The organism is Lysinibacillus sp. S1 (assembly GCF_044986265.1).
Classification (GTDB): domain Bacteria; phylum Bacillota; class Bacilli; order Bacillales_A; family Planococcaceae; genus Lysinibacillus; species Lysinibacillus capsici.
The window spans coordinates 4,259,173-4,316,843 of sequence record NZ_CP173154.1 but is presented as its reverse complement, the minus strand read 5'-3'; the positions used below and the strand labels follow the sequence as shown (position 1 = coordinate 4,316,843).

The following is a 57,671-nucleotide window of genomic DNA, read 5'->3' as shown; positions in this document are numbered from 1 at the left end:
CACTACGATTCTTCATAAAGGCTTGTGTTAAATCCAAGCGCATTACGTCTAATAAAGCCACAACACGCTTATAATCCATACGTGTAGGGCCAATAATAGCAATGGCTCCCTGTTGATCATCACCAATAGAATAGGTAGTGGTAATGACACTGCAATTTTCCATTTCTAGTTGTTTATTTTCTGAGCCTATCCGAATATGAATACCTGATTCATTCGGATGGAAAAGTGACTGCACTTGGCTAGTCGTCTCCATTAAGTCCAAAATCATTCGGACTTTATTTAAGTCATGGAATTCTGGTTGGTTGAACATATTCGTTTTCCCACCATAGAAAATTTTACTTTCTGAATTATGCATTGTTGCTGTGATAAGTGCGCGAATAAAATCATCCGCTGATCGAACATGTTGCTGTAACACTGCTAGCACTTCAGCCTCAAGGCTTTTATGGAGATCTTCTAATGAAACTCCAATAAGGCGATCATTTAAGATATTTACCATTTTCTCTAAATCAGAAGCGGTAAAGTCAGGTGGTAGATTGAACATGCGGTTTTCTACATGCCCATTATTCGTCACGATAATCGCTACTGCTGTGTCGCTAGAAAGAGGGACAATTGAAAATCGTTTAACACGATGCCTTTGGACATCAGGTCCTAAAAGTATGGAAGTATACGATGTCAGCTCTGATAAAATGTTGGCTGACTTTCGGATAATATGCTCTACTTCTACTAGTCGATCATTAAAAATTGATTGAATTTGTTGAATGTCCTTGGAATTGATACCTTGAGGACTCAACAAATGATCTACATAAAATCTGTAACCCTTTTCCGAAGGCACTCGACCAGAGGAGGTATGCGTTTTTTCTAAAAAGCCTAATTCCTCTAAATCCGCCATTTCGTTTCGAATAGTGGCTGGACTAAATGTAATCCCTTGTTTTTTGGAGATTTGGCGAGAACCTACCGGCTGCGCAGACACAATAAAGTCGTCTACAATGACTTGCAATATCTGTAACTGCCGATTTGTTAGCATGATTATCACCTCTGTTAGCACTCAACTAAGAGGAGTGCTAATACTATTATTAAGTTATCAAATCCCACATTTTATGTCAACGATATCGCTCAATCTTCTAGCAAAAATTGTTGAAATACTTCATTGCCCACAAAACGCCCTTTTCTTGTCAGGCGAACACCAAGCTCATCCTGTTCTAAAAGCCCCTTTGACACTAGATCTTTTATTACCACATCATAATGCGCAGTCATAGGTGTTTTAAATTTCTCTTCATATATAGAGTGCATAACACCCTCTGTTTTTCTTAGCCCTAAAAACATTTGTTCTTCTCTTTTTTCCACTTGTGATACTTCATGTGCGTGGACAATTGGTAGCTCATTTGCCTCAACAGCTTCCATATACTTTTTTAATGGACCGTGATTAGAATAGCGTATACCTGCTAAATACCCATGAGCTCCTGCGCCAAACCCTGCATATTCATCATTATCCCAATAAATCTTGTTATGCTCTGAATGATATCCTGGTTTTGCAAAATTACTGATTTCGTATTGTTGAAGCCCATGTAAGGCCATTTGTTGCATCAGCACATCATACATATCCGCTTCTAAATCTTCTGTCGGTAAATACAGTTTCCCTTTAGCGTACTGATTATAAAAAATCGTTTTGGGTTCCACAATAAGAGAATAGGCAGAGAAATGTGGCAAATCAAGAGTAAAAGCTTTGGCTAATGAATCCTTCCATTGCGCCATCGTTTGCCCAGGTAAACCATACATTAAATCAATGCTGATATTACGGAAGCCAATTTTTCTAGCCAGGGCAATTGTTTCATAGACATGATCATTACTATGAGTGCGTCCAATCTTCTGTAGCAATCCCTGGTCAAAAGATTGTACACCCATGCTTAAACGATTAACACCACCGTCGAACAACACCTGCAATTTGGCTGCAGACAATTCATCTGGATTTGCCTCTGATGTAAATTCTGTCACACTATTCATTGGAATATACGTATGAATAGACGTTAGTAGTTTGTCCAATTGCTCAGGAGATAAAGCTGTCGGTGTTCCGCCACCAAGAAAAATCGTCTCGATGTTACGGAATGTTTCAGGATGTTTTTCGGTTGTCAGGGCCATTTCTTTTCCAAGTGCTTCGATATATTCATCCACTGGTTGATTTTTAAAATAAAATTTATTGAAATCACAATAATTACAGATTTGATGACAGAAAGGAATATGAATGTAAACACCTCGTGCCATAGCAATCCCTTCTTTCGCGTTAAGTCTTTTCCATTTCTACATTATAACGAATCGATAGAAGGAACGCTATGAAACCTCACAGGTACTTTTAATGAATATTGATTCTGTAATGACAAAACAAACTGCACCTCCGATTATTAGTTAGAATCTAACAATCGAAAGTGCAGATTTTTCATGTATAAAAAATGACGCCCACAACAATTCCTAACAGCACCAATAAATAAGGCTGTATTTTCCATCGAATTAAACACCATAAAAAGACAGCTACTATGAAAATATCTAACGTGCTGATGATGGTTTGTGTCACAATGGGATGTACAAAAGCAGCAGCTAGAATGCCAACGACTGCCGCATTTGCGCCTGCCATCGCACCTCTAAGTCGTGCAATTCGACTTAGGCTAATCCAAAATGGTAGCGCTCCAACCACTAGCAAAAACGCCGGTAAAAATATTGCGAAAGTAGCAATAATAGCTCCCGGAACGCCAGCAATAACCATACCGATATATGCAGCAAATGTAAATAAAGGTCCTGGAACTGCCTGTGTCATACCATAGCCAGCTAAAAAATCTGAGGTACTTATTTGACCACTTTGAACAAATTGTGTTTCCAGTAAAGGTAAAACAACGTGTCCGCCACCAAATACTAAGGCACCTGCAAGATAAAACTTCTCTATCATAGAAATCCACTCAAGATGCCATAAAGCGGCTAATATAGGTAAACCTAGGAGTAGCACGAAAAAAAGTACTAGTAAAACAATGCCCGTGGTTTTTGAGATGGGTATATGAACTAATTTTGAGGTATTACCCTCATCACTTTTTTTCAGTAGTTGAAAGCCTAAACAAGCAGCGATCAATATTGCTACGATTTGTGCCAATGGATTTAGCCATGTCAATACTGTTATCAATGTCAATAAAGCAATCAACCAATGCCATTTTGTCGAGAGTAGTTTTTTACCCATATCAAAAATAGCATGAGCGACAATCGCCACTGCTACTAACTTCAAACCATGAATCCAATCCATCTTAAACTCTGTATACTTGGAGAAATAGGCAAAAAGTATAAGTATCAGAACTGATGGTAAGGTAAAACCAAGAAATGATAGAAAGCTTCCTAGTACTCCTCCTCTAAGTAAACCAACCCCCATCCCCACCTGACTAGATGCAGGACCAGGCAAAAATTGACTTAACATAACGAGTTGACCATAATCATGTGCAGAAAGCCATTTACGTTTCTGTACATATTCCTGTTGAAAATAACCTAGATGAGCTGTTGGGCCTCCGAATGAGGTACAGCCCAATTTTAAAGCAACAAAAAAAATCTCCCAAAGCCTTCGCAAACTCTCAACTACTTTCCATATCTTTTATTTCATCTTACACGGAAAGCAGTTTTTTTTAGATTAAGAGTTTGTAAAATTTACTTCATTATTCATCTCTCTTTATTTTAATTGCAGAACCTACTTTACTACCCTCTTTATTGATTGGAATTAAAGTGTATTTTTTTTCTGTTAGATAGAGTGCATCTACACGACTTCCCCACCTTGTACCTTCTTTATTTAATGGATAGGGTGCTGCAAAATCCCATGATTGTCCAGATTTTGATTGGATTTTAAAGTGTAACGCATCATTGACAACACTTTCCTCAGCATGAAAATAAATCGTTGTGGAAATAGGTGTGGAGACAACTTTGTCGATGGTTATTTCCTGCTGATCAACATGCTTCACTTTTTTATCAATGGAAAAGATTTCACGATCTTGTTGTAATTGCTCTTGTGAAGCATCTACCTGAAATTCCCAAGGCTTCTCAATTGGTGTTTCAACATTCCAATCTTTATAACGAATAACTAATTCTAATTGTTCATCAGCCGGAAAATCATCCATTTTAATACTATTGTATATCGTATAGACGTTGGCAGACTTTGCTATGGACTGTCCTCCATTACGAACCATATAATCTTGCCCATTGACAAGAATTTGCGGAAAGAAAAATACTTGATGGTCTGGCTTAAACTCTTTTCCAGGTTCGAAAGTTGCATTCAGTAAAATTTGATTGTCATCTATAATCACTTCATTTAATGTTAACCGTCCTAAGCTATTGCTAGCTGTTTTCCCTACATCCGTTTTATAGGCTTCAAAATTCACATCCTGATCCCACCACAAATACAGCGTCGATCCACTAGCAATCATTAATAAAAGGATCACAACAATAAGCCACTTCTTACTTCTCCGATTTTCCTTATCCAAATCCACAACTCGAATCATATCATTGGACAACCGTACACCTCATTTTTATAAAAATCATTATGATTCATTGTAGTGCTCAATCATGCATTATATAACCTTCTATGTTGAAGATTCATTTATGTATAAAAGGATATTACATCCCTTTATGTAGATGACGACCTTTATTGACTTCACGCATTAAATAGTCCACAAAGAGATCATCTCTTACTAGCCATGCTTGTTTATTTCGCTTTAAAAACCACTCCGCTTCATTAAAGCTCGCAAAGGATTGTGTCAGTAGCATGTTATTTTTTTCAATTATCCAATCAACCTCATCGTTTGAATAGAGCATAAACATTTCATCTTGCTGATTTTTATAGAAAGTTCCAAACGTAGACCCTTTTACATTATAACGATTTCTTCTTGCATCCTCTGGAATAGGCTCTATATGGAATGTTGCCACTACATACTGCTTGTAAGCTTCCTCTGTTAATGAGCAGCCAGCAGCCTTTTGATGTCCACCTCCACCATATTTGGCAGCAATAGCTGACACATCAATATGATCATGGATTGTTCGAAAGGATATCTTCTTACTGCCCATATTAATCATCGCAATATAATCAAGATGCGGATTTTCCTTTCCCAATTCATTACCAAGTTCAGAAAGATAGGATTCTGCATAGACAACCCCAGCATAGTATTCTCCCAAAGTAGTTTGAATAAGCTCCCGTTTCTTACGCCGAATGTAACGCTCTGTTTTTTCTTCTTCCATGCTTAAAATTTTCTTTTCAAAATCATCGAAGTCAAAGTGATCACTTGTTTTTAAACGCTCAAGCATTTTCTCTTCAAATTCTTCAATAGACACTAGAAAAAAGAGTGCATTTAATCTTTGCGCTTGTAAATTGCCGTTCTTTTCCCATTCCCATGTATCGTATTGTCTTACTAACTCTACAAATTCAGAAACGGCTTCTGTTTTTTCTAATAGTCCATGGATAACCAGGTATTGATAATATAAAGATGTAGCTGACGTTAAAAAGCCTTGCTCATCCTCAATTAATACCTTTCCCCATTCATATTGATTGAAATGGAGTGCTGTCTTATGATGGTCCAACAATTGCACATTACCAGTCGCCTGATAATAATCATGAATCCTTTTTTCATTCTCTTCATTTGGAGAAAGATCTGTAATAAACAAAAATGTTTTCTGTTGATCATTCTCCAAAAAGAATTCGATTTCGCGATCAAGTGCTGTAATGGAATTGTAGCGTATCTTCACCTTATCGTTAAAAGCAAGCTTGGCTAAAATCCCACACCCTACTCCGTCTAAATCGTTATGTGATAATAATTTATACATGTTCTCACCTCGATTGTAGTATGGGTATTTTTTTGGTATTCAAACAGCTAATGACGTTCAATACGTAACAACATTGATATTGTTTTTCAGATAACATACATTAAAACCATACATCTTTAGGGTGAAAGGGAGGACACAGTGAATGAAAAGGAAACTAGCTTATAGTGGAATCGGATTTATTTTGTCTTTGTTTTAAACCTTTGTAATTGTAATTAAATTCTTTTATTCTTGCGAAATTTTCTCCAATTGGGCGATCACTTTATCGTATGTTGCCAATTTAATTTGTTCTAGCACTTTAATCTGAGCCTGTTATCTTTCAGCTTCCATCATTATCAAAGTTGTTTCTACATTCATTTCCCTCTGCTCCTTCTACATTAAAATAGGTTATTTAGAATCTCTATTCAAAATCTCCTTGATTAACCCAAAATATTTCATCCAATGTCGCATTCACTATATAGCAAATCAGTAAACAAAGCTTCAAGGATGGATTAAAACTCCCCTTATCTATCCGTAGTACAGTCTGTCTTGATATTCCTACTGCATCGGCTAATTGTTGTTGTGTCAAATCTGCTTTGACACGTGCAATTTTTACATGATTTTTCATATATTAACCTCCATATATATGGAGTAAAATATAGTTTACTTTATGTAAATTATATATCACATATATTTTAAAAATAATATCTAATGTTACACCTATTTAGTAGAACAGAATATACTTCGTAGTATAAAAGAAAATAAAATAATTGGTATATTTATGGTAATTAAATATTTTTTATGTTAGAATTTTCCATGAATGGTTTTTGTATATCAACCGTTCCCGAAATATCAGAAAAGAATGGGGGTCTTAAATGAAAAAATCAGTCCTACTTAGAGTATTGGCATTTATAGCCGTATTGCTTATCCTTTTTTCAGATGGGATACAAACCTATGATTTTCTTATCCTATTGTTTGCTGTTTTCTTTATAGGTACCCCGTGGTACAAATTTTTCAAAAAAAAGTAAATTTAAATTTAGGAGGAATAGTAAATGAAGAAAAAATTGATCTTTTTTGTAATGGTTATGTTTTTAGCATTTCAACCCCTATCTGTAAATTTAGGTGCTTTAGCTAAAGAAAAAAATGAAACTACTGACACTACTGATTGTAATAGTTGCTCACAACAAGCACCTTTGCAAATTGAAAAGAATGGTTTCCTTAATGACTCAGTAGTTGTAAATGAAGTGAAACAGGATTTAGATATTGCAGAGAATTTCACACATAGTGAATACAGTAGAGAAGACTTTGATTGGCAAAATACTGAGTATATGGATTACGGTAAGAATAAAGATGGTTTGATGATTCCTTATAAAAAGAACAATGAAAGTTTTGATATTCGATTATTGACTACTTATGATAAAACCACTGGTGAAGTTGGCGAATTTATCATTATGAAATCAACTTTAGATATAGAGAATAATGAAATCAATGTTACTTATGCAACATTAAACAATGAAGACATGCTTGGTATGACTCTTGAAGTAGGTACAAATAAAGTAATTGATAAACAAGTTTATTTCGATGAAAATTCAGAAGTTTCCCTTTTATCAACTAATAGTGCTAAAGCAGGTTATTGGAGTGATTCATGGGAATGCTTAAAAAACTATTGGTATGATGCCCCTGAACTAACAAAACAAATTTGTAGTGCCGCATGTGCGTCAGTAATATTTGGTGGCAATGTTGTAGGTGCTGTTGCGTGTGCTAGTTGTTTAGGTTCTCATGTTATGGTATGTCTAATCCATTAATAGTTAATTAAAAATCCCCTTCTATGGACGTTTAAAAGGTAAACCGATAATAAAATTGTTTAATATTATTATAAAAATATAAGAGCCTTGCTACACTCTAGCGTGTAGTAAGGCTCTTTAAAGTTGTTTAATTCTTATTGAACTAAAGCACCCTGTTAGTTGAAGAACTAATTTTACGAAATAATTCCTTTATAATTGTTGTATAGTACTATATTATTCCGCATGTTCTTTCATTATTTTATCAAGTGCTTTAAGATAAGCATCTTTATTTTCCTTACTTAACTCATAAAGTGCATTATCCCAATTTTCCCCATCTACACCCGATAAATGTGGAGTACTTTTTAGTACAGCTTCTTGCATATTCGGTTTATCCTCTTTACTAGCGTCTTTAATAAGCTTTGTTGCTTTTCTTGCATCTGTAACCCCTACTTGTATGTCTTTGTGAATGTCTTTGTATTTAACAGGAACATTTATATATTCCATATTGTCTAAAATCTTATCCATCTTGATTGCTGTTTTTAAAATATCTTTTTCTTTTTCTTTGTCTTCCATAGCTTTCATCGAGTTTACTATGAATATCTTAAAAATATCACTCAAGCATTTGCCAACTACTCTAAGCAATCATGGAATATTGGCAAAATGGCTCAGATGAATAATCGTTTTTTAATTAGCCTGAGAAATAAGTTATTAAAATTAACACCCCAAGTAATGATTCAAAAACAAGCACAGCATGTCTATAATTTTGAAACCACAAAATAAACAAACTATAACGAAATTCTTAAAATCTGCACTTTCTTTGTGCAGATTTTTTCTTTTAACTAGTCAAATAGATAAAAAGTAATAGCTCTTAAAGTTTTTCTTATAATAATATCATCATTCTTTTTCATTTTAAGATATTTCTTTAAAAATCAAGCTACAGTAACATAGTTAGAATTTGTCAATAAAACTTAGATTTTTCAGAAATGTCTATAAATATTTTTTCAGTAAAATATAATCACCATCTCTGCTAAAATATGCTATTATACCTTTAGTATAATGTCCTATTTTTATTAAAGTAAAAATAGAGGAAATATGAACTACAAAAGGATGATGAATATGCAAAATATCCAACAATTATTCCAGAGCGAAGATGGAAATATCCAACAAAGAGGGAATTTTTTGTCCCTATTAGAGAAAATTGTTTCCTCATTAGATGAATTAAAGAACCCAAATAAGACAACTCTTGGTCCAATGAAAGAGCGATCTGCTAATTTTTATCAAGAGCTTATGCAAGAGCATCAAGTGCCAACAACTGGGATTGGACTAGATCAAGTTGTAAAAGAATTGACACATTTAATGCAAGGACACCCTTATCATACACGTAACTTTGTAACAAATGTTTTACCGATGGCAAGTATTCCTGGAGTGTTAGGACAGTTTACAAATGCGCTATTGAATGGCAATAATTTATGGGATGTTTATGGTCCTGCTGCTGCTGAGTGTGAGGTTAAAGTAGTAGCAATGATGTCTAAATTAGTAGGCTATGATTATACGAAAAGTTTTGGCTATACTACATGGGGTGGACAAGGTGCTGTTTTTAGTGGACTTCGTCTTGCCATTGCAAAACAATTCCCTCAAGCAAAAGAAGATGGTGTTCCTACTAATTTATATTGCTTTGCTTCAGAGAATGCCCATTACAGTCTTTTAAAATCAGTAGAAGCCGTGGGTATCGGCAGTAAACATTTAGTGCGTGTAAAAGCAGGTAAAGATCATTCGATGGATGTAGAAGACTTACGTGCACGTATGACAGACGTCATCGAAAATGGCGGTATTCCTGTTTATGTAGTAGCGACAACAGGTGCTACTGATCAATTTGGTATTGATGATGTCCAAGCCATCAAAGAAGTCACAACAACCCTTGAGAAGAAATACAACTTACAACCAGTACATATTCATGCTGATTCGGCTTTAGGTGGTTTTTATGCCTTCTTCAATGATTATGATTTTAATAAAAACCCACTCCAATTTGAGTCAGAGGTTTTACAGGGATTAGCACAAATCCATGAACGTATGCAACATCTAGCCATTGCGGATAGCCTATGCTTTGATTTCCAAAAGCTTGGCCAAACACCTTATTTAACTAGTCTATCCTTAATTAAGGAAGGTAAAAGTTTACAGCTACTAGATATTGAGGACTTTGATACGCCATATGTAGGCAATCGTGGTTATGGCTCTTATCATACTGGCTATACATTAGAATGCTCTCGTATGGGTAGCTCCATTGCAATTTTTGCTGCATTGCAGGCATTTGGTAAGGAAGGCTATCAACAACTATTAGCTAATTATGTACGTGTGAATTTAGCATTCCGTGCTCAATTAGCTGCGAAAACGCCAATGCTACAGGTGGTTAATGAATCCAATATTGGGCCAGTCACAGCGTTTCGTTTATATCCAGACGGCATGAATTGGCAAGCTGAACAAGCTGGTCACTATACACAAGACCAAATTGAACATATTAATGGCATCAACGCTTCATTCTTTGAAATTATTGGAGAAGGTCGAGACGAAGTATTCTTTGGTGACACAACACGAGTTTGCACCGTTCATACAAGTGATACAACACAACATGTTCCAGTTGCAGCGGCAAAATTCTTCTCAATTTCACCTTATACTGAGACAGCGCATATTCCTGATATGATTCAATTCTTACAGCAAAAGCTTAAAGTACTGGAGGCGTCTCACATTGCGTATCGTCACTAAATTTAAGAGCTCTTTACTCTATAAATATATAGCCAGTTTCACCATTCCAATAGCGATTATTTCCTTGCTCTTTAGTATTGTGTTATTTGCCGTTTCTTACCGCATTATTGACAACTTTGTTATTAAACAATTTGAATCTACTTTAGAGATTACATCGACAACGATTTTTGAAGATATTGAGAAAAATGATGTAAAGGCAGCGGATAATGGTAGCCCTGACAAATACAAAAAGCTTTTAGATCAATTGAATGCAACGGTTAAAAAATATGATGTTGAAAACGCCTATATCCTTTCTAAAGCAAATGGTAAGGAACATATCGTCGCTCTAAGTAATACCGACAATCATCAGCAAGATTATGTATTTAGTGAAGAAATGCATGAAGCCGTAGCTAGTGGTAACACACAAACAAGTGATATTTATAAGGATGAATATGGTATCCATAAATCCATTTTTATCCCATTTAAAGATACAGATATTATTTTCGGTTTAGATATGGATGCTTCCTTCATTTCTAAGCTTCAAACGGAAACACTTTGGATTTGTATTATTTTAACGATAGTATTTGTAATTTTTGGTATAATCGTTGCTTACTTTATTAGTGTAGGCATTACAAAGCCAATAAAAAAAATGACACGTTATGTTGGTCAAGTTGCACAGGGAGATTTGGCTGTTGAACCTCTTCACATAAAAGGTTCCAATGAAATTGCCCAGCTTTCATCAGGCATTGAAAACATGACGGAAGATTTGCGTTCGTTAATTAAACAAATCGCTCAAAATGCTGAACAAGTGGCCGCAATGTCGGAGGAATTAACAGCAAGCTCTGAACAGACAAGTGCATCCATTCAGCAAATAACCTCTTCTATGCAAGAGGTTGCAGCGGGTTCAGAAAAGCAAACTTCTTCGATTGAAGAAGTGGATAGTCATATTACAACCATCTCTAACAAAATGTCAGAGGTAGTGACAAGTGTAACCGATGTAACAGATAAGGCATTCCAAGCATCTGCTATATCAGAAAAAGGCAACACAACAATCCAAGATGCTACTGAAAAAATGGCCGTAACATCTCAGGCTATTCAAGAGTCAGCAGCTGTAGTAGAACGTTTAAGCACATACACAAATGAAATTGGGGATATTGTGACATTGATTACCCAAATTACAGATCAAACGAATTTACTTGCATTAAATGCTTCGATTGAGGCAGCGCGTGCAGGCGAACACGGTAAAGGCTTTGCAGTTGTAGCGGAGGAAGTCCGTAAATTAGCCGATCAATCTTTAGAGGCAACTAACAGTATTCGTACACGCATTGAAACGATTAAAGAAGAATCTGCACAAGCCGTCAAATCAATGGCTATCAGTAGCAGTAATCTTGCCGAAAGCTCAACAACATTCAATGCATCCGGAGAGGCATTTGCTGAAATTTATACCCAAGTCACTTCACTGACGAGAGAAATGGACCATGTCAATAACGTGATGTCCAATATCAATGAAGGTGTTAGCAGTATTGCTAGTTCTGTTGAACAAGTGGGGGTCGTAGCTGTTCAAGCTTCAGGCAATATTCAAAACGTAGCTGCTGCCTCTGAGGAGCAATCTGCAAGTATCGAAGAAATAACAGCTTCCTCTAATAACTTAGCTGAAATGGCTCAACAGCTCCGCAATATCATTCAAAAATTCCAGTTATAAAAATAACAAATCCGCTATGCACATTTTCGGCATAGCGGATTCTTCTTTCCATAAAAACTCTCCTACCAAAATGGTAAAAGTTTAGGCAATAATATTTTTCACAACTTTTGAAATAACGGCACCTTCAGCCTGACCTGTCAGCAATGGTTTTGCAATTTTCATGGCTTCTCCCATGTTCATTCCTTTTCCAACACCCGCTGCCACTAATTTCTCTGCAATTTCTTCTTCTGATAATTGCTTTGGTAAAAAGGATCTCAAAAGTGTCAATTTGGCTTCCTCTTTTTCAATCAGGTCTGCTCGCCCAGCCGTTTGTGCACCTTCTAAAGCCTGATTTGTTTGTTTGACCTCTCGATTAATAATAGCTATTTCTTCGTCAGCTGTTAAAGCCTCTCCCTTTTCTTTTTCAGCTGAATCTAATGCTGACTTTAAAAGAGATAATACACCCTTCGCTAACGTATCTTTTTCTCTCATTGCCGTTTTTAATTGTTCAAATACTTCTGTTTTTAACAATGATCTCACTCCTTCTAACCGTCTATATCAAAAAAATTATATCATAAAAATCATGAAGGATTATAGTTCGTTGCATCTGCTAACTTTACTTTATAGTGTAATATTCCCTTTAACTCACCTTCATAAGAAAAAATGCCTTGCTGAATTAATTGACGCAGACGATAGTCGATCCATTCAGCCTCTCTCAATTCTTCCATATGCCCCAGTACCTCTCCAATTAACCTAGCTGCAACTTCGTAATGAATTTCCTCTTGTTCTTCCTGTAAACGTTTAGCACAGGTAATGATCAAGTCATCCTCTCTATCCTCATTATTATTTCCCCAAAGTTCATGATATTTCCATGTATGTATGCAATCGTAATCATCCATTAACAGATTTAGCCCTTCTTTGCATAGGGAGTGCCTCAATGCTTCTTTTAATGGCCATCTTTGGAAATGTTCATAAAAGTAAAGTAAATCCTCTGTGCTGACCTCTCCAGTCGATCTTGGATAATGATCCTCTGCTAACTGTGGTAAAGTATATAACTCATGAAATAACTGAAAAGTATCTAATACATAGATATCATTTGTTTTCTGTTCGAGCATCGCCAAAACGAGTCGAAGCCCTATTTGCTCATGAGCATTTTGACAAGTCCAAATCAGTATATCCTGATGAGGGGGGATATTTTTAATTTTCTCTATTGCTTCCTTCATCTCCCGCTCACATATGATCAATCCATCATCTTCTATTAGATAGCGCTGTTCCAACCATTGAAAACGAGCTTCAATTCCGTCCCTTGTATGTACATCTTTTAAAGGACCAACAGAAAAATTACCTGGCACAACAATAATCTCCTCGGACTTAGCATAGTCAGGATTACGAAAGGCTGCTTTCAAGCTCCCCCCAGGTGAATGACCGAATACAATATGCACTGTTTGTACCGTTGAAGCATCCCGCTCCTCAGCTTGCTGTAATAAAAACTGTAACATGCTATCTCTTGACTGTTCATTTATTAAAGTTAAAAGAAGCATCGACTTCGCATCAGCTTCACTCAATCGTTGTATTGACTGTTTTAGTTGGTTGATCTTCTCCATCATCTGTACTCCTTTATTTAAAAACACCTAACCTTATCATACCTCTTTATTACCTCAAATTACTAATTTAGTTAGTTTTAAAGATATGTTACTACTATTGCTAGTGAATTCTTTAATCTGGGCGGAGGCTCACTTCTTTTGAGCGACTTGCTCACTTTTTGGAGCAGGACAATGTATGAACTATATTCTCCAGAGCTAAAAACACTCATGTCCCTATAAAAAAACATACTACACGTAGTAGCTCAACTACGACGGTAGTATGTTATTTAATCAACATTCGTTAAAAATACTTTTCCTTTTTTAGTTCCCTCAACAGCATCGATTGCCTTATGGATATCCAATAATGGAAAACGAGCATGTACATTCATCATTTTTAAGGAGCCATCCTGTACAAGGTGTATAAGTTGTTGCATCGTTTGTTGCCATTTTTCAATTGACGTCTGACGTTGCCAATGGCGTAAATGAAACATCCTCGCTTGTACCTTTGCTTCCTTCACAATGTTTGTCCAATTTACCTGAATACCCGATAAAAGACCAATAGCTAAAAAAATACCCTCGGGCTTTACGCAGAAGGCAAGCTGATTGCCAGCCTCTCCACCAATCGAATCAATTGCTGCATCTGCTCCCCTACCATTTGTTAATGCCATAACGGTTTCGTAAAGTGGCATATTAGAGGTATCAATGACAAAAGCTGCACCAAGTTGCAGTAATTCTTCAGTATGCTGATTACTTCGTGTCACAGCAATAAGTTGATAGCCTAGCAATTTCGCAAGTTGAGCATAGAGATGTCCAATGGCAGAGCCACAAGCATTTACTAATAAGACATCGTTTGATTGTAAATTAAGTACCTCTGAGCATGTTACGAAGGCTGTAATTGGATTAATATACATTTGTGCTGCTGTAAAATCATTCATCGTGTCAGGAATAGTCACTGCAAAATCTGCTTGCGTTTTCACTACTTCCTGCCAAGTTCCCTCTCCCCGTAACGGTAATACGCGCTGACCAATAATCTTTGGTGAAACAAGCGGTCCAACAGCTTCTATTATTCCTACTCCCTCATAGCCAGGGATAGTTGGTAAAGTGATTCTATGAGCATATTTCCCCCATATTGGTATTAAATCTGAGGGATTAATCGGTCTGGCTAGCATGCGAACAAGAATTTCTTGACCTTGAGGAGGCTCGATTGTTTTATTCTCTAGCCTTACAACCTCTTGCGGATTTCCAAATTCATAAATTTTTAGGCATTTTGCTTTCAACGATTCTAGCTCCTTTATTCATTCTGTATAGAACAACATCATACGTTCCTTAAATCCAAGCTTCTGATAGAAAGGTTGTTTACCTTTGGCACAAAATAATTGAACCCATTTTATATTTTCTTTCTGACATTGCTCTAAAAGAGCATCCATCACCATTGTGCCAACTCCTTTTCGTTGATAATCAGGATGCACCATCACATCACAGATAAATGTTTGATAGATACTATCAGAGATAATACGTCCATAGCCAATTAGATTGCCTTCATCATATATAGATGTACTGAACCAGCTATTACAAATAGCCTTGTATAATTGTTCATACGTATACTGCCCTTTTGCATTCCAGCCAGTTGTTTGGTGCAATGCTTTATACGAGTCTATCGTCGGATTTGTTTCTTTGATTATATACATATAACACCCTCCTTATTTTGAATAAATATACAAAATAACATATATTTAATCAACAATAAGTTTATGATGTTAGAGTTGCAGAAGCTTTAATTGCCCTTCTTCATCCATATTTAATTGTAAAGCTTCGTCTATTTCAATACTAATCGGGCTGATAACTGCTTTCTTATCAGAAAAATACCACAGACGTCCACTCGGTCCTAATAGGATATTGGCTCCGTCTTCATAGTTTCCTAGAAAATTAAGGCCATCCAGTTGAATTTCCTTGTTTGCTATAGGGTTTATAGCATACTTCTTTAATTTTTCAGCAATTGTTTGAATGTCATCTGACGTTAAATTGATTTCTCCAATATGTAACACTTGCTCTACAGAAAAATTAACTTCAGCATGTTTCGGATTTATTTCCTGTCTTGCAATAAGCTCTACTATATTGCCTTCTGGATCGTAGAAATAGCATGCATATGCTTTTAAAAACTCAAAATAGACTTCATCCTGCCCCTCTGAATCCAGCAAGCCTACATGCTCTTCTGCCCAAATCTTTGCCTGTTGAAATAAGTTACTAGGAATATTTAATGCAAAATGATACTGCTTTGGCATTTTAGAAGGCATCTTTTCAAATGTCATCCTGCTTTCTCCCACGGCTATTGTAAAATAGTCAGCTGTTCTTTCTAACAAAGTAAAACCTAACAAATCAACATAAAATTGCTCCATTTTTTGCATATCATGAACATATAATTTTACCTTCGTAATCTTCATCTTTAAGCACCCCTTTACACTCCCTACTATACAAGTAGCTGATTAGAATGGCTTCATGCAAAAGAATGAAGTTTACTTTCGTATAGTTAGAGAAGCTCTCGATCTCCCCTGCTATTTGGCTGCGATATTACGAGGAATTCTACATCTTCTTGTGAATCGTTTCGCATTTGATGTGGTAAATTTGGAGGTACTTCAATTCCCTCATGTTGCTTTAACTCAATTCTTTGGTCATTCAGTTCTATTGTAGCTGTGCCTGAAAGAACAAAGAAAAACTGCTGTGCATGATGGTGATAATGATTTACCTCAGCTGTTTGAGCAGGCATCCGCTCATGTATCACACTAAGCTCCCTATTTTGTACAAGATGCCAGCCATCACACTGTGCTCCCCATTGATAATGTTGTGCTAATGCTTTGTTAATTTTCATCCTTACACTTCCTTCCCTGCTTTAGAGGAGGGATATCCATCATTCTTGTTAACTTCCCTCATCCAATAAATTCAGCTAAGCTAATTTTCCTTTTTTGAAAATCTGCACGGATAGCCTGTAACTCAGCTTCTAACTTTAAGGCACCTGCTTCAACTCCCCTATAAATTACTAGCGGGGGCTGTTCTAAAGCCTTTCTCGCTTGTGAATAATCATAAGATAATAATTTTTTTAGCAACAATAATGTCTTTAGTTTATCTTTTCCTTCCCCAGTAATAGTTAGTTCATAGTACGCTACAGAACTTTCTTCAGGCAACATTTCTTCTAAACTAGGTGGAATCAGTACACTTTCAAGGAACAAAATTAAATTGTCATAAGCCATTGAAAAATGCCAATTGCCTGTCCCATGGGGAGCGGTAAAAACAGCCGTATCACCTCTTGATAGATCCAGACAATAGGGATCGCCTTCATCTGTGGCAATGACTAAATAATCATGTGGCCAATCCTCAATCATCTCATCTGTCACTGGATTATAATTATAGCCCTCCTGCCCACGTATTAAATCTCTTGCGCCATAGATATTTAGATTAATATAATCACCTGTAGCCCATGTAACCCTTTCAACAACATAATGTCTCAAAAAATAAACATACTCTGCTGGCAATGACCACCCACCATCCACAAATTGGCTAATATCCTCTTCTGATTGATGATAAAAAACCATGGGATAGGCTGACTCCCGCTCCTGAAGCTCATCAATACAATCACGCATTTGCTGTAATATTGCATCGAGTTTCTTTTCTAAATCTTTCAATGGAATTCTCTCCTTTTGATGACCAAGTGTCTTTCTTGCATTTTAACATACCCCATCATTAACCAAATAAGGGGAACATGTTATAATCATTAAAATAGACTGGTAGTATGCATAACGTGAACAAAAATAACGGATGGGAGCGATCTGTCATGCAACATACGAATGAACAGATAATACAGCAAGCCAACACGGAATTTTTGAAAGCACTTCGCTATTTAGATTATGGCAAGGTAAAACAAGGGGAAGCATGTCTCAAACAAGCCACCCATTTGGCAAATCTGCTGAATGACCATATCACATTTATTCGTGCTGCCATTTGTTATGGAGAGTTGCTATGGCACGCTGAAAAATATGATGCCTCCGATCATTGGTTACAGCTGGCACTTGATCGATTGACCGCAGTACAGCAAGATATAAATGACTTACTAGATGTGGATGTGCAACGAGTTCGATCCCTACTAAACCACCAACGACATCCATTATAAGGAGCAAGCAATCATGCAATTACTTATTAGACGTCCAGAACAGTCGGACATCCAGGCGTTACACGAATTCTTTGATCTTGTCATTCGGGATACTTATAAAAAAGAAGGAATTGCCGAGCTAGTGGACGATCAACAGGATGAATGGGAAACGAAAAAACAGTATGTAGCAATGGACTTAGAAAGCCAGGGCAAAAAAAGATTTTTCTGGTTAGCTTTAAATGAAGAAACCAATGACATAATAGGCACTATCGAATGCGGTGCAGCCAACGAAATCATTCAACAAACAATCAAAGAGGAACTATTCAATTGTCTAGAAATCGGTACCGTTTTTGTTCATCCTAACTATCAAAATCGTGGGATCGGCACCATGCTACTACAGAAAATGCTCCTAACGTTAGAAAATCGAAGGGTTCCTAGTCTTTGTTTAGATAGTGGATATAAACAAGCGCAAATGATCTGGCAGAAGAAATTTGGACAGCCTGATTTTGTCCTTGAAAACTATTGGGGAGCAAATAGTCACCATATGATATGGAAACGAACACTACCTTTTCGAATATAGAAGTAAAAAATGCTCTATCAGATTACACAAGAACCTCTATGTAAAAAACAAATCTTTAGTCAATAACATGCTTTATGCATACAATATAAAACACTTTCCCAAATGATTTACAGGGTGTTATTAGGAATTACACATAAGGTTCGTGGTTTAGGGTATGACAAATTACAATGAATACTCAGTATGATTTCCACTTAGCTTTCAAGTGTTACCATCTGATGAAAATATCCTAATAAAAATTTACGGGACTCTCGATATGTGGGATAAGACTCTAAAAAAGACTTTGGATCAGTATGATGATTGGTAAGCAATAAAGAGATTATAAATGCTAATACTTATTATGTTTGGAGGGGAATGAAATGTTAAAATTCATTGATGATTTAGCGGGTGCGGTTTTCGATGTTTTTATGTTGTTTTGTTATTTCTTTGCAGGCGTAATAATTGTAGGAGTCCCCATTTTTTTATTAGCTAAGTTTTTCCTATTGTTTCACTAAATTTCAAACAGGTTGGTCGCACTATAAAAGGAATCACTATAAATAGTGATTCCTTTTATGACGAATACACTCAATATTAGGCTAAATATTTTGTTGCTAGTTCTCAGGTACTTATGGGCGAGACAATGCTATTATTTAATAAATTTATCATAGAACCGTTTGAGCATCGTTGCCATTTGTTGTCTTGTGAGTGTATCTGTAGGATTCATACACTTGCCATCGCCTCGTATAACTCCCTCTTCAATGGCCCACTCCCAATCTTCTTTATGTGCTGGTGATACCATAGCATTTGATTTTATCCCAACTAATAACTCTTTCATTTCAGTAAGTTCCTGTTTTAGTTGTTTGTTTTCTTTCTGTAATTCTTCATACTGAGACAATGATATTTCCTTCTTCTTATCAGTATCTGTGAACCAGGATAAAGACTTAGATCCATTTAATTGGTTTAAATCTACAGTTCCTTTAATACCTGCTACAATCCCTTTGTCTGTGTACTGCCATAAGTCACAAGCAAAGTTTGGCTTTAGTCCAGGTGAGCTAGAGCCACTATAGCGAGGAATCCATAGGAAATCATAATTTTTAACGGTATCCATCAGATAAGGTTTGTAAAAATGATGGCCTGTATATAGCCCGACTTTTACAGCCTTACTTTTTAAATAATCAATAAACACCTGTGTGCCTTGTACGATTTTTTGGACACTAGCACCAAAGCTTTCTTCGATATCTACAACATAAAATAGCGGATTATAGTTTTTTGCTCTGTTATAGAAGTCTTTTGCTTGTTCCAATGCCTCAGTACCATTTTTAAAGGTAACATAAATATAAACACCAAAAGGTACCTTGTACTTAATACATGCTTCTATATTTTGAACGTATTTACGGTCAATTGTGCTTGTACCATATTGTGTGCGGATGATAGCCAAATCAACATCTTTAACCGCTTCAGACCAATCAATATCTCCTTGATGATGTGAAATGTCTATGATATAACTCATACAATTTTCTCCTCCCTAAAAATAGTAAATAAATTATGAATAGCGACAAACCCATTGCTTCAAGCATTATTTAGAATCATTCATTAAATAAAGTTATGTAGATTATTTTAGTCCTTATAGATTCTTCATTTACCGATTTTTAGTGGTCAGATAATTAAAAAGACAGAGCACATTTCACATAGTCGAATTAACTCTAAAAAAATAGCGGCTTTATATCAAATATTTACTTTGTAATTAAGTGCTAATTCATCCCCAGGTAACCCTCTTATTCCCCAATTATGTTTAGGCGTTTCAAAAATTGTAATTTCAACATCTTGAGGTGAAATATTTAATTTGTTATTTATGCGTTCAAATAGTAGCTTTACTAATTGTTTTTTAGCTTGAATCGTTCTACCTTCAAACATACTAATTTCTATTATTGTATATGATTCAGTTCTTTCACTTGCAAAATAAAAATCCTCTTTGTCCATAGGAAAAAAGCGATGAAATTTCTTATCTAATGGATATTCAAGTGCGTCCACCATACAAGAATGGATAATATTCGATAATGTTTCCTTAATGGGATTTAACCTTCTCTTAACACCATAAATTTTAATTTGTCCCAACGACCTCTCACCTTTCTTGACTTACTAATCTAAACTCAACTACCAAATACTGTTCTATAACGATATTATAAAATTCTTCAACATGACCATCAAGCTAATTCTATGCTTGGTTTCATTTAAACAATCACCCAATTTATTCATGAAACAAATGTGAACTATTTAAACCAACAATTCCAAAATAATAACTCTACTTAACTGTGACCATAATTAACTGCAATACGCTGCAAGCTCAGGTAGAAACAGTTATCCAAATAGTACACATTCTGTTGTTCCAATCTGATAAAGAAATAGATATAAAATATATTATTGTTGATGACAAACTAACGTTTGAAGTTGTGGGTGCCTATATACCTTAAAGCTCCAGGAAATGAAAGAGAGAGTGAGAGAAGCTCAGGACATACTGTTGCTTCGTTAGTTTCTACACCACTACATTTAAATAAATGAAAAGGAAGAACCTTAAATTACTAAAAATTAACTACTCAATTTTAAATGAGCACCTCATCTTTACTATTCAATTTCAAAAATGACCCAAACTTTATATCTACCTTCAATACTATTTTCTGTATAAACTCTACACTCTTTTATAGAAGCTAATCTAAAAGCAAGCGAATAGGCTATTTTGTAATCTGGTGTATCATATCCGTTATAAATTCTTCCATATATTTCATTTGCAATTGAATCTGCCCAGGTGTCAGCTTCATATAGAGTATCGAAAGTATTTCTTCTCTGTTCCATTTAATAGTCATTTCATAAACTCCTACGTAGTAATAGAAATAATCTAGATGAATGTATTGTTAGGAATTTGAATTCCATATTTCAAAGCAAGTAGCTACGGATCGTTTCGTAAAATCTTTAAATTGCACTTTGCAAATAATTTGATTTTTCCGAAAATTAAAGAGATTGCAATTACAAAGGGATATTAATATAAAATTATATGAAAGTACTATAAAATTATTTCTAATATTGAGAAAGGTGGAAGTAATATGATTTCAATATACAAATCATTCATATTAGCGGTGGTAATAGGGTTATACGTATATATAGCCAGTAAAAGTGAAAATAGCGTGCTTCTAAATTTTGTCATACTTTATATGATAATTTCAATAGTTTATTTATTATTTAGAAAGATTGAAAAAGAAAAAAGTAAGGAAAAATAACTTAATTAAAAGTAGGAGATTCGAGACCTTTGAAAAGATTCACTGTAAACTATCTGAAAAAAAAGCAGAGGATAGTAGCCAAAACAAAAAATGCCCAAGTATTCAATTAAAAACAAGTAACTGGGCATTATTATGACTAATTACTATGTTGTGTATGTATTATACCATTTTGAAGAGTTAAATAATGGTTTTTTTGGAATCAAAGGAAGCACCAAATTTTATTCCGAAGTTCCTCTTTTTTATATGCATTTATCATATTACCGATTACCTTTTCCAACACAATTTTCAATAAGCTCGCAGAAATGCTCATTATATTTTTCTATAGGTCATGTTTCTTCTCTCAACACGGTGACATGAAGGTGGAAGAAAACATTGAAGCCCCCACAACAGAGTGGTCTTAATTGGCAGGTTTCTAAACATCATTTCCATGAATAATTCAAGATTTTTATCAAATTCTTTTATTAATTTATGACCTCTTTAAAGCCTATTCGATGTATGATAAGACGATAGCCAGAGTATCCTTCTTCGTCTAGAAACTCCTCAAATTCTCCATAGACAATTATAAGTGTATTGTTTTTATAAGCGTTCTGCATGTTTCTGATAATTTTTTCTTTCACGTCAGGGTTAGCGCTCTGAAAGTGACAATTTATAAGCTCAGAGTATTTACTTAGATAAAAAGATAGAGTGCCATCACTATGTTTTTCGAGTCCATCTGGAGGATTACCGGCTGTCCACAATAAAGTTTTACGCATTGCATAATAAGCTTTCTCCATTCCTAATTCTGTAAGCATGACATTTATATATGTATCTTGCTCCTCAAAAGTAGAGTCCAGCTCTAACGTATCAAGACGTATTTCTCCTACGTTGTCATAATTTTCAAAACTAGAATCTTCTCCGTCTAAAATGTCCGACTCTTTAAGTTCTACTACAGTTGATTGATTTTCTCCGATAGCAGTATGCTCAGGTGGTGGAATCATATAAACTGAGCCGCCCCGTTCCTCTATTCTTTCTTTCGCTGCCTCCAGGCTGTCCTCACTGAACATAGACTCTACTAGTTCTTGCGTATGAATTTCCTTTTCAACTTCGCCCATAGACTCTTCTTCTGTCTCTGAACTACACCCTGCAATAATTACAAATAAAAGTGCGACAATTGTTATAATAACGCTTTGTATTTTCATATTACATACTCCTCCCTCTAGTTCAATTTTGTTCGAACTCTTTTAATAATACCTCAAATAAAGTTTATTTGGATAACTATTTCCATTTATTATAAAAGCCAATTCTCCAAATTAGGTCTATTTATATTTTTTGGAATACTATCACTTATATTTAATCAATTATTAAAAGTTACTGAACGTTTTTTATATGAGGTTTCTTTTATATGAAATGCATGATTAGACTTCATATTAGACCGCTCCCCAGCCTTGCTCTAGGTTTGATGGGGGAAAATTTAAGACCACCCATTTTGGAGTGGTCTTTTATGGTGTATTTAATTAAAGCATTCCGTTAGTTGAATAAGTAAATCTGTCTTGCGTAGGAATCCCAATCTTTATTATCAGTATTTATTTCAATTGTAGGTATGATTGAATTTTCAGCTTGACTCCTATACTCTTGTTGTTGGTCTAATAATAATTCACACGCTAATTTCTTTTCTTGCATGGTTTTCCCTTCCCATTCATTGGGATTTCTACTACTTATTCTTTCCTCTAAATTCTCTGGTGATACAGTTAACAAAGTACATCTTGCTCCCATTCCAAGTAACTGGGCTTCTAATTCCTTAATTTCATCTGATATTGAATGAGAAAATGCTACTCGATGATTTAAATGAAACCTTTCCAAAATAAAGAATAAGCCTTTTGAACGTTGAGTTTGTCCAATTTCTCTTGACCAATTATTTAACATTTTCAACATCGTGACTCTTTCTCTTAAGACTTGTAAGTGTTCCTCTCGACTTAACGACTTTAATTCACCATTTACTTTGTGTAATACTTGCGAATAATGCTCACTGAGAACTATGACACTACGTTCGGCATCATCACTTGCGTGAAGTTGTTTCAACGCTTTTAAGACTGATGTTTTTCCAGCATTCGAATAGCCTTCTAAGATTATCCCTCTAAAATCACTCATTTTCTCCCCCTAATTAATGTAATCTCTATCTAAATAAGGACTGTAGAATTATTTACGGTTGTTAAACTAACCTGCTCCGTTTGCCATCCATGTAACACAAAATCAATACAACACCATAGAAAATGTAAGATTTTCACGTTCTTTCATTGGAGTTTAACAACACTTCTTTCTTTATGTATGACTCTCTGAAAAACAAAAATAACGGTAATGCCAGCGATAAACCAACTGTAAACAAAGTTAATAGACATATCCACTTTTCTTTAATGTTATACTTTCTTGACTCATTAAACATAAAGATTATAAAAACAAAGCATGAAATAAAAAAGTCAACAGCGAAGAAGGTCGATATCGAGTTTGCAAATAATAAATCTACTAATAACCCTAAATCAAATCCGTTTTTGTTCAAGAATTGCACCAAAAAATAATACGGGAATACTGTGCCGATAATCGCAAATAACAAGTACACTTTTCTCATTTAAATTAAACTTCCCCTCTTTATATGATTTTCACAAATAATATACTTCTTAATTAAACTCTTTCAGTTTAATCATATCTCATAAAAAATAATTTAAATATAAATATAAATATAAATATTTCCATTTACCATTCCAACCAATTGTCTTTTAACTATTCCTAAATGGTTAAATGATGCTGCTGAAAATGAAAATATAAATTTCTCTCAATTACTTCAGTTCGTCATAAAAGAACGCTTAGGAATCATTAGAAAAGAACAATAAACAAAAAAAGAACAGGTACTCACTTTCAAATGAGCGCCTGGTCTTTATTTTGGTAACTGATTAAAAATTATTCAACTTTTATATTAAAGGCTTTATTATGTTCTATTTGTTAAATATCCTACTACATTGATTTTTATTATAAACTCAAAAGCTATTTGCCTCTGATATTAGGGTCTCTACAAATTCGTTAATTTGCTCCATTTTCACTTTTAAACATAGTGCAGGCCCAGTTTCTGATGCACTATGATTATTTCTCTCCCCAGCATCTAACACAAAAATTAGTCTATAATAAGGTTCCCATTCGTCTCTTTCATGTTCAGGTACTTGAAGAAAACCATGTCCAGGGTAATAATAAGAACCAAATAGTGGGATATGATAAATACATAAACCAGGATCATGGGCCTCTAACATACTTAGATGTTTAGTATCAATTTGTCTTAGATCTTCTAATAATTTAAAAAAGTCTCTTCTCATACAAACTATTTCAGAACTTATTTCAGGAAAACTATGACCTGATCGAAATAGAATATTAAATTTCACACTAGATTCATTAACTAAAACTAAATTTATTTCAACTTCACAATTAGGTTGATCACTATAATCTTTTAATAAAGCCATAATTTAAACCCCTTTACACTATTAGCAATAGTTATATTAACTAAATTACAACAATCCACAGTGACTATACCATGGATTGTTGTAATGTTATATATGAATTACCTTTATACTGGATCTCCCGTAGTGCTTTTTTTACTTTATATCTCCTTTGTACTGCCAATTGCTTTTTAACCATTTCAATTTCTTTTCTTTTTGATTATATACTGTATCGATAACATCAGTATTTTTATTAAGTAAGACTGCATAATTTGATTCTATGTTTGTAAAAAAAAACCATTACCAATTAAGGTAACCGGCCCCTACTGTTAAGCGCTACGTTGTGCAATGATAATTTCTAATCCTTTTAAATCTCCATTTCTACTGCGGGTTGCGTGTAGGAGGAGTGTGTGGACTTGAATGGAAACACATAAATTTTGAAGAAATGACATTGGAGGTTGAACAACAATTAGTTGGTATTAAAGATGAAAATGGGAAAGCACAATGGCAACCTAGACCTCCAAAATCAAAGGCTGGTTATCGAACAATTCCATTTGGTAATATGCTCGCAGAAATGCTAAAAACGTATTAAAAAAGCACAAATAGAAAATCGTTTAAAATATAGTAAGTTTTATCAAAAGGATTCTGAACATGATTATGTATGTAAAAAAATGGCGAACATTGTACGCCAAGTGTAATTATATAATACTAGAAAAATAAGCGAAAAGTTAAATATTAGTTTTAACTATCATTCCTTACGCCACACACATGCTACAACTTTAATCGAAAATGGTACACCTGTTAAAACAGTACAAAAAAGATTAGGACATAGTCGAGCTACTGTAACAGAAGATCGCTATGTCCATCTCACTGAGAAAATGGCTAGAGATGTTGCGAACATCTTTGACTCATTTGCTCAAGATATATAAGAAAAGAATTTCTAACTTATTTTTTTATGGTGAGGAATTGGTGGGAAACCCCACCAAATTGATATAAAATCAATTATTAAAAACCCCTATAAACCCTGTTATATCAATATTACTTCGAATCATCCATCTTCAGCACAGCCATGAATGCCTCTTGAGGGACTTCGACTGAGCCTACTTGTTTCATACGTTTTTTACCTTCTTTTTGTTTATCAAGAAGTTTTCGTTTACGGGAAATATCTCCACCATAACATTTCGCTAATACGTTTTTACGGATGGCTTTAATTGTTGAACGCGCCACGATTTTTTGTCCAACTGCTGCTTGAATTGGTACTTCAAATTGTTGGCGTGGGATTAATTCTTTTAATTTTTCTACGATGATTTTACCTCGATCGTAGGCAAAGTCACGGTGTACGATAAAGCTTAGGGCATCGACTTGCTCACCATTTAATAAAATATCCATTTTCACTAATTTCGATGGCTGGTAACCAATAAGTTCATAGTCGAATGATGCATAGCCCTTTGTATTTGATTTTAAATAGTCAAAGAAATCATAGACAATTTCTGATAATGGCATTTCATAAATAATACTTACACGCGATGTATCAATATAATCCATCGTCATGAAATTACCACGCTTCATTTGACAAAGTTCCATAACCGCTCCCACATAATCATTTGGTACCATGATTGTTGCTTTCACATATGGTTCCTCAACACGATCGATTTTTTGAGGGTCTGGCATAAAGGATGGATTATCGACTTTCAGCTCAGTACCATCTGTCATATGAACATTGTAAATTACGGAAGGTGCTGTTGTAATTAAGTCGATATTAAATTCACGCTCAATACGCTCCTGAATAATTTCCATATGTAGTAATCCTAAGAATCCACAGCGGAAACCAAAACCAAGTGCTTGCGATGTCTCTGGCTCATATTGTAGAGCAGAATCATTTAACTCTAGCTTTTCTAACGCTTCACGTAAATCGTTGTATTTGGCTGTATCAATTGGATACAAACCACAGTAGACCATTGGGTTCAAACGGCGATAACCAGCTAATGGCTCAGCTGCAGGACGATTTGCATAGGTTACAGTATCCCCTACACGTGTGTCCCCTACATTTTTGATAGATGCGGTTAAATAACCTACATCACCCACTGTTAACTCAGCCTGTGGCACAACTTTTGGTGTATGTACCCCAACTTCAATAACTTCGAATTCCGCACCTGTTGCCATCATACGAATTTTATCGCCAGGCTTGACAGTACCATTGATGACACGAATCGAAATGATAACACCTTTATAGGCATCATAAACAGAGTCAAAAATTAAAGCTTGTAGTGGTGCATCTGGATCACCAGTTGGCGCTGGTACCTTCTCTACGATTTGCTCTAGAATATCCTCGATACCAATACCTGCTTTCGCAGAAGCTAATACTGCTTCAGAGGCATCTAATCCAATAACATCTTCTACTTCTTGACGTACACGTTCAGGGTCAGCTGCAGGTAAATCAATTTTATTGATTACAGGTAAAATTTCTAAATCATTGTCTAGTGCTAAGTAAACATTTGCTAGTGTTTGTGCTTCAATACCTTGTGCTGCGTCCACAACTAATATGGCACCCTCACAAGCAGCTAAACTACGTGATACTTCATATGTGAAATCGACGTGTCCTGGTGTGTCGATTAAATGAAATGTATACACTTCGCCGTCTTTTGCTTCGTACTTTAATTGAACTGCATTTAACTTAATTGTAATGCCTCGCTCACGCTCTAAATCCATTGAGTCGAGGAGCTGTGCCTTCATCTCACGGGAAGTTAAAGATTTTGTTTGCTCTAAAATACGGTCAGCAAGCGTTGATTTCCCATGGTCAATATGTGCAATAATAGAGAAATTTCGTATATTCTCTTGTCGTTTTAAACGTGCTTCTCGGTTCATCTTTTCCACTCCTAATTAAACTATAATGAATTATACTATGAACATAACGCAAAGTACAACAGCAACTAGACTTGAAAGCCTATAATATCAATACTTTCAGTGTTTCATGTCGTTTTTAAATTTTACAGTATTAAGTATATAAATGCAGACAAATCAGCTATAGTAGTACTCGATGTGTAGCAGTGGAAATGAAAATGCGTCTACTCGACATGAGGAGAGATTCGATGGATGAATCTTCGCCTGATCAACCAAGAAAAGCACGCTATCTCCAAAAGATATCATCATCCATATTGCTAAAAAGCGTAAACACAATCCCATTTTTATAAACCTAAACTATGATTAGTAAAAGAAAGAATGGACATCGCACCATCTTCCACATAATGGAACAGATCAAATATCAAGCTTACCATACAGGAACAACTAATAGAATAAATATAGGTAGAGCAAATAGCTCCCTTTCTAAGATATAGAAAAAGTCAGCTACGCAGATAAAACTGTGTATACTGACCTTTTTTATTTTATTTATTTAAGGATTGTTGAATGAGCTTTGTTAAAACTTCTATCCCTTTTTTCTCTAAATGTACACCGTCAGGGGCAAAGTATTCAGGGTGATTGATTGCTGCTACATGCCAGTCAATTAGTGTTATTCGCTCATGTTCCTGTGCTTTTTGCAGTAAAGCTTCATTCACCTTTGCTTCCCAAGATCGCGGCACACGTGTATTCACTAAATAAATATCGGCATTTGAAAAAGCTTCAAGGAGTGCATCCATTTGGTCAGTCGTAAAATAACCATTTGTCCCCAATTGAAGAATGACTGCATGATTAGGTTGATTAAAACTTGCATAATTTGGTGCAAGTTTTACAGCTTGCGAAACTTGACGGCCTATTTTTCCATCGATTGTAATAGTCGGATACATATTATGTAAGCTCGGTGCAATATCAATCATTAGGGAGTCACCAATGGCTAGTATGCCACGATAAAACTCATCCTTTTCAGGCTCTATAATGGTGTTATTTTCTTCTTGCTTAGGTGTTTCTATCTTTTGAACATCCTCTACTCCCTCATCCTTACTTTGAGAAGGCTTGTCGGTAGAGGCTTCAGCTTGTTTGTCCTGCTTGTTCAGATTGGCTGTAGGCTCTTCGCCATTAATTTTTATCGTTGTTGGCAGCGTTTTAGATGAGTTTTGCTGACTTTCACCCACTACACCTGTCATGCCTGTGAAAAATACAAGCAGAAAAAGAGGAACCATAACCGTTGATATTTTTCGTGGAAAAGTAAGGCTTCCCCACTTGTTTTTATTACAAATCAGATATTTTTGACAATAAACTCGGAACCCTTCTTTCCGGATGGGCATCTCAATGAAGCGATAGGATAGCTCTGCAATCATCAGGATTAGTAAAAGCTGCAGGAATATTCGCCAATAGGAAGGATTACCAATTTCATGAATGGGTGTCCCTAAAACCATGACAGGATAATGCCATAGATAAATGCCGTAGGAACGAGAGCCTATCCAACATAATGGCTTCCATGCTAATATTTTTCCTAGTATGCTGACCGGATGAGAAATACATGCAATCAAAACGGCAGCATTCAAGCAAAATAAAAACATGCCTCCTCTATAAAGAAAGGATTGATATTCATCCACATACACTATGCTTACTAAAAAAATAGTAAGTGCAATGAAACTCATAATATTTAGTTTCTTCACATGGTTCGCTGATAATTTTTGAGAAGATAGTCGTTTCATTGGCCAAACAAGTGCTAGCCAACAGCCTATTAATAATTCAAAACAACGTGTGTCCGTTCCATAATAAACACGACTAGGATCAGCGCCTGGCTGATAGAGTAACGCCATTACGAATGCTGAACAAAGGGCACCACAAAAGATGATATTTGCTAGTTTATTTTGTTTTTTAACAACAAAAAGTCCAATCATTAAGAGCAATGGCCAAATCAAGTAAAATTGTTCTTCAATAGCTAATGACCATAGGTTTTTTAAAGGTGATGGAGAACCGAAACTATCAAAATAAGAGAGTTTATGAAAAATGAACCACCAATTACTTGAATAAAAAATGGAGGACAATGCATCCCCGCGCAAAGTATGGAGAAGCTCTTTATGAAAGAGCATTGCCCAAACAAATGATGTAACAATCATAACGTAGGCAGCTGGTAGTAGCCTTCTAAATCGTCCCACCCAAAATTTCTTTAGGCTGACTGTTAATTGATTGCCCTTTAAAGGTAAGATGGTAGAGGTGATTAAATAGCCCGATAATACAAAGAAGATATCTACTCCTAAAAAGCCACCTCTAGCCCAACTGAAGTTAAAATGATAAGCAATAACTGCTAATACAGCCAATGCTCGAATCCCGTCTAGTCCAGGAATATAACGATGATTTAATGACTTGCCTGACATACTATTCCTTCCTTCAATAATCTCTCAATTTCGTTTCGGTATAATGTGTTGGTTTTTTCTAGCTGTACAAAGTAGAAGTCAATCTAAAAGCGCTGTCACAATCTGTAATAACCGCACACGGCTTTGGTTAAATGATGTTAGTTACATCCAAATGCTACAAGGAGTATCGCTTTTTGAAGGTATTCCCTTCTGCATCAAGATAAAACCTGTTGTCACGTAATAGAACCTTTTGGATTGATAACCATCCCCTCTCTATTATTTTTGCTTATTCACTTATGTATTTGACGATTGAAATACGATAAAAGTTTGAGAGAAAAATGAAACGTTATCATTTTTAGTCTTCTAAAAATTCATATGTATATTTGCTATAGAGGCATTCCCAAAAATGGTATATACTCCAAAAGTAAGTTTGCTTTATTTGCATATGCCTTCATTTAACGTTTTATCATGAAATTCGCGAGCCAACTTGAAAATTATAAGACAAGAATGGAGCAATGGAAAGACAATTAATGAGAATTATTTCTGGAAATTTTATTATCATTCAATATAAAAAAAAGTGAGCCCACAAGAGTCCCACTTTTTAATATGATTAGTCTATTTTGTTGAATCATTGACAAACGCTTTTGATATTGCCTTACCAATTACAGCAATCGTACGATTAACCTCTTCCTCAGTATTACCAATTCCACCAATCTCAATAATCATCATTTGCTTTGCTAAATCCTGATTGTATCGCCCATCAACCCCATCACCACTTTTAGAAATAACCCCTTTAGAAATTTTTGGAACGATGGCATTTAGTGTGGATGATAAACTTTCAGCATAGGCTGTATTCCAGCGGTAATTAGCATGTTCTGCCCCAACAACAATAGCGATTTTCGCATAATTTTCCCCATTATATGAGATCGTTGTAAGATCATGTTTTAATGAGTCACGATGTAAATCAACTATTAAATCATAATTATTTGTTTCTAAATGCTTACTTAAATATGGCCTCATCACATTATAAGATTCATGATAGCCTTTACCTTCTTCTTGTAATTTCTTCATAATATCTACATCAAGAACATCCGTCTTTAAACCATTTACATTAAAATGATTCACAATCTTATCCTTCAGGCTCATAATATTGACCGTTTCATGAGAAGTCGCTACCTTACCACTCACTGCTTTCACCATAGGTTCATATGCTTCATGCGTATGGGTAAATAACACTAACACTTTAAATGGGTCCGGGTCTAGGGCTTGATCTGGTTCAGGTTCTTTCGTTTGTTCCAGTACACTTTGTTCAGCTAAATTGGTAGCAGCAAACACGACTTGCTTATCTTCTGATTGTTTGATCGGAGTCGATGCTTGCTTGTTGAACGGAAGTTGCCCAGCAATGACAGGTAATACGAAAAAGAACAATAATATACCAAATGACCATTGTAGTTTTTTTAGCAAAGTCACACCCTCCTCCCCATATCGTATGGAGGGGGGATGTTAATTAGAACGAAAATAAATTTCTTGTTTTACGCATAAATAAGCGTGTTTTAGAAGGACTACTCTAAGCGTTGTTTCTTCATTATTTTATAAATCACTTGCCCAATTCATTAGCATAGAAGCCACTAATTTTGCATAGCGATCAATCCAATAGTCTGCTTCTTTTGGTGTAACCATCAGTTGTGTGTGGGAGCCAGCGAAGGTTTCCTCAAACAGCTGCTGCCGCTCCTCTTTCGTCCATGTCGCCCATTCTCCAAATATAGGTTGTACTAATGTCATATCCAGTTCCTTGTTGATATCTGGTTGCCATGAGGATAATGAAAGCTTTGATGACGGTTTACTGCGTTCAGCCACACGAGCAGCTATCGAACGCAGCATAGTTTCTACCGCATCCGCAATTAATACAGGTGCATCTACTACAGTAGGGATCCCTATTGCTGTTACGGGAATGCCAAGCATCTCATAGGAAATCTCTTGCCGTTGATTGCCTACTCCTGAACCTGGATGTATGCCTGTATCTGTTAATTGAATCGTTTTACAGAGTCGATTACTCGCTCTTGTAGCAAGTGCATCTACTACAATGATTAATTTTGGTTGCAGACGTTCAGCAATAGCAGCCACAAACTCACCTGTTTCGTAACCTGTTTGTCCTGTTACACCAGGAGCATACATGACAAATTTTTCATCAATGACATCTAAACTATGCAAATGGTCAATTAAATAGGGACCTATTGCATCGGGGGTAATAGTGCGATTTCCTAAACCGACTATTAAAATTTTATCGTCTTCTTGCCAAGAAAGTGCGTCATGCATTTTTTTGAAATTTACAAGCAATTCTTGTTCAAGTTGTGCAAAGCCTTCTTGATCTTCTAATGTTAGTGTTGGGACAGAAAGGGTAATATACTGCCCTTCTTTTTTACCAATTTGCTTTTCCCCTTCAGCATCTACAAGAACATCTGTAATTTTTACTCTACCAGCATTCCGATCTTCAATTTGAATGCCACTTGATTGTTCAAGCTTTTCTTTTTGCTCTTTGGTCTGATGGACAACTACCTCTTCTGATTCATCGATTAAATCTGTTCGTTGCCAATTAAAATTTTGCATACAGTTCACCTCAAGCTGTAGTTTGTTCAAACTGTCAAGTAAATATTCTTTGCATTTATCTATTGCAATTTGGCCAAGCGTTTGTTAAAATGATTTTTGTTGTATTGACACAAGAAATCAATGAGAAGATATCATCTCGTACCTAATTTAGGAGGTGAAATATATGCCAAACATTAAATCTGCGATTAAACGCGTAAAAGTTAACGAAAAAGCTAACATTGCTAATTCTCAAGCTAAATCTGCAATGCGTACTACAGTGAAAAAAGCTGAAAACGCTGTTGCTGCTAACGCTGAAAACAAACAAGAACTTTTACAAGCAGCTTTCAAATCTTTAGATAAAGCAGCTTCAAAAGGACTTATCCACAAAAACGCGGCGGCTCGTAAAAAGTCTCGCCTTGCTAAAAAAGCGTAATTGTTTAAAGGATCAGATACTCTATTAGGAGTAGCTGATCTTTTTAATTTTATAGAGAACATAAAAAGCTGTCCTTATTAGACAGCTTTCTTTGCCTATAGTTGGCGCAATAAAAATAGCTCTAGATAGCGCTCTCGATTTCCACCAGACGATTTTAGCTGTAAATCAACCTCTGCTAATTGATATAATGCCCGAAGCAAATTTTCTTCTGAAGGCCGATGCCGTTGCTCAATCATAAGTTTGACGCGATACGGATGAATTTTTAAATTTTTAGCGATTTGTTGAGGGTGATAACCTTTTTTCAATAAATAAAAAACATTTGACATGGTACGAACATTGGATGCTAGCAAGCCCACTAACATAATAGGTTCTTGTTTTTGTCGCAATAAATCATGATAGATAGACAAGGCTCCGACAGAGTCATTTGCCAAATATGCGTTAAGCATTTTAAAGGCATCTTGCTCTAATGTTTTTGCCACCAAATCCTCCACTAAAGAAGTTGTAATTTCGCCACCATCACCTAAATAAAGGGTTAGCTTGTCAATTTCCATCTGTAATTGTAGCATGTTGGCTCCGACCATCGTAACAAGCAATTCAATAGCATCTTGTGTAATGCTATTACCTTGTGTTTTGACAATGCCTTGAATCCATACGGCTAAATCCTGCTCTTTTGGTGTTTCTGCTTGTACAAATAATGCATGCTCTTTCATCATTTTAGTTACTTTTTTGCGCTCATCCAATTTTTCATAAGGAGCAATAAAAACCGTTACGGAAAAATCAGAAGGATTCGACAACCATGTTTCCAATCGTTTCACATCATGATCGATTTTTTCCTTCCCTTTCTCGGTTGCTTTTAAAAACGAAGCATTTTTAGCAATAATAAGCTTACGTTCTGAGAAAAAAGGAATGGTATCTGCTTCATCCATGACTGCATCTACTGGTACTTCTTCTAAATCAAATGTGGACATCTCCAGATCTTCTTCTGGACCCAATGCCTCTTTTAAACGTTTAATGGTTTCATCTATAAAATAGCTTTCTTCACCAACAAGCAAATATACTGGTGCAAGCTCACCTTTTTTTATTGTATTCCAAACCGTTGAAATCATAATTTCCCCTCCATCTAGCAATACTATTAGTATACATGATTTCATAGTCCTTTGTGTCTTTGACCGAATTGTGTCGATTCCTTGCCAGACAGGGAAATCACCTTTTCGATATAGCTTTTATGACCATGTTGTCTTATAATAAATAACAGAATTGGAGGGATAACAATGAATCCATTTGAAGGAAAAAACATACAATGTCGACGTAACGATGCTATCGATTCTGGTGTTGGCTTCGGTGTATCATTTGGCGTTTTCACGCTTATGTTTATTATTGCAACTATAGTAGAATTTGTATCACAGTAATTGGACTTATGCAGGAGAAGGGCCTTGGTCATTGGACAAGGCCCTTTTCATTTACGCTAACGGACCAGCGATTATCACGAATACGTATTTCGATTGATCCATTCACCCCTGTTGTCCATGTCACTAAATCTCTACTGACAAAACGTTGTACTACTTCTTCATGTGGATGACCATAACGATTATGGAGACCTGCACTAAAAACCGTTAATTGGGGCTGTAGCAGCTCGACAAAAGCTTCTGTGCTTGATGTCTTACTCCCATGATGCCCTGCCTTCAGCAATGTGAGATTGGCCAATAAAGGTCCATAACGCTTGATCAGCTGTTGTTCGCCATATTGCTCCAAATCCCCTGTAAATAACGCTGTAAACGCCTTTTGCTGCATGTACAGGACAAGAGAATCATCATTACCCTCATACAAGGCGTCATCAGGCCATAAGTAATAAAAATCTGTATCCCCTACATGCCACGAAGTCCCCTTCATTTTTTCTTTAATAGGAATATGTCGCTTATTTGCTTCTCGCAATAAATCATCCATTAAAGGCTCATTCAATGAACCAGGTGTAACGTGTATTTCCTTCATGTTAATCTCTTGTAAGACTTCCTCTGCTCCTTCAATATGATCTGCGTCTGCATGCGAAGCAATAAAAATATCGATAGTTCGTATTCCCTTGCCTTTTAAAAATGGGACGACAACTTGCTTCCCTACCTCATATGGACTATCTGCTTTCTTCCACGATTCCTGCTCAAAGCGCAATACTCCACCTGTATCTATAACATAGACAGCTCGTCTAAAAGGCAATTCAATGACAATACTATCTCCTTGCCCTACATTTAAGAAGGTAATCTTTGTTTCGTTATACAACATGGGTGCCAAATGAATCCAAATAACAGGGATGACAAGGATCAAAATAGCTTTCCTGAATCTTTTTATTTCCAAATAATAGAAACTTACTAAAACACTTAACATCGCCACGCAGCTCAGCCAAATAGATGGTTTGCCTGGTGACCATAATTGCCAAGGAAGCTCTTGCATATAAAAGATTACTTCGGTCAGCCAATTACGCAGCGGTTCATAACCAACAAATAGGACATTAGCAAGTGGTAAAGAAAGATAAGATAGCACAAAGGCAATCATGTTAAAGGGTAATATAATAAAGGAAAACAGTGGAACAAAAACAATATTGACAAAAAACGAGGATAAAGATAATTCATAAAAATGATGGAGTAATAGTGGGTAAACGAGCAGTTGGCACACGAATGTGATAAAAAAAGAACGACCTAGCCAAGTTCTTGTCTGCTTAAAAATAATACCAGAATAAAGAAGACTAGCGGTTGCTAAATAGGATAGCTGGAAACCAATTTGGAAAATAACACCTGGCTCAAGCAAAACAAAGCCTATAAAGCTAATAGCTAATGCATCATCGATCGAAAGAACCCACTTAAAAAAGCGCAGTAACATCATCAATTCTACTACAGAAACAGCACGCCATACGGAAGGTGCTCCCCCTGCAATAACTCCATAAACCGGTAAGAGGATCAATAGCACGATAGTAGCCATTTCCTTGCGAACTCTTATTCTAAGTAATCCTTCAAAAAAGAGCCAAGACATCAGCGCGACATGTAGCCCAGAAATCGCAAATAAATGGGTAATACCAAGCTTTTGATAGGCACGCTGCAGTTCATCCTCCATCTGATCTTGCACCCCTATTAAAAGTGCTTGAGCCTCTGCTACAAGTGATTTTGGAAAAGTCCTCTCTATATGCTTTTTCATTTTGTGTCTTACTTCGGCAAGAATAGTGAAGATGGAGGTTCGTTTTCCTACATAATGCCAATTCGTGATTTCAACAACGCCTGTTGCTCCTTTGCTCGTTAAATAGTTTGACATGGAAAAGGCATAAGCATGTGCAGATGGAGAGGGAGTCACGAGTTCACCTTTTGCAGAATACGTCATTCCAGTTAATGAGGTATTTTCATAAAAATTTTTCTCTTGTTCCGAGGAAAAAGTATAAACTACGTAAAGTTTTTGGCCATTTGTTGTTGTAGCAAACCCACGGAGTTTTTGCCCGTTTATTTTATAGTCACTTGACCAAGTTATAGGGAAGGTTGACGGTAAAGGGGAAGGTTCCGTCAGATGATTGATAGAAAGGAAAAAATAAGTTAGTAGACCACTAGTTAGCACAAAAATTGCAAGAAAACGTGACTCACCTTTTATGGTGAGCCACAGGACTAGTAGCAGTAAAAAAATGAGTAGCCATGCTGATTTGTATACTGCAATAGCAGCTATCAATACAGCAAGAGCTACCATAATCCATCTATGCTTTAAAGCTTGATGCCAAATAATGCACTCACCTTCTGTTCATATGGGAGCAATTTTTCAGCAGATACCCCACTCTCGCGAAGCTCGTGCAGCATTTCTGTATACAAAGCTAGTTTGTCATCTCGTAAAAAATCAATTTTACGTTCATCAAAGGGTACATGAACTACTTCCACTCCAGCTTTTGCAAATAACTCCTGTGCATATGGATTATTTTTATAATCTGTTGCGTAATACACACGTTCTATGCCAGCTTGAATGATAGATTTTGTACATGGTAAACATGGAAAATGTGTTACATACAAATCAGCACCTTTTGTCGGTGTTCCATATTTAGCACATTGCAGTAAGGCATTCATTTCAGCATGCACGGTACGGACGCAATGATTATCAACCACATAGCACCCTTTTTCGATACAATGCTCGTCCCCTGTAATGGAACCGTTATAACCACCTGCAATGATGCGTTTGTCCCGTACAACAGTTGCTCCTACAGCTAGTCTTGTACATGTACTACGTAATGCGAGTAAATGGCTTTGTGCCATAAAAAATTGATCCCAAGTAATTCGCTCCATATGACTACCTCCAAAAATTGTCTAACTAATTAACTTTCTCTTGCTTTTCTACTATAGTGTAGCCCTTTTAGAAAAGGGGCGTCAATATACCATCCTGTAAAAGCATTACTTTACAGTAATCGCATCCTTTAGCTTTTCAAATGTTTTATCACCAATACCACTAACATTTTTTAAGTCATCTATGGTTTGAAACTGCCCATTTTCCTCTCGATACGTAAGGATACTTTGTGCTTTAGAAGGACCGATTCCTGGCAATGTTGCTAACGTTGCTACATCAGCTTTATTGATATTAATCTTTTGCTCCTTATTAGTCTCAGTAGGTAACGTTAACAAAGAAGAGGCTCCTTCCTCTAGCTGTTCGCCCATGATAGGAATATAGATTACCATTTCATCCTGTACCTTTTGGGCATGATTGATAAATTGTGTGTCAGCATTCTCTGTATAGCCACCAGCAAGCTGTACAACATCTTTTATACGTTGGTCTTGCTCAAGTTCATAAACGCCTGGATACATTACAGCACCCTTTATTTCCACAAATACCTGCTGCATAACCGCTTCCTCAGCAGATTCACTCAAATTTTTTTCTTCAATAGGTTGGATTGTTTCGATGAGCTCTTCTTGGGGAGGTGAAGAGTCAGAACTCGAAAAATAGAAGTAACAAAGTCCACTGACGACTAGTATGCTGGGGAATAACATACTTTTTTTGTACTTTTGCCATAAAGATTGTAGCACAGTACCATCCTTTCCTTGCGAAAGGTCATCATATGGAGTTATATATATCTTACACTATGGATGGGTGGTTGAAAATGATAAAAAAACGTCAGAAGTTTCAATTTACCTGTTGAAGAGAGCTATCTTCTTAGTTATATCCAGTTTTATCCGACAATTTAGCCTCTTTATCCGCCTGTTTAAGTGTTCTATCCGCTACTTTAATCTTTCTATCCACTACTTTAGCTTTTCTATCCATCAAAAAAGCCACACTGCGTATTACACAGTGTAGCTCCCTTTTCTTTATTTCAGCGCACGAATAAAAATGCGTTCACTTTCCTCGTCAGGTGCCTCATCTGTAAAGTCTGCTGTAATTTCCACATGACTAAAACCGATGGCATGCAACCAAGCCATATACTGCTCGATAGTGTAAGTACGTTGCACGTGCTCCTCATCAAAGCGTTCATATAATTCACTTGCGTCATCTCGTACATAAAAGGTCATTTGATGAATAACCGAATGTTCAAAGTCGGCAGGCTCCGTATGCCATATATAACTAATGTCACCATCATCATACGTGAACGGACCATCTAAAAAAATCTCATTCATTTTAAATAACGAGTGAACATCAAAAAACAGCTGACCTCCATCACGCAACGCCGCATAGATACGTTCTAACGTCGTATAAACAGAGTGCTCCTCTACCACATAATTCAAGGAATCAATTGTGATTGTGACAACATCGATTTCCTCAAAGCCATCTAGTTCGACCATAGACATACAGTATAATGGTGCATGGTAGCCTGCACCAGCAAAGCGTTCTGCGGCAATGGACAGCATCTCTTCTGATAAATCGATTCCACTGACTTGATAACCAGACTTTGCAAATAACAAGCTAAGTACACCAGTGCCACAACCAATATCCAACAGTTTTGGGTACTGGCTGCTTGGTGCATGCTGTACAACCCAATCTACATAAAGATTGTAAGGAATATCCGTTTGCAGCTCATCATAGACATGAGCAAAGCGTTCGTAACTCACTCAGGCCTCTGGCATGTCTAGTTGCGGTGCATCGCCCCAAAGACGCTCTAAATTATAATAAGCACGCTCATCCTTATGGAATACATGTGCCACAACATCGCCTAGGTCAACTAGTACCCAACGAGCTCCATCAAATCCTTCGACACGGCGAATTTCATAGCCTTGTTGTTCAGCTACATCCTGTAATTCGCGTGCAATGGCTTGCACTTGGCGATCTGAGTTACCATGAGCAATAATAAAATAATCTGCTAAAAGGGAAATTCCTTGCATATTTAAAACGACAATATCCTCACCATGTTTGTCGTCAATTGCTTTGTACGCTGCTTGTAATAAAGTTGAAGTCATCCTTCACTATCCTCTCTGTTCATCATATCGTTATAACATTCTATAGATAAAGGATAAATCGGCTGCTTTGTGTCAATTAAAAATGCCAAAGTATGGCGTACACATGCACTCATCGCCTTATCCAAATTTTTTTGTGCTTTTTTGCGCAGACGATCAACTCCATCAAATCGACGGTTCGGTTCAATCATATCTGCGACAAAAATAATTTTTTCTAAACGGCTCATATTAGCCCGCCCAGTTGTATGGAAACGAATAGCATTCAACAGCTCTTCGTCTGTGATACCAAACTCACTTTGTGCTATATATGCACCTACTGGACCATGTAGTAATTCACTACCCCATCCAATTAGTCTTTCATCTAATTTTTCATCACGAACGATATTTTCCATCCACTCAATATCAGCATATTTAGCAATATCATGGAGGATAGCTGCTGTTTCAGCTTTTTTTACGTCCTCGCCATATTTATGAGCTAGGTTGATGGCCGTTTCCATCACTCCGACTGTATGAATATAACGTTTTTCAGGCATTCTTGGCTTAATCACCGCTAAATACTGTTCGCGTTCCATAAAGACCTTCCTCTCGTATGAACGTCTCTACAGCTTCTGGTAGTAGAAATGTCACCGTTCCTCCTGTAGCCAGGCGTTCACGAATCAGTGTGGACGATAAATCGATTTGAGGTATTTCCACCATACGTATAGGGTACTCTGTTGCCGCGGCTGTCCCTGGACGCTTTACTCCGACAAACTGAACAAGTTTCACTAAATCATCTATACAATGCCATGTATGTAGCGAATCAATCATATCGCCACCGATGATAAAGTAAAATTTCACATTCGGCTCTCTTCTACACAATGCAGAAAGTGTCTCATAGGAATAGGATACGCCACCCTTCTCAAGCTCATACGACTCTACTGAAAAATAAGGAAATGGACGAATCGCACGTTTTACCATTTCAAGTCGTTCAACATTACTAGCATCAAAACGTGCATGCTTATGTGGTGGGATGGCATTAGGCATAAAGCGGATTTCATCAAGTTCTAGCGCATGAAATACTTCATTTGCCATTAAAAGATGACCCAAATGTGGTGGGTTAAATGTACCTCCAAGTAAACCGACCCTTTTCATCGTCTCACCTTATTTCGTTACTTTTGGTAATACAATCTTTTTATGATTGCGTGACTCTTTATATAAAACAACTGTCAGACCGATTAATTGGACAAGCTCCGCATGAGCGCCTGTGGCTAATGCTTCTGCGACTTCATGTTTATCCTCTTCACAGTTATCTAAAATACGTACTTTAATCAATTCACGTACTTCTAATGCCTCGCGAATTTGCTTTGTCATTTCATCATTAACGCCACCTTTTCCCACTTGGAAAATAGGTGTTAAATGGTGTGCTTCTGCACGTAAAAAACGTTTTTGTTTACCTGTTAACATAAAAATTAGTTTCCTCCTAATTGCGCCTTCAGTTGCGCAATCATTGAATTTGTATTTGGATAGTTTCCTAACCAGTGTTCAAAAGCGATGGCTCCTTGATGGACAAACATTCCTAAGCCAGTGACAATCGTTGCTCCTTTTTCTTCAGCCGCTTGTAAAAAAGGCGTCATTAATGGATTATACACAATATCCGCAACAATTGCTTCTTTCATCAGCCGATCTAATGAAAATGGCATTGAAAAATTGCCCGTGGAAAGGCCAGCTGATGTCATTTGCACAATAATGCTGAAATCAGCTAGCGTTTCTTCCGCTTGTTGTAATGAAATGGCACGTCCCATACCCATTTCATCAATAATCATTTGAGCATTCGTCACCGTACGATTGGCGATGGTTACATGACGATAGCCTTGTTGCTGCATAGCAAAGGCAATGCCTCGAGCAGCACCTCCAGCACCAACAAGTAATACAGGCTTGTCTTTATGAAAAACCCCAACGGCTTCTTCCAGTGATCGAACAAATCCAATACCATCTGTATTATAGCCTTTCAGCTTTCCTTCTGTTGTTCGTACGACTGTATTCACTGCGCCCATTTTTTGTGCCAGCTCATCTAGCTCGTCTAGATACGGAATGATTGCTGTTTTATGAGGAATGGTCACGTTCCAGCCACTTGCCCCTAATGTCTTCAAACCAGCAACAGCAGATTCTAATTGATCAGGCGTTACATGTAAAGGAATATATGTCGCATCAATTGACATGTCCTCAAACCAAGCATTGTGCATGGCAGGTGATTTTGAATGTTCAATTGGATCACCCATAACTGCAAACCATTTCTTCATTTCCTAGTCCCTCTCTCTACTATGTCCTCCATTTAGATCAGCGAAGGACGAATTGAAACTTGTACACCTTTTGGTGCGTAAGCTGCTACTACTACATTCGCATGTTGAACGGTAATCCAGCCAAGTCCAGAAAATACTACATCTGTTTTCGCTTCTTTGATGGAAAATTCGTGACGAACCAATGGCGGTAACTGGTCGATAAAGTCCGCAGTTGGGGGTGCCAATAATTCTCCTTTATGCTCTTCATATAACGCATCTGCCTTCTCAAGCTTTGTACGATGAATTGGTAAATCATTTGCCACATGGATGGTAAAGGCAGAACGATCACCCTGAATAAAATCAAATCTTGCTAATGCACCAATAAATAGAGTTTGCCCAGCATTTTGTTGATAGACTTTCGGCTTAATTTCTTTTTTCGGCATAATATATTTTAATTCACTGGCATCAATATGATGAGCCATTTGATGATGATTAATAATACCTGGCGTATCATATAATGCACTACCATCATCCAATGGAATATCAATCATGTCTAAAGTAGTACCTGGGAAATGTGAGGTTGTAATCACTTCACCCTCACCTGTTGCCTGCTTAATAATTCGGTTAATGAACGTAGATTTTCCAACATTTGTACAGCCAACAACATATACATTTTGTCCTTTACGATATTCATCGATGGCTTCCATTGCTTCTGCCATCCCTTTGCCTTTATGGGCACTGACTAATAGGACATCGATAGGCTGTAGTCCAAGAGCCTTTGCTTCACGTTTCAGCCAGTTGATAACTTTTTTTGGCTTCACAGACTTTGGTAATAAATCAGCTTTGTTGGCAATCAATAGGACAGGATTCTTCCCTACAAAACGATGAAGCCCTGGTAGCCAGCTTCCATTAAAATCAAATATATCAACAATTTTTACGATTAAGCCTTGCTGTGTGCCAAGACCATTTAAAATACGTAAAAAATCGTCATCTGTTAACGATACTGGTTGAATTTCATTGTAATTTTTCAAACGGAAGCAACGCTGGCAAATGACCACATCCTTTTCTAATGATGATGGGGGTGCATACCCAACTGCTGTTTTATCTTCTGTTTGAATTGTTGTACCACAGCCAATACAATTTGGCATTTCAATCATTCTTGTTCCTCCCAAGTTATAATTCCTTTTCGTTTCAAATCATTAAATACGCGACGTTCAATGAAACGATTCAATTTTGTTACAAGCCCATCTGATTGTGCAACAGGCTTCACGAGCACTGTGTGTAAGCCTAAGCGATTTGCGCCCATTACATCCGTAAGGAGTTGATCTCCTACCATTACTACTTCATTTGGACGTAAGCCTAGTTGAATCAGTGCATTATAAAAAGCATTACGAAGCGGCTTTTTCGCCTTGTGAATATAAGGGATACCTAACGGCTCAGCAAAATGCTTTACACGAGCTTCCTTGTTATTTGACGCAATAATAACACGAATACCTGATTCTTTCATAATGCGTAACCAAATGATTAGCTCTTCTGTTGCATCTGGACGATCCCATTCAACAAGCGTATTATCTAAATCCGTAATGATTCCTCTAATCCCTAATTCTTGTAACTTTTCCGGCGTAATTTCAAAAATATTCGTCACAAATTCGTTCGGTAATAAAAAATTATACAAAATAGCGACCCCTAATCTTAACGTATTATTCGACCATTATAGCATATTTGCAAAGGCTTCACCCATTCGAATTGGGCTTCCTTTTACAACATTATCCGTAAATTTAATTGTATCCTTTTCAAACAGCATCACAACAGTGGAACCAAATGAGAAATAACCAACTTCCTGCCCTTTCTGCCATTTCGTTGTTGTATTGGTAAGTACAATGGAATTCACAAAGGTTGCACCTACTTTGATAAATGCAACATGCTGATTATTTGCTGCTTTCAGCTCAGTCACTAAACGATAATTATGAGAAATTGGTTTTTTACCGTATGTAAGACCTAACTGATTCACAGGATAAGATTTCTGACCAAGTGTATATTGTCGTAAGACTTCTCCATCTATCGGGCTATGGATACGATGGTAATCAGCAGGACTTAAATAAAAAACAATAAAATGTCCGTCTGCATATTGTGCAGCTCGTTCTGTATTGCCGAGTAAATCTTGTAATGCATAAGGCTTACCCTTCACAAGAAATGTCATATCCCATTCAATACGTCCAAAGGATTCCACTTTTGCGTCCACTGGGCTGGCATAGACAGTTGGATTTTTTTCAATAGGTCGAGCTTCTTCAATAAGTTCTCTTGTAAAAAAATCATGTAAACATGAAAATTGTTGTTGTTTTTTTGAAACTTCTTCAAGGTTAATATCGTATAACTTCATGTAGCTTGGTATTATACGTTTACTCCACTTCGCTTTTGCTATTGTCTGCAAAAGATGGGAAGATTGCTTACCATTCGTTAGTTCTATCAAGCGTTGATATAGTTTTTCTTTCATACAGTAAAACCCCTATCCATTAATTTAGACTGTCAATTTTTTCGCATTCGAAGTATAATGGTACAATATCTTAAGTGCAAAGGAGTGATCCCCCTTGTTTTTTTATCACAAGTTGGTGGATACCACGGTTAAGAAAATGAAATCGCACGCAGCTAACTTCATAACAATTAGTAATATGTCCTTTGGAGGCGCGGCTATTATGGCCACTCTACATGAATACTATAGCTATAGTGTCTTGTTTATCTTTATAGCAGCTCTTCTTGATCGCTACGATGGTAAGGTAGCGAGAGCGCTCGGACAAGTGTCAGAATTAGGTAAACAATTAGATTCTATGAGTGATATTATATCATTTGGTGTGGCGCCTGCATTATTAATGTATGAAGTTGTTCTAGTTGATTTTGGTTTTGTCGGCATGATGATGGCCGTATTATTTATCGTCTGTGGCGCGATGCGTTTAGCTCGCTTCAATATTAGCGAAGCGAACGGTTATTTCACAGGTTTACCAATTACAGCCGCAGGTACGTTCTTAACTTTAACGTATTTCGCAGCTTATACGTTCCATCCGGCATTTTATCTTTTCCTTTTCCCCATTTTAGCTTTACTCATGATTAGTACATTTACGTTAAAAAAAGTGTAACAGCACATTTGCTGTTGCACTTTTTTCATTTCCCACGGCTTTTAAACATATACTGTCGAAAAATGGGGAAAGGATGAAATCATTCAATGAGCGGAATTTTTACATCGATGTTGCAGTTATGGCTTGAAATCCCTGCGTTGCTTGGCTATTTAAAGGGGCAAACATTCCATAAACCCTTTTCAAAAGAAGAGGAAGCTGCTTGTATTGAACGATTTTTAGGTGGCGATGAGCAGGCGCGTCTTGATCTAATAGAACGTAATATGAGGCTTGTCGCACATGTCGTTAAAAAATTCCATCCAAAACATGAGCAACTCGATGATTATATTTCTATTGGAACAATTGGACTAATGAAAGCCGTTGAGAGCTATACCCCTGATAAAAAAACTAGACTTGCCACATATGCAGCTCGTTGCATTGAAAATGAGATTTTAATGCATCTACGCACCCAAAAGAAAGTGCAAAAAGACGTTTCGCTATTTGAGCCGATTGGAACTGATAAAGATGGGAACGCACTGCAAATTCGCGATTTACTTCAGTGTGATGAAGAAAGTGCCACAGAGAAGCTAGAGCATAAAGAGCATGTAGCACAACTATACCACTATTTGCATATGCTCGATGAACGTGAGCTCGAAATTGTGACACTCCGTTATGGCTTAAATCAACAGGATGCACTTACGCAAAAGGAAATTGCAGCACGCTTAAATATTTCACGTAGCTATGTATCTCGCATTGAAAAACGGGCACTTATTAAACTCTATCAACTATATAAACGAGACCAAAAAACTATTGAATAATATATTGTAAAATGGTTATGAAAAAAATTCAATCCTTCAATGACGGAAGAATATGCCTATTTCATGGCATATAAAAAGCTCCCCTGCGACATGACTATGTCGCAAAGGAGCTTTCCCGTCATACTAGTGTGCTGATTCAGAGAGTTCTGCTGAAATCAACGTACCTATTAAAGTTGTAATAATCACTACACCTGCTGTTAAAAATAACATCATGAATGCCTCCCATTCTATTATGAAGAGATTTATTAATGTCAGTGTAGCATTTGTTTTTTGTATCAACTGTGATTTTTCTCACAGAATAAACCACACATTTTGACCATTCTGTGTAGTTTATAGTGAGGAAATTGCTTTTAATACGACTTGTGTCGAATGTTTTGCAGCAACTGGTAAAAATTCATCAAAGCTAATATTCGATTCTTTACCTGCAATATCTGATAATGCACGAATGACTACAAAAGGTGTAGCAAATTGATAACAAACTTGTGCAACTGCAGCCGCTTCCATCTCTACAGCTTTCATTTGAGGGAAATGGCGACGAACAGCCTCTACACGTTCAGGATCATTCATAAAAGCATCCCCAGAGCAAATTAAACCAACGCCATACTGGTGCTCTCCAACTGCCTTTACAGCCTCCTCAGCTACCTTCATCAATTTCTCATCTGATTTATATGCTGCTGGCATACCAGCCATTTGTCCAATTTCATAGCCAAAGATTGTGACATCCACATCGTGGTGACGAACTTCATCAGAAATAACGACAGCGCCTACCTCAAGAGCTTCATCATATCCACCTGCAGAGCCTGTATTAATGACAACATCTGGTTTAAACTCATGTAAAAGAATTGTCGTAGACATAGCAGCATTTACTTTACCAATACCGCTTTTTAATAATACGACTTCCTTGCCTTCAAAAGTTCCTGTTGTATACTCACTACCTGCAATCGTTGTGCTGTGTGCATCGTCTAATGCTGCTCTTAGAAGCTCCACTTCCTCTTCCATTGCGCCAATTACTGCAATTTTCATGTACTGTTACTTCCCTTCTTTTATCAACTCTATTAAAAATAATCAAAAGAGTGATTTTCGTCAATAGGCGCCTTCTAATGTATTTAGTTGCTCTAGCTTCACAGGCTTCCACCCTTCATTATCAACCCATTCCATGCTTACACGATACATTTGAGATTTATCATTGGTCGAAACAGTTGCAATGGATGAATTAGGACCACCATTATTTTGCATACGCCAGATGATCATATTGCTTTGGTCAATACCTGTCACAGTAGATACTGTTGCTACTTTCTCAGCCCAGTCTACAGACGTGTCGTCATATGAAGACACATGCTGACCTGTTTGAGTTGTAGGTGTTGGTTGCCAATTTTTATTCGTGATGACCTTCTCAACAATAGGATTATCTGATGCTGATTCTTCTGCTGTGCCTTGTTCTTCCTGGGATGTCTCAGGTTCTGATTCTTCTTCTGAAGGTTTATCTTCTTCTACAGCAAGATCTTCTTTTTCTTCATCCGTTGGTTCTTTTTCTACTTCTTTTTCATCATCACCGCTCTGTTCTTCTTGAACGGGTTCCTCTTTCACTGCTTGATCTGCATCATCTTGCCATTTAAACACATAGGTTGCTGTGATAATAATGAGTACAACCACAACACCAATTAGAACATTCAATAGTTTATCTAGCTTTTTATTACGAGATGGCTGCAAATGACGACCACTTCGAGTTTGTCGTTCACTCATAATGTCTCCCCCTCTCTAGGCAATATTCTATCAAGTTCGACAGCACTTGCAAAATAATTCTACTCACTATTTTACTACATAGTTATCACGCTAAAAATGGTACAAGCAGTCAGCCAAAGGCTAACTGCTTGTACATAGTCATATTATTTAATTGAGACAATTTTCACTTTCATTTCGCCGCCAGGTGTTTGAACGACAACCTCTTCACCTTCAGCACGACCAAGTAGACCTTTTGCAATCGGTGATTCATTGGAAATACGGAATTCCATAGGATCTGCCTCAGCAGAACCAACAATTGTATAAGATTCTTCATCTGTTGATGGCTTACCATTGATGATTTCTACGAATGTAACCGTTTTCCCTAGTGATACTACACTGTTATCTGTCTCGTCTTCAGAAATAATCACTGCATTGCGAATCATTGATTTTAATGTTGAAATACGACCTTCTAAAAAGGCTTGTTCTTCTTTAGCAGAATCGTACTCAGCGTTTTCAGAAAGATCTCCAAAATCACGTGCTATTTTAATGCGTTCAACGATTTCTTTTCGTGTTTCAGTTTCTAATTTTACTAATTCTTCTTCTAATTTACGTTTTCCCTCAGCTGTCATAGGGTACTGTTTTTCATTTGCCAAAGTCCTTCACTCCTTGTTTCTTCAATATAAAAACATAAAACTCGACTAAATGCACGGAAGATGCATTTAATCGAATTTTATTATTTTTAAACGTTTTCAAATTACGCTTTGACCTAATAGTATGCATGCTTTTTCAAAATATGCATGTAAATATTGTCAATACCACTCTATCTTATTACAATACGTTGTCGGTTTCAAGAATAGTTTTAATTTTCGTTACCATTAAATCAATCGCCACCTCATTATCCCCACCTTCAGGAATAATGATATCAGCATAACGTTTTGTTGGTTCAATAAATAAATTATGCATCGGTCGAACCGCTGATAAATACTGCTCAATCACCGAATCCGTTGTACGTCCACGCTCTTTAATATCACGCATAATACGGCGAATAATACGTAAATCTGAATCTGTATCCACAAATAATTTAATATCCATTAAATCACGTAAATCAGCATCCTCAAGGACTAGAATACCTTCTAGTATAATAACATCTACTGGTTCAACATGTATAACTTCTTCTGCCCTTGTATGCTGGACGTAATCATACACAGGTTTTTCAATTGGTTGACGCACTAGCAACTTTTTTATGTGCTCAATTAATAAATCATTATCGAAAGCTAACGGATGATCATAGTTAGTTCCTAAACGTTCTTCAAATGTTAAATGACTTTGATCCTTATAATAAAAATCTTGTTCAATTACCACAACAGAATGCTCACGGAAAACATCATAAATGGCGCGCGTCACACTCGTTTTTCCCGAGCATGAGCCACCTGCGATTCCGATGACAACAGGGCGCTTCACTGCCATTAGTTATTCTCCTTTCGCATCATGTTATGCGGCTTCAATGGTGTATCACATTTAAATTTCACAATTTGTAATGGATGACGAGCTGCATCTAGGCTATTGCCATCCTCGTCCCAAATTTCACCCATTGTTAAACGGAAATTCTCAATTTCAGGACCAAAGAATTCTACTTCGTCACCAGGTTTAAAATAATTACGCTGTTGCATTGTCACTATTTTTGTCTCTGGATCATGCTCTAAAATAAGTCCAGCAAATTCATAGGTTGTTTTACGACCATGCACACCAAACATCTGCTCCTCAAAGCCAGGTGCATCATGGAAGAATGCTTCAGCCGTATCACGGTTAGCACATTTGTCTAATTCCTCTAGCCATTCACGTTTAATTTTAAAATTATCAGGATCTGCACAATAAGCATCAATCACTTTACGGTACACAGAAACAACTGTCGCTACATAGTGAATGGATTTCATACGACCTTCAACTTTTAACGAGTCGATACCTAGCTCAATCATATGAGGAATCGCTTCAATTAATTTTAAATCTTTTGGACTCATCGCAAATGGTGCATGACTCTCATCGAAAAGTGCTTTTTCTTCACCATCTTCTAATTCATATAGATCGTAGTCCCAACGGCATGATTGGCAGCATCCCCCTCGGTTTGAGTCACGAGCCGTCATATGATTAGAAAGAACGCAACGACCAGAGTAGGCAATACACATTGCTCCATGAACAAAGGCCTCAATTTCAATGTCGACCTTTTCCTTCATCAGCTTCATTTCTTCTCCGCCCACTTCACGTGCTAATACAACACGATGTAAACCTTCTTCTTTCCAGTACTGCACGGCCTTCCAGTTGGACAATGATTGCTGAGTAGAAAGGTGAATTTCAAGCTTAGGTGCTGCTGTACGACATGTTTCAATAATGAGCGGGTCTGCTACAATAATACCAGTTACGCCCACTGATTCAATATCCTTTAAATAACGCTCTAAGCCATCCATATTTTCATTGTGGGCAAAAATATTTGTTGTTACATATATTTTCGCACCATATTGATTGGCAAATTCTACACCTTCACGCATCTCTTCAATTGAAAAGTTATCCGCATTCGATCGTAGACCAAACTCTCGCCCACCGATAAATACAGCATCTGCTCCGTAATGGACAGCTATTTTTAATTTCTCTAAGCTACCAGCTGGTGCAAGTAGCTCTGGTTTTTTTGTAATGACACGTTTACCGTTGACAATCTCACGGATTTTGTCATTTTGCTCTAACGCTAATGCCATGTTATTGTCCCCTCCTAGTAAACTGTTTCCTTGAAGATAAAGCCCGTATCTAATGGTCTAATAGCTGGTTGAATATCTTCAATTTTTGCTAATAAATCGTCTTTTATTTCTTCATATGCCTCTTCTGATTCGTCAAAATACGTATCGATCGCTTTTCGATAAGCTTCTGTTACCGCGACTACATAGTCTGGCGTTTGAAGTACACCTTCAATTTTCAGAGCATCGATGCCACCTTCAAATAATTCGCCTAGTTCATCAATAATACACATATCATTTGGACTGAAAATATGTGTACCATTTACATCTTCATATATTGGATATTTGTTATTTCGTTCATCATCATGTAGGAACATATTACGATTTTCCTGGCGATTTTCAATAGCCATTACTTTATCTTGATATAAGAAATAATGGCCGAGTAATGGACGTTTTGATTGGAACATACATGTCATGCCATGTACTTGTACTTCAATTTCCATTTCGGTATTTTCTTTAATTTCTAATACTTCATCAAGAGAAAGCTCACGCGCTAACACGGCACGCGTTGCACCACGTTTCCCCCAGTAATTAGCCGTAAACCAGTTTGTAGCTGTCGTTTCTGGATTCCAATGTAACGGAATCGTAACACCTTGCTCTCTACGAATAATGAGAACCGCTGGATCACCGTAGATTAAACGGTCCACACCGATACGTTGCATTTCATTTAAATAATCAGCAAGTGCCTCTAGCTTCTCATTATGGAAAAGTGCATTGACTGCAACATATACCTTTTTACCCGCTTCATGAATAAGCTTTGTCGCTTCTTCTACTTCTTCAACGGAGAACTCTCCTGCTAGACGTAGACCAAATTGTTGTTCACCAATAACAAAAGCATCTGCTCCAGCGACTAAAAGTGCTTTTATATGTTCTAATGATTGTGGTGTCACAAGCAATTCTGGTTTTTTCATAGTAGTCACCTCTTCAAACATAGTAATAAACCATCACCGACTGGTAAAAAAGCACTTGTATAATCTGGGTGCTGCATAATCCAATCCGTGAAGTTTTTTAAATTGCGAATCATTGTTCGCTTACGACGTGGAACATCCTTCAACTCTAAATCAGACAAACCATGCATGTACATATTATCGATATACAATACCCCACCTGATTTTACTAAAGGTGCATATTTTTCAAAAAAGCGTTGGTATTGTCCCTTCGCAGCATCAATAAAGACCGCATCGAATGTTGTGTTAATGGCCTCGTCATCCACTTCTAAAGCGTCACCCTCAATGACCGTAATTCGATCGGATACAGTCGACCGTTTAATATAGGCTTTTGCCCTTGCTACACGATCTTGATCACGTTCAATTGTAACAATTTGGACATAAGGCAATGCCTCTGCCATACGAATAGCAGAGTAACCAATTGCTGTACCTATCTCTAAAATTTTTGACGGATTTTGAATACGCAACAGTTGATTTAATGCATCAATACCTGCTAGCTGCATGATCGGTACGTGATGCTCCTCCGCAAATGCTTCCATTTCTAAAAGCAATTCATTACGTGGCTGTATAAATGATTGTATATATGCATCTGATAATTCCATTGTTTCCACCCTCATTTAAAAGGCAACGAGCGTTTGCCGTTGTCTGTACTTCATCATTTATCAACAAAAAGAAAAAGACCAAACGTGATGTCTTGGTACTTTGCCATACAAAAATGAGCAATTGCTTCGATATGCTCAAACAATTGCCACCACGCATATTTGTCCCGCATAAATGAACGGATTGATCAAAAATCACACTTTATAATAGCATGAAAATAGAAGGAAAGCTATTTTTCTTTCCTTCTATCCATCTGTTTGCTATACGATTTTTGTTCTTCCTATATGTTTACTCTTCTTTTCGTAAATATTTTTCTACCTTCTGCAAATGCTCATCATAGGTTTTTGAGAAGTGGTTGACACCCTCTTTATCTGCTAGGAAGTAGAAATAATCTGTTTGACTTGGAKTTAATGATGCCTCAATCGAAGTTTTACCTGCACCTGCTATKGGACCAGGTGGTAGAMCTTTATTTTTGTAAGTGTTATAGGCATTATCCACTTCTAAATCTTCATATAGAACACGCTCCTTGTGATCACCCAGTGCATAGAGCACGGTTGGGTCTGTTTGGAGTGGCATYCCTTCWTTGATTCGATTATAGAAGACACTTGCAATAGTCTCTCGATCCGTTTGAGCAGTCGCTTCTTCTTCCAATAATGACGCAAATGTTAACAGCTGATGTACGGACATTTGTTTTTCAGCTAATACATCACTGTAGTTCTTCACTACATTGTTCATGGCTGCTATCATCTCTTCTACAATCGCTTGTAAAGATGGTTTTTCTTCATAATAAGAATACGTAGCTGGATATAAATAGCCCTCTAAGTCATAGCGAATATTGTCAGCTAAAACAGCCTCTGTAACTAGCTCAGGATAATTAGCCATCATTTGCTGAACAAATGTGTCACTCGTCACAAGATCCATAAATTCTTTTTGTGTGTACGGTGTTTTCTTTTCAATCACTTTCCCAATTTGTTCAAGTGTTAAGCCTTCTGGGACTGTCATCGTAAAGACAGGCTTACGATATWCCTTCCCTGTTTTCAAGCTTTCAATGAGTTCATCAAATGTCATTGCCTGTGTTAAMTCATARTTTCCCGCTTGAAATTGTGATTCATTTTTAAATTTTGCATAGTATTTAAAAACACGTGCATCTTTTATGACACCTTTTTTCTCTAGTAGTGTTGAAATGGAGGACAAACTAGAGCCAATTGGTACTTCTACTGCAATTGTTTTCGTTGCATTAGGGTCTAATGGTTTTAAAGCACCTTTTACATAATTGTACCCAAATAAACCAACAACTCCAATTATTAGTACGAAAACAATGGCAATAATTGCGACGATTTTTCTCACCATTTTTACCTCAGATTTTCTTTCTTGCATTTTTGAAAACATTTCTTGTTTTTTTGAACCGTTATCCACGGGTTTCCCCCCTATCACTATTCAATATCATACTAGAAATCAACTTTCACGACAARCAGAAATCGACAATTCAGGAGAAATTACATATGTAAAAAATCTGCCAACAACTTTCGTTAGCAGATTTTTGAGCATTCTAGAAATAGTTTATCCTATAAAGTGTTTAATACTTCTTCTACAAATTCCCATTCTTCATCTGACTCAATCGGGTATAACTCTTCAATCTGGCCTTCATTTCCAGCTATATATTGGGCTGCAAAAATATCACGCTCATCAATCGGTTCATCTGTTGCTGGCACATATAATACATACGATTTACCGAATTGCTCAGATGAAAATGTATGAATGACTTCGCACACTTGATCTTTTCCTTCTTCGTCTGTCACAGTAATTAGCTGTGGTTCTTCTTCAAATTCATCAAGTAATGTTAACACCACTTCATTAATCATTTCCCATTCGGCATCTGTTTCAACAGGCTGTAAATTTGTCATCTCACCTGTATTGTCATCATAATCAAAAGTCATCGCGGAAAGGTCTCCTGGAATTTCTTGACCGGTTTCATCTAGAAGGGAAAATAACACATAGGACTTGTCCTCCGCATCAAAGGTAAAGACCACACGACACTGCTGTTCCTTACCATCTTTCCCAATGATCATAAATTCTTGCGTTTCTTCATTCATTCTGTTTCCTCCTTTATGACAATTTGATGTCATTTATTAAATCGTTTTTTTGAGGTTAGACACTTTAGAATAGCTTCTCGTATTTTTGAGCAAGTTTTCCCTGCATTTCTTCTCTACCTTTGAGCAGGTTCTCGATGTTTGGAGTKGGGCTTGGAGCGGTTACACTCTATTTCTAAGCGAATCCACAAACTTTATGAACGTTTCCCAACAATTGTGGATCAAATTCACACATCTACAATGCATTCATTCTTCAATTTAACAATCCTTCTACATTAGAAAAGCTTCAATAAAAAAGGAACAAGGACTGCAAGCTGCGATCCTTGTTCCAAGCTTTGAGTTAGAAGATTAGTCTTCGTTTTCATCCTCTAAAGCGTTTAAAACGTCCTCTACCATATCCCACTCTGCTTCAGTTTCGATTGGTGTTAATTCACCATCTTCACCATTTTCAGATGGTACAAATGAAGATACAAAGATTTCAACTGAGCCATCTTCATCTTCCTCTGCGCCTACCATTGAGTAAAACACATATGATTTGCCAAACTCTGGAGATTCATGAACGTGAATCACTTCACAAAGCTGCTCGTTTCCGTTTTCGTCAATCACTGTAATGTGTTGAACATGTAGTTCTTCTTCATGGTTATGCTCGTGTGCCATGCATAGTCACCTCATCAATTAATTTTTGCTATCTAAGTAGCCTTGTAAAATCATCACAGCTGCCATTTTATCAATGACCTGCTTGCGCTTTTTGCGACTCACGTCCGCTTCGATCAGCATACGTTCAGCAGCCATCGTCGTTAAACGTTCATCCCATAATTTGACCGGTAGTGAGAAATGCTCTTCTAATAGCTTTTTATAGTTCTCAGAAGCCTCTCCACGCGGTCCAACCGTATTATTCATGTTTTTTGGAAAACCTACAACAAATTCTGTTATAGTATATTCCTTTACTAGCTCAGCGATACGGTCAATACCGAACTCACCATTAGCTTCATCAATTTTTACGGTTTCAATACCTTGGGCGGTCCAACCAAGTGCATCACTTACAGCAACACCCACAGTTTTTGACCCAACGTCTAATCCCATAATTCTCATTTCTAGTCCTCGTTATTCTTTTTGATATAAAATTTAACAAGCTCCTCTAGAATTTCGTCACGCTCAAGCTTGCGAATTAAATTACGAGCATCCTGATGGCGAGGAATATACGCCGGATCACCAGAAAGTAAGTAACCAACAATCTGATTGATAGGGTTATATCCCTTTTCCTCTAATGAAGAATGAACTTTCAACATTACCTGCTTGACTTCCTGTTCCATTGATTCTTCTGGAAAATTAAATTTCATCGTTTGATCAAATGAACTCATGACCAGCACCTCGCTTTCAGAAATAAGGAGATGTGCAAACAAGCTCATCTCCAATTTCTCTTTATTATAACATGTTTTGGTGAATTAATTAAATGGATTTAACATAATCATACACAGAAAGTAGTGCTTCATCAAGTTTTGATGCATCTTTTGCACCTGCCATCGCCATATCTGGACGACCGCCACCTTTACCACCACATGCTTCCGCAACCATTTTCACAATATTCCCTGCATGGTAATTGCCACCAACTAATTCTTTTGAAACACCAGCACATAACATAACTTTTTCACCATCAACTGCTCCAAGAACAATGACTGCTTTTGGCATTTTTGCTTTCAGGTCATCCATCATTTGACGGAGTTGATTGTTATCCTTCGCTTCCACTTTTGTAGATAGCACTGTCACATCTCCAATTGTTTGAGCGGCATCAACAACTGCCCCTGCCTGTGCATTGGCGATTTTTTGAGATAATGCTTCGTTTTCACGTTGTAATTCTTTATAGTCTGCTTGTAATGCCTGTACTTTTGTGACAATATCTTTAGCATTTGCTTTTAATAATGCTGCTGCATCATTTAATAATGCTTCTTCTTCTTTTACTGCTTCATAAGCAACTTTTCCTGTAACAGCTTCAATACGACGAGTACCTGCACCGATACCACCCTCTGAAACAATTTTAAAGAAGCCAATTTCAGAAGAGCGTTTAACATGGATACCACCACATAGCTCAATCGAATAATCTCCGATGGATACTACACGTACAACATCTCCATATTTTTCACCGAATAATGCCATAGCACCCATTGCTTTTGCTTCATTAATACCTTTTTCTTCAATAACGACCTCTATATCATCCCACACTTTTTCATTTACAATACGTTCAATTTGCTGTAATTCTTCTTTTGTAACTTGACCAAAGTGAGAGAAATCAAAACGTAAACGATCAGGTCCTACATATGATCCAGCTTGGTTCACATGATCACCTAGCACATCTTTTAATGCACGTTGCATAATATGTGTTGCCGTATGGTTTTTAATGATTAAATTACGGTCATCACGATTGACCACTGCTTGCACTGCATCTTCCACATGCATTTCCCCAGATTCAACTACTACTGTATGAAGCGGTTGACCATTCGGTGCTTTTTGAACATCTTTTACAACAGCCGTAAAGCTATCATTTGAAATAGTACCACTATCAGCAATTTGACCACCCATTTCAGCGTAGAATGGTGTCTTCGCTAAAATAACCAATGCTTCCTGACCTTCCGAAGCGACTTTCGCAACTTGACCATTGACGATCATTGCAGCGATTTCAGTATTAACATTTAACGTATCATAGCCAACAAACTCACTTGCAACCGTTAAGTTTGCTAATACTTCATTCTGTACTTGCATCGAATCAACATCTTGTCGTGCAGCACGCGCGCGTTCACGTTGCTCTTCCATCGCTGCCTCAAAACCTTCATGATCTACTTTCATGCCTACTTCCTCTGCATATTCTTCCGTTAGCTCGATTGGGAAACCATAAGTATCATATAAACGGAAAGCATCTGCTCCTGGGATGTAATCATGACCAGCTGCTTTTTGAGATTCCACTACTTCATTAAAGATAGCTAAACCACCATCTAATGTTTCATGGAAACGAATTTCTTCATTTTTAATGACACGTTGAATAAATTCGCATTTCTCTGTAACTTCTGGATAGAAGTCTTCCATAATTTTACCCACAGTTGGTACAAGTTCAAACATAAATGGTTTTTCAATACCAATTTGTTTAGCATAGCGAACGGCACGACGTAGTAAGCGACGTAATACATAGCCACGGCCTTCATTTGATGGCAGGGCACCATCGCCTATAGCAAATGCTACTGTACGGATATGGTCTGCAATCACTTTAAATGGTGTATTAATATCTTCATCTGAGCCAAAGATTTCATTTAAGTCTACTTCGCCAGGTCGTTTATATTTACGATTGGCAAACTCCTCAATTTTTTCAATAATTGGCATAAATAAATCAGTATCAAAGTTTGTTGGTACATTTTGCACGACGGACACAATACGCTCTAAGCCCATACCTGTATCAATATTTTGCTTTGGTAGTGGCGTGTAAGTGCCATCAGGATTATGGTTAAATTGAGAGAACACAAGGTTCCAAATTTCTAGGTAACGCTCATTTTCTCCTCCTGGATACATTTCAGGGTCATTTTCATCTGAGCCGTATTCTACGCCGCGATCATAAAAAATCTCTGAGTTCGGACCAGATGGGCCTTCTCCTATATCCCAGAAGTTCCCTTCT

At 36.8% G+C, this 57,671-nt stretch carries 62 protein-coding genes and 3 pseudogenes (2 of these 65 only partly in view); 13 read left to right on the top strand and 52 right to left on the bottom strand.

The genetic code is table 11. The features are described 5' to 3' along the window. The 6 genes from hrcA to ACHZEU_RS21635 form a co-directional block, all read right to left on the bottom strand. On the bottom strand, positions 1–1,024 hold the 5' portion of the coding sequence (gene hrcA, locus ACHZEU_RS21660) for a heat-inducible transcriptional repressor HrcA (RefSeq protein ID WP_004227036.1). Its footprint begins 5 nt before the window's first position; only the first 1,024 of its 1,029 coding nucleotides appear in the window; the start codon lies at positions 1,022–1,024; the stop codon falls past the left edge of the window. An 89-nt stretch (positions 1,025–1,113) separates the two neighbouring features. Next, positions 1,114–2,259: a radical SAM family heme chaperone HemW gene (gene hemW, locus ACHZEU_RS21655; protein WP_066036451.1), complete on the bottom strand. Its 1,146-nt coding sequence runs from the start codon at positions 2,257–2,259 to the stop codon at positions 1,114–1,116. A 172-nt stretch (positions 2,260–2,431) separates the two neighbouring features. Continuing rightward, positions 2,432–3,595, bottom strand: a complete 1,164-nt coding sequence (chrA, locus tag ACHZEU_RS21650) for a chromate efflux transporter (protein ID WP_083225211.1) — start codon at positions 3,593–3,595, stop codon at positions 2,432–2,434. 85 nt (positions 3,596–3,680) lie between these two features. Continuing rightward, complete coding sequence (locus ACHZEU_RS21645; RefSeq protein WP_048392177.1) at positions 3,681–4,529, bottom strand: DUF4179 domain-containing protein; 849 nt, start codon at positions 4,527–4,529, stop codon at positions 3,681–3,683. A 103-nt stretch (positions 4,530–4,632) separates the two neighbouring features. Next, positions 4,633–5,832, bottom strand: a complete 1,200-nt coding sequence (locus ACHZEU_RS21640; RefSeq protein ID WP_066036452.1) for a DHH family phosphoesterase — start codon at positions 5,830–5,832, stop codon at positions 4,633–4,635. A gap of 397 nt (positions 5,833–6,229) precedes the next feature. Next, positions 6,230–6,436: a helix-turn-helix transcriptional regulator gene (locus ACHZEU_RS21635; protein ID WP_279495607.1), complete on the bottom strand. Its 207-nt coding sequence runs from the start codon at positions 6,434–6,436 to the stop codon at positions 6,230–6,232. Between the two features lie 424 nt (positions 6,437–6,860). On the opposite strand from ACHZEU_RS21635, the gene ACHZEU_RS21630 reads away from it, so the two are divergent. After that, on the top strand, positions 6,861–7,613 hold the full coding sequence (locus tag ACHZEU_RS21630; RefSeq protein WP_227744900.1) for a hypothetical protein: 753 nt from the start codon (positions 6,861–6,863) through the stop codon (positions 7,611–7,613). Between the two features lie 213 nt (positions 7,614–7,826). Here the strand turns inward: ACHZEU_RS21630 and ACHZEU_RS21625 are convergent. Beyond that, positions 7,827–8,162 (bottom strand): annotated as a pseudogene (locus ACHZEU_RS21625) (hypothetical protein); the annotation flags it as partial. Between the two features lie 546 nt (positions 8,163–8,708). On the opposite strand from ACHZEU_RS21625, the gene ACHZEU_RS21620 reads away from it, so the two are divergent. Together ACHZEU_RS21620 and ACHZEU_RS21615 are read left to right on the top strand one after the other, a co-directional pair. Continuing rightward, the gene (locus ACHZEU_RS21620; RefSeq protein ID WP_279495608.1) at positions 8,709–10,352 is read left to right on the top strand and encodes a pyridoxal-dependent decarboxylase; all 1,644 of its coding nucleotides are present in this window, start codon (positions 8,709–8,711) and stop codon (positions 10,350–10,352) included. Beyond that, positions 10,336–12,033: a methyl-accepting chemotaxis protein gene (locus tag ACHZEU_RS21615; protein WP_279495609.1), complete on the top strand. Its 1,698-nt coding sequence runs from the start codon at positions 10,336–10,338 to the stop codon at positions 12,031–12,033. Before ACHZEU_RS21620 ends, ACHZEU_RS21615 begins: the two co-directional genes overlap by 17 nt. 81 nt (positions 12,034–12,114) lie before the next feature. Here the strand turns inward: ACHZEU_RS21615 and ACHZEU_RS21610 are convergent, their stop codons facing one another. The 7 genes from ACHZEU_RS21610 to ACHZEU_RS21580 form a co-directional block, all read right to left on the bottom strand. Further along, positions 12,115–12,543 (bottom strand): GatB/YqeY domain-containing protein, encoded by a 429-nt coding sequence (locus ACHZEU_RS21610; RefSeq protein WP_048392170.1) that lies wholly within the window; start codon positions 12,541–12,543, stop codon positions 12,115–12,117. Between the two features lie 50 nt (positions 12,544–12,593). Further along, positions 12,594–13,616, bottom strand: coding sequence for a DUF1835 domain-containing protein (locus ACHZEU_RS21605; RefSeq protein ID WP_259948140.1), 1,023 nt, complete (start codon positions 13,614–13,616; stop codon positions 12,594–12,596). A gap of 266 nt (positions 13,617–13,882) precedes the next feature. Next, complete coding sequence (locus ACHZEU_RS21600) at positions 13,883–14,872, bottom strand: zinc-dependent alcohol dehydrogenase family protein (RefSeq protein WP_259948141.1); 990 nt, start codon at positions 14,870–14,872, stop codon at positions 13,883–13,885. 18 nt (positions 14,873–14,890) lie between these two features. Further along, positions 14,891–15,283 carry a GNAT family N-acetyltransferase gene (locus tag ACHZEU_RS21595; protein ID WP_279495610.1) on the bottom strand — a complete coding sequence of 131 codons (393 nt, stop codon included), beginning with the start codon at positions 15,281–15,283 and terminating at the stop codon, positions 14,891–14,893. 69 nt (positions 15,284–15,352) lie between these two features. Further along, a complete protein-coding gene (locus ACHZEU_RS21590; RefSeq protein ID WP_036076277.1) occupies positions 15,353–16,036 on the bottom strand; it encodes a VOC family protein in 684 nt (227 codons plus the stop codon). A gap of 86 nt (positions 16,037–16,122) precedes the next feature. Further along, positions 16,123–16,461, bottom strand: a complete 339-nt coding sequence (locus ACHZEU_RS21585) for a cupin domain-containing protein (RefSeq protein WP_054550083.1) — start codon at positions 16,459–16,461, stop codon at positions 16,123–16,125. 58 nt (positions 16,462–16,519) lie between these two features. Then, positions 16,520–17,272, bottom strand: coding sequence for an SMI1/KNR4 family protein (locus tag ACHZEU_RS21580; protein ID WP_066036458.1), 753 nt, complete (start codon positions 17,270–17,272; stop codon positions 16,520–16,522). Between the two features lie 107 nt (positions 17,273–17,379). On the opposite strand from ACHZEU_RS21580, the gene ACHZEU_RS21575 reads away from it, so the two are divergent. The 3 genes from ACHZEU_RS21575 (at position 17,380) to ACHZEU_RS21565 (ending at position 18,807) form a co-directional block, all read left to right on the top strand. After that, entirely contained in the window at positions 17,380–17,757 is a 378-nt protein-coding gene (locus ACHZEU_RS21575) for a hypothetical protein (RefSeq protein WP_279495611.1), read from the top strand. 13 nt (positions 17,758–17,770) lie between these two features. After that, positions 17,771–18,316 carry a GNAT family N-acetyltransferase gene (locus tag ACHZEU_RS21570; protein ID WP_404803749.1) on the top strand — a complete coding sequence of 182 codons (546 nt, stop codon included), beginning with the start codon at positions 17,771–17,773 and terminating at the stop codon, positions 18,314–18,316. Positions 18,317–18,672: 356 nt separating this feature from the next. Then, on the top strand, positions 18,673–18,807 hold the full coding sequence (locus tag ACHZEU_RS21565) for a hypothetical protein (RefSeq protein WP_004226973.1): 135 nt from the start codon (positions 18,673–18,675) through the stop codon (positions 18,805–18,807). Positions 18,808–18,938: 131 nt separating this feature from the next. On the opposite strand, the gene ACHZEU_RS21560 is transcribed toward ACHZEU_RS21565, so the two are convergent. The 6 genes and pseudogenes from ACHZEU_RS21560 to ACHZEU_RS21535 all read right to left on the bottom strand — a co-directional run bounded on the left by ACHZEU_RS21560 (position 18,939) and on the right by ACHZEU_RS21535 (position 24,166). Beyond that, on the bottom strand, positions 18,939–19,802 hold the full coding sequence (locus tag ACHZEU_RS21560; RefSeq protein ID WP_066036461.1) for a GH25 family lysozyme: 864 nt from the start codon (positions 19,800–19,802) through the stop codon (positions 18,939–18,941). Positions 19,803–20,017: 215 nt separating this feature from the next. Beyond that, positions 20,018–20,407 carry a tautomerase family protein gene (locus tag ACHZEU_RS21555; RefSeq protein WP_066036462.1) on the bottom strand — a complete coding sequence of 130 codons (390 nt, stop codon included), beginning with the start codon at positions 20,405–20,407 and terminating at the stop codon, positions 20,018–20,020. Between the two features lie 507 nt (positions 20,408–20,914). Beyond that, positions 20,915–21,153, bottom strand: a pseudogene (locus tag ACHZEU_RS21550) (hypothetical protein). Between the two features lie 872 nt (positions 21,154–22,025). After that, positions 22,026–22,742: a hypothetical protein gene (locus ACHZEU_RS21545; RefSeq protein ID WP_279495612.1), complete on the bottom strand. Its 717-nt coding sequence runs from the start codon at positions 22,740–22,742 to the stop codon at positions 22,026–22,028. A 328-nt stretch (positions 22,743–23,070) separates the two neighbouring features. Beyond that, complete coding sequence (locus tag ACHZEU_RS21540; RefSeq protein WP_036076269.1) at positions 23,071–23,691, bottom strand: AAA family ATPase; 621 nt, start codon at positions 23,689–23,691, stop codon at positions 23,071–23,073. Between the two features lie 133 nt (positions 23,692–23,824). Further along, entirely contained in the window at positions 23,825–24,166 is a 342-nt protein-coding gene (locus tag ACHZEU_RS21535) for a DUF2834 domain-containing protein (RefSeq protein WP_081011009.1), read from the bottom strand. Between the two features lie 148 nt (positions 24,167–24,314). On the opposite strand from ACHZEU_RS21535, the pseudogene ACHZEU_RS21530 reads away from it, so the two are divergent. Then, positions 24,315–24,428 (top strand): annotated as a pseudogene (locus tag ACHZEU_RS21530) (type II toxin-antitoxin system HicB family antitoxin); the annotation flags it as partial. Between the two features lie 144 nt (positions 24,429–24,572). On the opposite strand, the gene ACHZEU_RS21525 reads toward ACHZEU_RS21530, so the two are convergent. Then, entirely contained in the window at positions 24,573–25,046 is a 474-nt protein-coding gene (locus ACHZEU_RS21525; RefSeq protein WP_259948156.1) for a hypothetical protein, read from the bottom strand. 421 nt (positions 25,047–25,467) lie between these two features. Here ACHZEU_RS21525 and ACHZEU_RS21520 point away from each other — a divergent pair, with 421 nt between their 5' ends. Together ACHZEU_RS21520 and ACHZEU_RS21515 are read left to right on the top strand one after the other, a co-directional pair. Next, entirely contained in the window at positions 25,468–25,614 is a 147-nt protein-coding gene (locus ACHZEU_RS21520; RefSeq protein ID WP_279495613.1) for a hypothetical protein, read from the top strand. A 124-nt stretch (positions 25,615–25,738) separates the two neighbouring features. After that, positions 25,739–25,951 (top strand): tyrosine-type recombinase/integrase, encoded by a 213-nt coding sequence (locus tag ACHZEU_RS21515; RefSeq protein ID WP_404804607.1) that lies wholly within the window; start codon positions 25,739–25,741, stop codon positions 25,949–25,951. A 109-nt stretch (positions 25,952–26,060) separates the two neighbouring features. On the opposite strand, the gene lepA is transcribed toward ACHZEU_RS21515, so the two are convergent. The 4 genes from lepA to gpr form a co-directional block, all read right to left on the bottom strand. Continuing rightward, positions 26,061–27,887, bottom strand: a complete 1,827-nt coding sequence (gene lepA / locus ACHZEU_RS21510) for a translation elongation factor 4 (RefSeq protein ID WP_004226914.1) — start codon at positions 27,885–27,887, stop codon at positions 26,061–26,063. Between the two features lie 518 nt (positions 27,888–28,405). Further along, entirely contained in the window at positions 28,406–30,301 is a 1,896-nt protein-coding gene (locus ACHZEU_RS21505; protein WP_066036466.1) for an acyltransferase family protein, read from the bottom strand. Between the two features lie 594 nt (positions 30,302–30,895). Beyond that, positions 30,896–31,750 (bottom strand): stage II sporulation protein P, encoded by an 855-nt coding sequence (gene spoIIP, locus ACHZEU_RS21500; RefSeq protein ID WP_225340378.1) that lies wholly within the window; start codon positions 31,748–31,750, stop codon positions 30,896–30,898. A 120-nt stretch (positions 31,751–31,870) separates the two neighbouring features. Further along, complete coding sequence (gene gpr / locus ACHZEU_RS21495; RefSeq protein WP_066036467.1) at positions 31,871–32,887, bottom strand: GPR endopeptidase; 1,017 nt, start codon at positions 32,885–32,887, stop codon at positions 31,871–31,873. A gap of 163 nt (positions 32,888–33,050) precedes the next feature. Here gpr and rpsT point away from each other — a divergent pair, with 163 nt between their 5' ends. Next, on the top strand, positions 33,051–33,299 hold the full coding sequence (gene rpsT / locus ACHZEU_RS21490; protein ID WP_004226906.1) for a 30S ribosomal protein S20: 249 nt from the start codon (positions 33,051–33,053) through the stop codon (positions 33,297–33,299). A 95-nt stretch (positions 33,300–33,394) separates the two neighbouring features. On the opposite strand, the gene holA is transcribed toward rpsT, so the two are convergent. Further along, complete coding sequence (holA, locus tag ACHZEU_RS21485) at positions 33,395–34,405, bottom strand: DNA polymerase III subunit delta (RefSeq protein ID WP_048392157.1); 1,011 nt, start codon at positions 34,403–34,405, stop codon at positions 33,395–33,397. Positions 34,406–34,570: 165 nt separating this feature from the next. On the opposite strand from holA, the gene ACHZEU_RS21480 reads away from it, so the two are divergent. Then, a complete protein-coding gene (locus ACHZEU_RS21480; RefSeq protein ID WP_004226902.1) occupies positions 34,571–34,708 on the top strand; it encodes a YqzM family protein in 138 nt (45 codons plus the stop codon). A gap of 28 nt (positions 34,709–34,736) precedes the next feature. On the opposite strand, the gene ACHZEU_RS21475 is transcribed toward ACHZEU_RS21480, so the two are convergent. The 12 genes from ACHZEU_RS21475 to ACHZEU_RS21420 form a co-directional block, all read right to left on the bottom strand. Beyond that, the gene (locus ACHZEU_RS21475) at positions 34,737–36,659 is read right to left on the bottom strand and encodes a DNA internalization-related competence protein ComEC/Rec2 (protein ID WP_227744897.1); all 1,923 of its coding nucleotides are present in this window, start codon (positions 36,657–36,659) and stop codon (positions 34,737–34,739) included. Between the two features lie 368 nt (positions 36,660–37,027). Next, entirely contained in the window at positions 37,028–37,597 is a 570-nt protein-coding gene (locus ACHZEU_RS21470; protein ID WP_004226897.1) for a ComE operon protein 2, read from the bottom strand. Positions 37,598–37,702: 105 nt separating this feature from the next. Then, positions 37,703–38,329 carry a helix-hairpin-helix domain-containing protein gene (locus ACHZEU_RS21465; RefSeq protein ID WP_066036470.1) on the bottom strand — a complete coding sequence of 209 codons (627 nt, stop codon included), beginning with the start codon at positions 38,327–38,329 and terminating at the stop codon, positions 37,703–37,705. A 279-nt stretch (positions 38,330–38,608) separates the two neighbouring features. Continuing rightward, positions 38,609–39,346 (bottom strand): class I SAM-dependent methyltransferase, encoded by a 738-nt coding sequence (locus ACHZEU_RS21460; RefSeq protein ID WP_115674130.1) that lies wholly within the window; start codon positions 39,344–39,346, stop codon positions 38,609–38,611. Continuing rightward, positions 39,347–39,691 (bottom strand): ribosome silencing factor, encoded by a 345-nt coding sequence (gene rsfS / locus ACHZEU_RS21455; RefSeq protein WP_004226890.1) that lies wholly within the window; start codon positions 39,689–39,691, stop codon positions 39,347–39,349. Further along, complete coding sequence (gene yqeK, locus ACHZEU_RS21450; protein ID WP_103118467.1) at positions 39,688–40,260, bottom strand: bis(5'-nucleosyl)-tetraphosphatase (symmetrical) YqeK; 573 nt, start codon at positions 40,258–40,260, stop codon at positions 39,688–39,690. The genes rsfS and yqeK overlap by 4 nt, the downstream gene beginning before the upstream one ends. Beyond that, entirely contained in the window at positions 40,229–40,819 is a 591-nt protein-coding gene (locus ACHZEU_RS21445) for a nicotinate-nucleotide adenylyltransferase (protein ID WP_103118468.1), read from the bottom strand. Before ACHZEU_RS21445 ends, yqeK begins: the two co-directional genes overlap by 32 nt. A 9-nt stretch (positions 40,820–40,828) precedes the next feature. Continuing rightward, positions 40,829–41,131: a ribosome assembly RNA-binding protein YhbY gene (gene yhbY, locus ACHZEU_RS21440; protein WP_048392151.1), complete on the bottom strand. Its 303-nt coding sequence runs from the start codon at positions 41,129–41,131 to the stop codon at positions 40,829–40,831. A gap of 5 nt (positions 41,132–41,136) precedes the next feature. Beyond that, a complete protein-coding gene (gene aroE / locus ACHZEU_RS21435) occupies positions 41,137–41,967 on the bottom strand; it encodes a shikimate dehydrogenase (protein ID WP_131520522.1) in 831 nt (276 codons plus the stop codon). 32 nt (positions 41,968–41,999) lie between these two features. Beyond that, the gene (yqeH, locus tag ACHZEU_RS21430) at positions 42,000–43,103 is read right to left on the bottom strand and encodes a ribosome biogenesis GTPase YqeH (protein ID WP_131520521.1); all 1,104 of its coding nucleotides are present in this window, start codon (positions 43,101–43,103) and stop codon (positions 42,000–42,002) included. Continuing rightward, complete coding sequence (locus ACHZEU_RS21425; protein WP_016994153.1) at positions 43,100–43,621, bottom strand: YqeG family HAD IIIA-type phosphatase; 522 nt, start codon at positions 43,619–43,621, stop codon at positions 43,100–43,102. The genes yqeH and ACHZEU_RS21425 overlap by 4 nt, the downstream gene beginning before the upstream one ends. Positions 43,622–43,657: 36 nt before the next feature. Further along, positions 43,658–44,440 (bottom strand): phosphatidylserine decarboxylase, encoded by a 783-nt coding sequence (locus ACHZEU_RS21420; protein WP_048392148.1) that lies wholly within the window; start codon positions 44,438–44,440, stop codon positions 43,658–43,660. A gap of 199 nt (positions 44,441–44,639) precedes the next feature. Between ACHZEU_RS21420 and pssA the strand changes: the two genes are divergently transcribed. Together pssA and sigK are read left to right on the top strand one after the other, a co-directional pair. Beyond that, a complete protein-coding gene (gene pssA, locus ACHZEU_RS21415; RefSeq protein ID WP_004226869.1) occupies positions 44,640–45,077 on the top strand; it encodes a CDP-diacylglycerol--serine O-phosphatidyltransferase in 438 nt (145 codons plus the stop codon). Positions 45,078–45,163: 86 nt separating this feature from the next. After that, positions 45,164–45,871 (top strand): RNA polymerase sporulation sigma factor SigK, encoded by a 708-nt coding sequence (gene sigK, locus ACHZEU_RS21410; RefSeq protein WP_004226867.1) that lies wholly within the window; start codon positions 45,164–45,166, stop codon positions 45,869–45,871. 123 nt (positions 45,872–45,994) lie between these two features. On the opposite strand, the gene ACHZEU_RS21405 is transcribed toward sigK, so the two are convergent. The 14 genes from ACHZEU_RS21405 to alaS form a co-directional block, all read right to left on the bottom strand. After that, positions 45,995–46,150 (bottom strand): hypothetical protein, encoded by a 156-nt coding sequence (locus tag ACHZEU_RS21405; protein ID WP_026023469.1) that lies wholly within the window; start codon positions 46,148–46,150, stop codon positions 45,995–45,997. A gap of 51 nt (positions 46,151–46,201) precedes the next feature. After that, positions 46,202–46,894, bottom strand: a complete 693-nt coding sequence (gene mtnN / locus ACHZEU_RS21400; protein ID WP_016994157.1) for a 5'-methylthioadenosine/S-adenosylhomocysteine nucleosidase — start codon at positions 46,892–46,894, stop codon at positions 46,202–46,204. 60 nt (positions 46,895–46,954) lie between these two features. Next, positions 46,955–47,614: a YrrS family protein gene (locus ACHZEU_RS21395; RefSeq protein WP_048392147.1), complete on the bottom strand. Its 660-nt coding sequence runs from the start codon at positions 47,612–47,614 to the stop codon at positions 46,955–46,957. 143 nt (positions 47,615–47,757) lie between these two features. Next, on the bottom strand, positions 47,758–48,246 hold the full coding sequence (gene greA / locus ACHZEU_RS21390) for a transcription elongation factor GreA (protein ID WP_016994160.1): 489 nt from the start codon (positions 48,244–48,246) through the stop codon (positions 47,758–47,760). A gap of 175 nt (positions 48,247–48,421) precedes the next feature. Beyond that, positions 48,422–49,060, bottom strand: coding sequence for a uridine kinase (gene udk / locus ACHZEU_RS21385; RefSeq protein WP_004226858.1), 639 nt, complete (start codon positions 49,058–49,060; stop codon positions 48,422–48,424). Continuing rightward, positions 49,060–50,340 carry a U32 family peptidase gene (locus tag ACHZEU_RS21380; RefSeq protein WP_054550066.1) on the bottom strand — a complete coding sequence of 427 codons (1,281 nt, stop codon included), beginning with the start codon at positions 50,338–50,340 and terminating at the stop codon, positions 49,060–49,062. The genes udk and ACHZEU_RS21380 overlap by 1 nt, the downstream gene beginning before the upstream one ends. A gap of 14 nt (positions 50,341–50,354) precedes the next feature. Next, positions 50,355–51,287 carry a peptidase U32 family protein gene (locus ACHZEU_RS21375; protein WP_115674133.1) on the bottom strand — a complete coding sequence of 311 codons (933 nt, stop codon included), beginning with the start codon at positions 51,285–51,287 and terminating at the stop codon, positions 50,355–50,357. A 5-nt stretch (positions 51,288–51,292) separates the two neighbouring features. Further along, positions 51,293–51,925: an O-methyltransferase gene (locus ACHZEU_RS21370; protein WP_054550064.1), complete on the bottom strand. Its 633-nt coding sequence runs from the start codon at positions 51,923–51,925 to the stop codon at positions 51,293–51,295. Positions 51,926–52,211: 286 nt separating this feature from the next. Continuing rightward, positions 52,212–53,339 carry an endolytic transglycosylase MltG gene (gene mltG / locus ACHZEU_RS21365; protein WP_404803748.1) on the bottom strand — a complete coding sequence of 376 codons (1,128 nt, stop codon included), beginning with the start codon at positions 53,337–53,339 and terminating at the stop codon, positions 52,212–52,214. A 149-nt stretch (positions 53,340–53,488) separates the two neighbouring features. Continuing rightward, positions 53,489–54,016 (bottom strand): DUF1292 domain-containing protein, encoded by a 528-nt coding sequence (locus ACHZEU_RS21360; protein WP_048392142.1) that lies wholly within the window; start codon positions 54,014–54,016, stop codon positions 53,489–53,491. A gap of 345 nt (positions 54,017–54,361) precedes the next feature. Then, the gene (locus tag ACHZEU_RS21355) at positions 54,362–54,670 is read right to left on the bottom strand and encodes a DUF1292 domain-containing protein (protein WP_004226842.1); all 309 of its coding nucleotides are present in this window, start codon (positions 54,668–54,670) and stop codon (positions 54,362–54,364) included. 18 nt (positions 54,671–54,688) lie between these two features. Continuing rightward, positions 54,689–55,105: a Holliday junction resolvase RuvX gene (ruvX, locus tag ACHZEU_RS21350; RefSeq protein WP_004226840.1), complete on the bottom strand. Its 417-nt coding sequence runs from the start codon at positions 55,103–55,105 to the stop codon at positions 54,689–54,691. A 2-nt stretch (positions 55,106–55,107) separates the two neighbouring features. Further along, positions 55,108–55,374, bottom strand: a complete 267-nt coding sequence (locus ACHZEU_RS21345; protein ID WP_004226839.1) for an IreB family regulatory phosphoprotein — start codon at positions 55,372–55,374, stop codon at positions 55,108–55,110. Between the two features lie 88 nt (positions 55,375–55,462). Beyond that, positions 55,463–57,671, bottom strand: the 3' portion of a protein-coding gene (gene alaS / locus ACHZEU_RS21340) for an alanine--tRNA ligase (protein ID WP_048392141.1). Its footprint extends 452 nt past the window's final position; the window shows 2,209 of its 2,661 coding nt (coding positions 453–2,661); its start codon lies beyond the right edge, outside the window; its stop codon occupies positions 55,463–55,465.

What these genes read in the sequence shown, in the direction of transcription:
- ACHZEU_RS21590 (WP_036076277.1), bottom strand. Translation starts at nt 16,036, where the DNA reads ATGAAGATTACGAAGGTAAAATTATATGTTCATGATATGCAAAAAATG.
- ruvX (WP_004226840.1), bottom strand. Translation starts at nt 55,105, where the DNA reads ATGAGAATTATGGGATTAGACGTTGGGTCAAAAACTGTGGGTGTTGCT.
- ACHZEU_RS21475 (WP_227744897.1), bottom strand. Translation starts at nt 36,659, where the DNA reads ATGACGTATTCTGCAAAAGGTGAACTCGTGACTCCCTCTCCATCTGCA.
- ACHZEU_RS21520 (WP_279495613.1), top strand. Translation starts at nt 25,468, where the DNA reads ATGACATTGGAGGTTGAACAACAATTAGTTGGTATTAAAGATGAAAAT.
- ACHZEU_RS21480 (WP_004226902.1), top strand. Translation starts at nt 34,571, where the DNA reads ATGAATCCATTTGAAGGAAAAAACATACAATGTCGACGTAACGATGCT.
- ACHZEU_RS21540 (WP_036076269.1), bottom strand. Translation starts at nt 23,691, where the DNA reads ATGAGTGATTTTAGAGGGATAATCTTAGAAGGCTATTCGAATGCTGGA.
- ACHZEU_RS21595 (WP_279495610.1), bottom strand. Translation starts at nt 15,283, where the DNA reads ATGTATATAATCAAAGAAACAAATCCGACGATAGACTCGTATAAAGCA.
- ACHZEU_RS21355 (WP_004226842.1), bottom strand. Translation starts at nt 54,670, where the DNA reads ATGGCACACGAGCATAACCATGAAGAAGAACTACATGTTCAACACATT.
- ACHZEU_RS21380 (WP_054550066.1), bottom strand. Translation starts at nt 50,340, where the DNA reads ATGGCATTAGCGTTAGAGCAAAATGACAAAATCCGTGAGATTGTCAAC.
- pssA (WP_004226869.1), top strand. Translation starts at nt 44,640, where the DNA reads ATGGCCACTCTACATGAATACTATAGCTATAGTGTCTTGTTTATCTTT.
- ACHZEU_RS21560 (WP_066036461.1), bottom strand. Translation starts at nt 19,802, where the DNA reads ATGAGTTATATCATAGACATTTCACATCATCAAGGAGATATTGATTGG.
- ACHZEU_RS21570 (WP_404803749.1), top strand. Translation starts at nt 17,771, where the DNA reads ATGCAATTACTTATTAGACGTCCAGAACAGTCGGACATCCAGGCGTTA.
- ACHZEU_RS21345 (WP_004226839.1), bottom strand. Translation starts at nt 55,374, where the DNA reads ATGAGTTCATTTGATCAAACGATGAAATTTAATTTTCCAGAAGAATCA.
- ACHZEU_RS21565 (WP_004226973.1), top strand. Translation starts at nt 18,673, where the DNA reads ATGTTAAAATTCATTGATGATTTAGCGGGTGCGGTTTTCGATGTTTTT.
- mtnN (WP_016994157.1), bottom strand. Translation starts at nt 46,894, where the DNA reads ATGAAAATTGCAGTAATTGGCGCAATGGAAGAGGAAGTGGAGCTTCTA.
- ACHZEU_RS21545 (WP_279495612.1), bottom strand. Translation starts at nt 22,742, where the DNA reads ATGAAAATACAAAGCGTTATTATAACAATTGTCGCACTTTTATTTGTA.
- aroE (WP_131520522.1), bottom strand. Translation starts at nt 41,967, where the DNA reads ATGAAGAAATGGTTTGCAGTTATGGGTGATCCAATTGAACATTCAAAA.
- ACHZEU_RS21470 (WP_004226897.1), bottom strand. Translation starts at nt 37,597, where the DNA reads ATGGAGCGAATTACTTGGGATCAATTTTTTATGGCACAAAGCCATTTA.
- ACHZEU_RS21620 (WP_279495608.1), top strand. Translation starts at nt 8,709, where the DNA reads ATGCAAAATATCCAACAATTATTCCAGAGCGAAGATGGAAATATCCAA.
- ACHZEU_RS21360 (WP_048392142.1), bottom strand. Translation starts at nt 54,016, where the DNA reads ATGAATGAAGAAACGCAAGAATTTATGATCATTGGGAAAGATGGTAAG.
- yqeK (WP_103118467.1), bottom strand. Translation starts at nt 40,260, where the DNA reads ATGGAACGCGAACAGTATTTAGCGGTGATTAAGCCAAGAATGCCTGAA.
- ACHZEU_RS21375 (WP_115674133.1), bottom strand. Translation starts at nt 51,287, where the DNA reads ATGAAAAAACCAGAATTGCTTGTGACACCACAATCATTAGAACATATA.
- holA (WP_048392157.1), bottom strand. Translation starts at nt 34,405, where the DNA reads ATGATTTCAACGGTTTGGAATACAATAAAAAAAGGTGAGCTTGCACCA.
- ACHZEU_RS21505 (WP_066036466.1), bottom strand. Translation starts at nt 30,301, where the DNA reads ATGTCAGGCAAGTCATTAAATCATCGTTATATTCCTGGACTAGACGGG.
- ACHZEU_RS21575 (WP_279495611.1), top strand. Translation starts at nt 17,380, where the DNA reads ATGCATAACGTGAACAAAAATAACGGATGGGAGCGATCTGTCATGCAA.
- ACHZEU_RS21605 (WP_259948140.1), bottom strand. Translation starts at nt 13,616, where the DNA reads ATGGAGAAGATCAACCAACTAAAACAGTCAATACAACGATTGAGTGAA.
- ACHZEU_RS21420 (WP_048392148.1), bottom strand. Translation starts at nt 44,440, where the DNA reads ATGAAAGAAAAACTATATCAACGCTTGATAGAACTAACGAATGGTAAG.
- sigK (WP_004226867.1), top strand. Translation starts at nt 45,164, where the DNA reads ATGAGCGGAATTTTTACATCGATGTTGCAGTTATGGCTTGAAATCCCT.
- rpsT (WP_004226906.1), top strand. Translation starts at nt 33,051, where the DNA reads ATGCCAAACATTAAATCTGCGATTAAACGCGTAAAAGTTAACGAAAAA.
- lepA (WP_004226914.1), bottom strand. Translation starts at nt 27,887, where the DNA reads ATGAACCGAGAAGCACGTTTAAAACGACAAGAGAATATACGAAATTTC.
- ACHZEU_RS21395 (WP_048392147.1), bottom strand. Translation starts at nt 47,614, where the DNA reads ATGAGTGAACGACAAACTCGAAGTGGTCGTCATTTGCAGCCATCTCGT.
- udk (WP_004226858.1), bottom strand. Translation starts at nt 49,060, where the DNA reads ATGGCAGTGAAGCGCCCTGTTGTCATCGGAATCGCAGGTGGCTCATGC.
- hemW (WP_066036451.1), bottom strand. Translation starts at nt 2,259, where the DNA reads ATGGCACGAGGTGTTTACATTCATATTCCTTTCTGTCATCAAATCTGT.
- yqeH (WP_131520521.1), bottom strand. Translation starts at nt 43,103, where the DNA reads ATGATTGAAATGCCAAATTGTATTGGCTGTGGTACAACAATTCAAACA.
- gpr (WP_066036467.1), bottom strand. Translation starts at nt 32,887, where the DNA reads ATGCAAAATTTTAATTGGCAACGAACAGATTTAATCGATGAATCAGAA.
- ACHZEU_RS21640 (WP_066036452.1), bottom strand. Translation starts at nt 5,832, where the DNA reads ATGTATAAATTATTATCACATAACGATTTAGACGGAGTAGGGTGTGGG.
- ACHZEU_RS21630 (WP_227744900.1), top strand. Translation starts at nt 6,861, where the DNA reads ATGAAGAAAAAATTGATCTTTTTTGTAATGGTTATGTTTTTAGCATTT.
- ACHZEU_RS21525 (WP_259948156.1), bottom strand. Translation starts at nt 25,046, where the DNA reads ATGGCTTTATTAAAAGATTATAGTGATCAACCTAATTGTGAAGTTGAA.
- ACHZEU_RS21445 (WP_103118468.1), bottom strand. Translation starts at nt 40,819, where the DNA reads ATGAAAAGGGTCGGTTTACTTGGAGGTACATTTAACCCACCACATTTG.
- rsfS (WP_004226890.1), bottom strand. Translation starts at nt 39,691, where the DNA reads ATGACTTCAACTTTATTACAAGCAGCGTACAAAGCAATTGACGACAAA.
- ACHZEU_RS21585 (WP_054550083.1), bottom strand. Translation starts at nt 16,461, where the DNA reads ATGAAAATTAACAAAGCATTAGCACAACATTATCAATGGGGAGCACAG.
- ACHZEU_RS21370 (WP_054550064.1), bottom strand. Translation starts at nt 51,925, where the DNA reads ATGGAATTATCAGATGCATATATACAATCATTTATACAGCCACGTAAT.
- ACHZEU_RS21535 (WP_081011009.1), bottom strand. Translation starts at nt 24,166, where the DNA reads ATGAGAAAAGTGTACTTGTTATTTGCGATTATCGGCACAGTATTCCCG.
- ACHZEU_RS21635 (WP_279495607.1), bottom strand. Translation starts at nt 6,436, where the DNA reads ATGAAAAATCATGTAAAAATTGCACGTGTCAAAGCAGATTTGACACAA.
- yhbY (WP_048392151.1), bottom strand. Translation starts at nt 41,131, where the DNA reads ATGTTAACAGGTAAACAAAAACGTTTTTTACGTGCAGAAGCACACCAT.